The following is a 57671-nucleotide window of genomic DNA, read 5'->3' as shown; positions in this document are numbered from 1 at the left end:
GATCACTCTTGAGATTTCCTCTTCCCACAAGTTGACTCGCGTAAAGATCCTTGCTATGTCAAAGATTACAGATTGCGATCGCTCTCAGGAGCAAGAAAGTCTGAATCAAGAGATGATTCAGGAAGTTGCCGAAGATGCTGAGGTTGATCTGACAGCAGTCTTAAATGATGCTCAGAATGTGGCGATTATCAAACTTGTTAATAACATTCTCTTTGTGGCTTTACGGGATGGTGCTTCTGATATTCACGTTGAACCCCAAGAAAACAACTTACGAGTCCGCTTTCGTAAAGATGGTGTACTGCGTGAATCTGAATCTATTCCACCAATACAGAAACACATTGCCCTAGCGGTAACGGTTCAATTTAAAATTATCTCCAATTTAGATGCTTGCGAAAGGCGTTTACCTCAAGAAGGATATATACGCAAGTTCTTTAACGGTAAAAAAGTTGATTTTTATATAAGTACTCAACCCAGTCGGTATGGGGAAAAAATGGTGTTACGGATTTTGGATAACTCATCTATTCAACTGGGATTGGATCAGTTAATTACCGATCCAGAGACTTTGGCTATCGTTCAGGGTATGGTTCGCCGTCCCTTTGGCTTGATTTTGATATGTGGCGCTGGTGCTACTACTTCTTTGTATTCTGCACTGGCAGACATAAACAAGCCAGAAATTAACATCAGCACCGTAGTCGAATATGTTGAGTACAGTTTACCGGGAATTACACAATTCCAGATAATTCGGGAAAAGGGGTTTGCTAGTGCGTTGCCAGTCGTTTTGCAACAAGACTCTGATGTGTTAATGATTTGTGAAACACGGGATCGGGAAACAGCCCAAATAGCGGTGAAGGAAGCGTTGACAGGTCGTTTAGTCTTAACTGTATTACACACCCTTGATGCACCAGATGCGATCGCTCGTTTGGGAGAAATGGGGATTGAACCATTCCAGGTTTCCAGTTCTCTCATCGGTGTACTCGCACAACGCTTAATGCGCCGTGTCTGTTCAGATTGTAAAATTCCCTATACTCCCACACGAGAAGAATTAGCTCGTTACGGGTTGTTAGCTTTTCAAGAAGTTGTTCTCACTTTCTACAAAGCTAACTTTAGAGGAACAGAACTCATATCCGAAGGCCAAAGCAAAATAAAGGTTTGCCCCAATTGTCATGGTGTTGGTTACAAGGGACTTGTTGGTGTTTATGAAGTCATGCAGATTACGGAAAAGCTGCAAAGGTTGATCGCCCAAGATGCACTCACAACACACATCAGAGAAATAGCTGTAGAAGAAGGCATGAAAACCTTACTTGATTACAGCCTAGATTTAGTCCGTGAAGGGACAACAACTCTAGAAGAAGTTGAACGGGTGTTTACTCACTCCGGTTTGGAAGCTAAATTAAAAGCCAAACGCAAGAGTGGTATCACCTGTAAAACTTGTGATGCTACATTACAAGCGCAATGGTTAGATTGTCCATATTGTTTGACACCTCGTTTTTAATGTCACTGCAATGATCAATCACTTCTCTTCATCCAACCTTTTCTGTTTTTTCACCTGCTCAAATTCCTGTTCTAGCAAGTCTGTGTCACTGGAATAAACCAAATCTTCGTTACCAATGACTTTTTCTGTGGCAAACTGACTAGCAAAAGCAATCTTTTTCTGTAAAGAATCATCTGCCTTTGCTAACAATCTAGCTCTTTGCAAGCGATCGCTATTACGAGCAGCAATTTTGCCATTACGCCATTGAATCCAGAAATAACGCACCAAAGGTATTCCCAAGAAACCCGCCCCATAAGCCAACAGCAGCCAATAAATCCCTTGCACAAAACCTACCAGTCCCCCTATTTGTGCTGCCGCTGTTCCATCTCTCAACAAACTTCCTAGTATTAAAGCCGCCACAAAATTGAGTACACCCAAACCAGCACTCAGCATAATTTGTCCTGAACCAGCCGCACTAAAACGCCAAGGAAACTCCTCTAAATAGGGCGTTATCGACTGACTCTGCTTTTTACTAGCTTTTACCTGTAACTCTGGAAAATAATAAACAATCTGTCCCTCAGGACTTACCTGGGGTTGCCCATTAAATCGCAGCATTACAGGCAACATATAATCTTCGTACTCTTGCTGATACTTCTCACCCAGATGATCGATATAGGGAGTAATTTGTTCTGCCACTACTGCCCCTTTATTATTCTGAATCACAGTCCCAATTTCTTGCCAGCGACGCTCTTCTAACTTTTCATTAGGATTACCATCACCAAACAAAAACGAAAACACAGCCTCAAAGAAATTGAGATTACTACTTTCTCCCCTTTCTCGTCGTTCCTGGGAGCGACTTCTATAATCAGGGCTAAAATACCAGAATAAATCTGGGAAAAAGAAAAAATTCAACCCGCGAGAACCGCTACCTCTATTGTCGTTGTCTCGATCCGAATTATTAGCAGCAGTAATGATAATAATGATAGTGACAGTAATCAGAGCAATAGAAAGAATTAAGAAAACGCCAAAAGAAATGCGAATTAGGTAAAAAAGCACCCCCCAAACTTTTTTCCACCATTCCTGCAACCGCAATTGCAAGTATTTATTCCTTAAAATTGTTCTGAAATTTTTGGGAAACTGGTAAACAATGTCACCTGTTTCTGCCACCTGTAAATGTCCACCAGCATCAGACGCTAGAGCTAATAATCCTTGATTTGCTTCAGCTACATTTAATCCAGCCTGGGCTGCTACATCACCAGTAGTGACTCGATAGCCCAATTGTTCTACAGATCGCATGATAGCGGGATTGGGAGTCATTGCTCTCCTTTCCTCTTGTATTTCAGTTTACCTATGATCTAGTATAAGTTTGATTTCCAGCGACGACACACAACACAAACTCTTGAGTAAGTGATATGGTCATTATGGCGCTGGACAATTCATGTGTTTAGTTGCTCCCCAGCCTGGTAAACCTGCAATTTTCTGCCCATTATGGTTCAATACACTCTCGCTCAAAGTCCAGAAATTATTATCTCTGTTCCTGGTAAAGATTCAGCTAAAGCCCGTGACAAAGCAATGGATCAGTTGATGGAACTAATGGAGGCCGATCAACTAACCACCGAACTAGAAGAAGGATTTGGTCCTCAACAATTAATTGAAATTAAAGAACCAGCGACTGATACAGCTAGTGGTGAAGATGCAATTACCCAAGCTGTACAAATTCTGAACAACTTAGCCACACTCAAGCTGAAAGTGCAAGAATCACGGGCTGAAGCCTTAGAAATTCGCAAAGCAGTTGATGTTCTATTCTCAGATAATTTAGTAACTGAGGAAGAAATTACCCGTCTCAAGGAAGGTTTTAAGGTTCTCAAAAACTTTGCCCAAGCTAATATCCGTTATCAAGACGCAAAAACTAAAGCTGAACAGGCTAGACAAGTTTTAGATCAGGCGCTCAAATCACCTGAAAAGTGATTTTATTGCAGGAGTCAGGAGTCAAATACTGTTGTGGAAAGAGTTTTATCAATACCTGCTGCACGCTACTGTACTGGCATTAGCACTAAGCTTGATTTCTTATACTGCAAACGGGTCAAACTTGAACTTATGTCATACTGACCGTAACGTAGTGCAGGGAAGTATCTCGGAGATTCTTCACTTCGTACCCTGCGGGAAGCAAGCTACAGAATGACACTTTTAACCCGTTTTTAGTATAAACTCCTTGCCCGTTGCTATACACAAGATTCGCTTTTTAATACCCTTAATTCTATCGTCCACCTGCATGGACTTGGTTTGTGTCACAGCGAATTCTATTCAAACAAGGCGGAGAAATTCAATTGTTAAAGCTAATAAAAAAGGGTAGGCTTTAAAACCTACCCTTTACTAAAATGCTGGGGCGCTAGGATTCGAACCTAGGGATGGCGGGACCAAAACCCGCTGCCGTACCACTTGGCTACGCCCCAATGGAACAAGTCAACTCTCGATAATATAACAGTTAACTAGAGGCTATGTCAAGTACTTTTGAGAAATTATTTTTATTCTTATTAATAATTAGGACTTACGCAACTGCCTTGCTTTGCTGCGTTAGATATCAAAAATCTGTTTATTGACGGTGTTTATGCAGTCTGATGCACCCTAGCAGAGATATTTAATGTGACACTTGTGTAAGTTCTGATTTTTGTTTGAGGAAAGCCCAAAAAAAAGGGAAGGTTAAAATTCCTTCCCTCTTCTGCTGGTTGTTTTGATTTTTTTCCTTCTTTTGAGCTTCCTTGAGTTTGTTTCTCAGCATCTGTCTTTGTTTTTTCAATTGTCGCTTTCTCGCAGAGCCTCCTCGGCCTTTGTCATTTCTCCCTTCTTTGCGGGGAGATTCCCATCTTTTTAAACGCATGGATTTTTTTATAAAAACAGTGCTTTTATAATAACTCAGAATTATATATAAAGTCAAATTTTAAGAGTGCTTTTTTCCAACTTATCATTCTCAACTGTATTACATTCGACCGAAAACCCCTGTATTAGTGCGGTGCGTCAGATAGAGACAATCTGTTGTCTGCTAAACTATCCAGTCTGACGTGGTTGGTGAGCTTGCCGAACCACACCCTACAACAGATAAAATAATTCATCTTTGATGGATTTTATCAATGCATAAGTCCTATATTATTAATAACTTGTAATAATTCTTCATAATATGCAGACAACTCCAATATCTGGACAATACTGGCAATGGCGTGGACACAAAGTTTACTATGTACAAGCGGGAGAACAAAAATCCCAGCGTCCCTCCTTGCTTTTAGTACATGGCTTTGGTGCTTCCACAGACCATTGGAGAAAGAACATGATCGGACTCTGTGCAGATTTTCAAGTATTTGCTATTGACCTTTTAGGATTTGGACGTTCTGCAAAACCTAAATTACAGTACAGTGGTGATTTATGGCGCGACCAACTGCGAGATTTTATTAGTGAAGTCATTGGTGAAAAAGCAGTATTAGCAGGTAACTCCCTTGGTGGTTATGCTTGTTTATGTGTTGCGGCTCAATTTCCTGATAGTGTTGCTGGTGTAGTCTTACTCAATAGTGCAGGCCCCTTTTCTCAACCAGAAGCACCACAAAGCCAAATTCAACCTTCTAAAAACCCTTTACAGCAAATATTTGGTAAAACTATCAAATGGGCTTTTCAACAACGTTTATGCCAGTCTTTATTATTTCAATATGTGCGACAACGTTGGGTAATTCGACGCACTTTAGAAAAAGTTTATTTAGATAAAACTGCAATTACTAATCAATTAGTAGAAGAAATTCAGCGCCCTGCTTATGATATAGGTGCTTTAGATGTGTTTGTTTCAGTTTTTAGCACTCCTCAAGGAGAAAAAGTTGATATTCTACTCAAGCAATTAAATTGTCCTTTATTGTTATTATGGGGAGAAGCAGATCCTTGGATGAAAGCACGAGAACGTTCTCAAAAATTCCATCAATATTATCCCCAGTTAACAGAATATTTCCTAAATGCTGGTCATTGTCCCCATGATGAAGCACCTGATCAAGTAAATCCACTTCTACATAATTGGGCTTTATCTCTAACTGAATAAGAGCAAATTTGTTGTGAACAAATAGAAATTTTTAGGAATATTTTTTTTCTAAAAATCAATAGTTACAGCGAGTTTTATTTGAGAACATAACTTTTAATATCTTTCTCTACTTGTTCACTAATAATCTCTGTGCCGATAACAGGTTGATCAAGATTAACCTTAATAAAGTTTGTTTGATCTACTTCTGTAAATTGTTTATCTTGATCATTATCTTTGATAATTTTCAGAAAAATTGCGTTTTGACTAGCAAGTACCACCCAATTAACGATTTTGGTATTATTGGGGGTGATTTGCTGTAAGTTTTTACCTGATAAATCAGAAATATAGCCAACAATGGCATCTTGATTGTTGATTTGGTTATCGTTATTTGTATCTTTGTCAATGATTTGATATAACCAAAATCTTGTGGTTGGTTTTCCTGTTAATTTGATTTCTAATAAATCAAAAGAATTGATAATTGCTTTTTTATTTAATAAAAGATGATTTTCACCAGTTTTTTTATGATAAAAAATCATATTGTACAATTTATTTTCTCTTGTATAAGAACGAGAAAGATTTAAATCAATTTCTTTATCTTTATCCTGGTCAGCAAGATTAACTGGAATCATAATATAATCTGATGCTTCTTTAATAATAAAATCACCGTAAATAATGTTTGTTTGTGGGTACAGTTTTTCAACAGCTTTTGCTGGTTGCGTTTTTCTATCAATTTTCATCTCACAAGAAATTGAAAATGTAGCTAGAATTATAGCTGTTGTCATCTTCCACAAAAAACTAAATTTTCTCATTCAAAGCTCCAGTATGGTATGAATTTGGATATATTCCAACAGCAAATAAATAAAATCAGATTATTTTATCAAAAATACCATAAAAATCTAAAAACCTGGTCAGGGTTGACCAGGTTCTAGCGAATTCAGAAGTTTCAAATTGTTAAAGTTAGTAATTGACAGTTAATAACTAGGGTGGATAAAGGGGCAAGTTCAGCACATTTCTGTTTTTCCGCTTTGGGATTTGGCACGACCTGAAAAAGCGGTCGTTTTGCCACTTTAGTTTCTATATGCTAAAACTTGTTGGGGCTGCTGACAGGGGACACTAAGTCATTGCCCGATTGGTTGTAATTTGCTTTGTGTCCTGATGAATCTAATCTAGCACTGGGTAGTTGAGATGCAATTGTTTGTTTACTAAAGTTGATATTTCGTTTAATTTAGCAATATGGGGAATAGGTGACAGGGAATAGGGAACATGATTTCCAATTACCGTAAGAATTCAGGAGTCAGGAGTCAGGATAAAGAAGGAAGAAGGAAGAAGAATATTTTTCTCTTCTGTTCTCTGCTATATCAAATATTCTGTATCCTGAATCCTTAGCTATTACCAATTACCAATTACCAATCACCTATTACCAATTCCACATAACTGATTGATCATCAAGATTGTCAGTAACAATGCACCCAATACTGTCTATTACTGCAATTTCTTCGGCAGAAAGTTTGATTTCTACGGCTTGAGCGTTGGCTATTGCTTGTTCAGGATAACGCGCACCAACGATCGCATTTGTTTGGGGTTGGGCGATTAACCATGCTAGTGCTAACTGAGCCAGACTACAATTATGGTCTTCGGCTATGAGGCTAAGTTCATTTAAGGCTTGTTGAGCGTGTTCAAAGTTTTCGCCTTGAAATAATTTATTTTTAGCTCGGTTATCGGCTGGATCAAATTTATGCCCTGGGAGGAATTTACCAGTTAACAATCCTTGGGCTAGAGATGAATAAGCCAAAATAGAAATGTTGTTTTCAATACAATAGGGCATAGCGTCTTTTTCTACCTGCCGCCAAAATAGAGAATAGGCTGGCTGTAAACTATCAATATGTCCATATTGGGCGGCTTCTGCAATTTGGTCACGGGAAAAATTGGAAACGCCAATGGCTCGAATTTTCCATTGTTCTTTGAGGTGATTTAAGGCGCTCATGGTTTCTGCAATTGGTACGATTTCACTATTGAAAGCACCAGATGGCCAATGAATTTGATAAAGGTCGATGTAGTCTGTTTTCAGGTTTGTTAAGGAACGTTCACAAGCTTCAATAACTTGTTGATATTTGAGATGATTTGCAAAAACTTTTGTGGCATACTCTACGTTATCCCGGACATCAGATAAAGCTTTAGCTACAATCTGTTCAGAATGTCCTTCACCATAAACTTCGGCGGTATCTATTGTGGTAATTCCGGCTTCATAGGCGGCACGGATAGTTTTAATTGAGTCATCGTCCTCAATTCCTACCCACATTTTTTTTCCGGCTTGCCAAGTTCCCATTAAGATGGGGCTGATTTGTACGGTTGATGTACCTAGTGTGCGTTTTTTCATGGTTTTTCTCCAATTTATTTCCTTGACTAGTTTTATACTTTAACTGTCTTAGACTGAAATTAAATCAGAGTCAAAGTAGATGCTCATGGAATTGACTACCACTTTTCATGCTCTTAAGGAATGGGCTGTGGCCGTAAATGCGTTGGAATCCGGCCAAACGATTATGCTGCTTCGTAAAGGCGGTATCCATGAACGGGAGGGACGCTTTCAAGTTGCCCATGAGCAGGTTTTGCTCTACCCTACTTATGAGCATCAACAATCTTTTATGCTTAAGGCTGAGTATGGGAATCTTGTCTATCCAGTAACTTCAGGTTGGCATCCAGAAACAATTCGCATTGGTAGTTGGGCAGAAATTACGGATATTTTGCCGGTTGCTGATGAGTCTATTGTGGGTGATTTACTTCCCTTTCATATTTGGAATGAGTATTTTATTAGCGATCGCTTAAAATGGAAACCACGTCAGCCTTTATATATTCTTCTGCTACGTACTTATAAACTACCCCAAGCGCAGGATATTCCTTATTTAGATGAATACGGTGGCTGTAAATCATGGATTGATTTGGATCAACAAGTTCGGTTGCAAGGTTCTCAACCAGTTTTATCTGATGCTGTCTATAGTCAGTTAGTTGAGACAATTCGCGGGATTATTGGTGATAAGTTGTACGCGGCATCTTTAAATTTTAATTAATTAGGACTTGATGAAAAAGTCTTTGCGTTAGGACTAGGAGTCAGAATTAGAAGGAGGTAAGAACCCTTGTAGAGACGTTCTATTGAAGTCTCTACAAGGGTTCTAGAAAATGCACATTTAATTTTTGGAGATGTCTATTGAGATTGTTGAATTAAAAAAATCTGCATTAGTCTCCCACAAGTGCTGATAAGAAATCAGAGTTTGATACTCTGAGTCACTAGATTTGCCTAAACTAATTGAAAATTAGAATTCAAAATTAGCAGCAGTTAAACTGGTAGTATTGATTCCGGTGAGAATGGCAATGGTTGTATTATTCACAGCAATAGTGTCACCACTTAAGGTCAAGTCAGCAAAGTCAAAACCTGCAATACCAATACCTAAAATATCAGTACCGATTTCAAAGTCAACAATGGTGTTAGCAGCACTGAGTGAATCACCGTTGTAAATCCAGAATTTGTCAGCACCAGCACCACCAGAGAGCAAGTTACCACCACCCTCGACGACATAAAACTCATCGTTACCGTCGCCACCTAGAGCGCGGTCATTACTACCTAAGTGGAAAATATCATTGCCAGCGCCACCAGACATCCGGTTATCGCCTTTACCATCAACAGCAAAAAATTCGTCATCACCACTACCACCAAAAACGCGATCGCGCCGACTGACATAAATCATATCCTCGCCACTACCACCAAAGACGCGGTTGTTACGAGCATTACTATTGAAGACTAAATCTACCTCATCGTTACCTGCACCAGTAAATATGGTGTCTTGAACGCCATCTGTATTTACAGAAGCAATTAAGGTATCTGTGCCAGTAGTTCCAAAAACCAAGTTTTCCTGATTGACTTCAGTTACTGAAGCAAACATGGTTTGAGCGATATTAACTTGATCGACCGCATTGGCAAGACCGGGAATTTGGAAGCCATAGGCATCAAAACCTTCACCGATAGAATTTGTCAGTGTTTCTGAATCAACACCTTGATAATAGACAGGTACGGGACGATTAGTGTGGGTTCCCCAGTCGTACTTATCAGTTTCACTATTTCCCCAGAAGTTACCAGATTCGGCAATTGTGTCAATCGCAGTTAGCTGTTCAGCACCTAGGTTGCTGAGTAATGCAGGAAAATCATCAGTAAAGTTGAGGTAATGGTCATGGTCAGCAGTAACGATCAATTGGTTATCTTCCCAACCACCATTGCTTTCAATCCAATTAATAACAGAACCAACTGCTTTGTCAAAGTCCAAAACTGTACCAATCAGGTTGTCAATGTTGTTATCGTGGGCAGACCAGTCGATATCTCCACCTTCAACCATCAACCAGAAGCCATCAGGATCTTTACCTAAAACCGATAAAGCTGCCTTAGTTAAATCGTCGAGAGTTGGGTTTTCGTTGACTTCTCTAGCAATAAACGATTCATCGGTTTCACCATCTAGCAGCGGTCTGACAGTATCTGGATTTAGCCCTTTTGTCGTGTTGTTGGTGAACATTGCCAAGCCAGTGGTGCTGTAGTCGCCATCGGCAGAACTAACAGGCAAGTTACCATCTTGTCCACGCGCACCATATAGACCAAGTAAGCGATCGCCTTTTTCTGGATCAAGTGCAGCAGCAGTATCTGCCAACACCTGAGCCGCATTTGCACCACGCTCTAAGAATGTGTAGTCGTAGATATTTGAGGTAGGGTTGTTACTTAACTCTTGATAGGTTGTTTCCTTGATATAGGTGTTGTCTCTCGGCTCAACACCATCAGGCAATGGGTTTCCAGTATTAGAAAGTGGATGACCACCACCAAGAAGCACAGTTGGTTGGTAAACACGCAATTCTTGCTGCAAGATGGTGTCTAATGAAGCAGTCTCGCTATCAAATTTGTTGCGATTGTTGACAGCAGAAGCCGCAGCAGCAGGGGTAGCATGGTCAATGGGAACAGATGATACTAAACCGGTTGATTTCCCTAATTCGGCAGCTTCAGACAAAACGCTCTTGACTGGTTTTTCAAAAATATCAACACCCGTAGCGCCGTTATAACTCTTAAGACCTGAATAGAGGGTAGTGGCAGTGTTTGCAGAGTCGGGATAGCTGTTCTTGATATAACCAGAATCATTACCTGGTGTCCAAGGATTGATACCGCCTTTTACTGGATCGTAACCAACCAGGTTGCCAACTGCACCTTCGCTAACTTTTGCGCCACCATTAGGTGTAGTACCAGGATTGAAGGTGGGATCAAATTCAAACCCATCACGTACAGAAGCAGTTCCTGTTGGAGTGTTAATGGTTTGATTAGAATCGTTTAGGGCAGTATTTGATACGTTGAATGTGCCGTTAGTACCAGCAATAGTTGTTCCGTAGGTAGTGGCATAGGTGTAACCTGTCAGTGTCTGGAAGTTTAGCCCTAAACCTTTTCCTTCTGTATAGAAATCAGCTAAGGTTGTCCCAGTATTACCCGCTTGAATTTCTTTGTAGATAGCAGCAGCACGAGCCATTTCCCAGCCCAAACCGTCGCCAATCATAATGATTGTATTTTTAGCCATGATCGTTGATTTTCCTTAAATTAAGACGAGAAAAATTGATGTGGATTGGTATCTCTTTAGAAGATGTGAATTACTTTAAAAAACCATTCCATCTTGCTAATTTTTGGAGAAAGATCATAAAATGATTTTTCTTCTCAATAAGTAAATGAAATTTGATATTTGTGATTAATAGAGTCTCATTTTCAGGTTAAGTAAAGACTATAATCTGGCTATTTAATGATTAAAAAAAGAAAAATTGATATTCTCATTGAGTACTTATGGCTTGCGAACAAAGTCTTTTCGTTAGGGCTAGAAGTCAGAATTAGAAGGAGATAAGAATAGTCTTAATTAGACATAGTTAAAAAGAATGTAGAGACGTTCTATTGAAGTCTCTACAAGGGTTCTAGAAAATGCACATTTAATTTTTGGAGATGTCTATTGAGATTGTTGAATTAAAAAAATCTGCATTAGTCTCCCACAAGTGCTGATAAGAAATCAGAGTTTGATACTCTGAGTCACTAGATTTGCCTAAACTAATTGAAAATTAGAATTCAAAATTAGCAGCAGTTAAACTGGTGGTTCAAAATTAGCAGCAGTTAAACTGGTAGTATTGATTCCAGTGAGAATGGCAATGGTTGTATTACCCAAAGCGATGCTGTTACCACTGAAGGTTAAATCAGCAAAGTCAACACCTGCAACACCAATACCTAAGACATCAGTACCGATTTCAAAATCAACAATGGTGTTAGCAGTACTGGGTAAATCACCGTTGTAAATCCAGAATTGGTCAGCACCCGCACCACCAGAGAGCAAGTTACCACCACCTTCTTGGACGTAGAAGATATCATTACCATCACCACCTAAAGCACGACCATTCTCACCCAAGTAGAAGATATCATTACCTGTACCACCAGAGATACGGTAGCCCATTACATCAGTAGCATCAAATTCATCATTTCCACTACCACCAAATGCGCGATCGCCATCAGCAACATAAATGACATCAGCACCACTACCAGTAAAGATGCGGTTATTACCAACTAGAACACCACGAAAGCTAGCATCTACTTCATCATCCCCAGCACCAGTGAAAACAGTATCGTTAACTCCATCAAAGTCAACTCCACTTATCAAAGTATCTGCACTAGTAGAACCAGATACAAGGTTTTCATCTTGAACCAAGGAAGCATCAGGACTGATCAGGAACAGTAACTGTCCACCTTCGACCAAGTTATCTGTTCTCTCAACTGTGCCATCTCCATCAGTATCAACACCGGGAACATTGATAATGTTACCATCACGAAGACTGTGAGCTTGCACATCAAAGAGCAACATTGAACCAGGATCATTACCAAACAAGGTAGAAACATCGAGAATACCGGAAGACTCCCAGTTACCAATGTCTGTAGGATTAGGATCAGTTTGATCTGAAGGTACACCAGAGCGATCAATCTGTGCTATGCGGGTTGCAGTGGCAGCAGGATCAGCTGCGGAGGGGTCAATAACCCAGATAGAAGCTTCTTCTCCAGAGGTTGCACCAAAGAGATCAGAACCAATAGCGCGGTCTTCCTGAAGATAGATTTTGCCATCATCAGCCCAATCTAAGTTATCAGGACTACGCAGACCGAAATCTTTGTTACCGTCATCATTACCGTCGTAAAGGATGTTGAGGTTAGCTGTGATTTCGCTTACGCCAAAGTCAACATCAACGATGTAAGTTGTACCCCAGGTATCAGCATTATCGAAGATACCAGTACGACCTGTGGAAGCTAAAACAGCTTGTGTACCATCAAAGGGGTTGGTGGCTACGTCTTCGGGACGAGAGAATTGGAAAGCCCCAGCATCCGCTGCAAGAGCATCTTGTTTCGTTTGGGTAGCAAAACCTTGAGTATCGTAGTCAGCAGTACCTGCTAGGTCAGGGCGGTAGTAGTCAATTTCCACAAACTTACCATTTGTGTTGTTGCCACTGCCATTAAAATCTCTGGGGTCAGCTTCAATGGCATCGGAGGCATCTGCTGTATCATCAGCAACCCACACATATAGTTTGCCTTCAGCTAGTCCGTTGCGGTCTAAGAAACTGCCGTCTCCAACAGTATTTTTTTCACCAACGTAGAGAAGTAATGGAGCCTCTTGGCGGTCATCTCCAATCAAGAGCGCCACTTGATCTGTATTACCAGTGTCTAGTTCGGTTACACTTTCCCAAGCTGCACGACCTAACCAGGGTAAAGCCCATAGTTCATTAGTAGCAGTATCCAGAGCAAACTGTGTACCACCATCGGTTTCTTCACCAGCAAAATAGATGGTATCAGCAAAACCTTTATCGGTGCCAAAATGGTTGGCTTCCATCAAATTCGCTGAACAAAAGCGGTTGATACCCCCAAATTCTAAGTCAGAAGCTTCATCTACAATTTCACCAGCGCGGTTGTAGATGGTGTCGTAGGCTAGACCGGAATCAACAATTTTTAAGGTGCGTTTATCAATATCAAAATAGCTGATTCGTGCGCCTGGTAGGGAAGCACCGCTTTCTAGGGTGTAATTGTAGCCAACATTATTAGCCAATTCGTGGTTAACCAGGACTCGAACTGTGGTTGCATTCAGTTCAAAAGCACCTGTACCATCAAGAATTCCGGGAGGAGTATAATCGTTTATAGTGTCCCCAACAGTAAATATAGGATCTACGGTATAACCGTCTAGTCCTTGTACTTGGGCGGGCTGGGTTGTATCGAATGGCGTATTAGTCATGAAATTCCTCAATTATCGTTACAATACTTACTTATCAATCAGTTCCCAAGCAGTAGTGATAAAAGCTAAGAACCGTCAAGAAAAGGTTTTATAAACCCTTATTTGTTTGATGACTTTAGGAAAACCTAAATGTAGTGATTATTCAATATCACGCACTAATTAAAATGCGCCTTTTAGGTTAAGATACGACTATGGAATAGCTATTTTTTGATTAAAAATAGTGATATTTAATGAGATAAAATTAACCTCAATATAGAAATTTTAAAAAAACATAAGGTGTATTTTGTTATACCGGGTTTATAAAAAGCGATCGCACTTCACCCGGAATGCGATCGCTTTTAAAGGATTGATAATTATCCTCTCCCTATTTGCCTACACTAATTTATGAGTCGAAGGTGAAATTAGCAGCAGTCAAACTAGTTGTATTGATTCCTGTGAGAATGGCAATGGTTGTATCACCAATAGCAATACTGTTACCACTCAGGGTTAAATCAGCAAAGTCAAAACCTGCAATACCAATACCTAAGACATCAGTACCGATTTCAAAATCAACAATGGTGTTAGCAGCGCTGAGTGAATCACCGTTATAAATCCAGAATTTGTCAGCACCAGCACCACCAGAAAGCAAGTTATTGCCACCTTCTTGGACGAAGAATATATCATCACCGTCACCACCTAAAGCACGACCATCTGCACCTAAGAAGAAGGTATCCATGCCAGTACCACCAGAGATACGGTAGCCTGTAGCTTCACTAGCGTCTAGTTTATCATCTCCACTACCACCAAAAGCGCGATCGCCATCAGCAACATCAATGATATCCTCACCACTACCAGTAAAGATGCGATTGTCACCAACCGAACTTCCCCCAAAGGGGATATCTACTTCATCATTGCCGGCACCAGTAAATACAGTGTCTTGAATACCATCTAACTTGACAACTCCATTGACAGAAACACCTGCAATTAAAGTATCTGCATCTGGACTACCAAAAACAAGTTCAGGAACTTCTACAAGGTTATAGGGTAATTCCAAAATACCCAATTTCTCAGGAGTTGTTGTTCCCCCAACATTGAAGTCATTATCATTAATTAAAGCTAAAGTGTTGGGTGAAACTAACGCTAAACCTTCTAATTTTTCAACTCCTGTGTAACCCAATTGCGCTGCATTAGCAATCAAACTTTTACTAACAGGAGTAATTCCAGCAGTTACTAACTCAGATGGGGTTAATTGTTCAATAGTTTTATCCGCAGGTAAGGTAAAGTTTGCAGGGTTGTTAATATTGGTCGCTGTTGCTAAATCAATTTTGTAGATGAGTTTATTAGAAGTGTTATCACTTCTATCATCTCTTTCAACAACTGCAAATTTTCCATTACCTAACGAAACAGCATCACCAATTTTATCGGTTTTGGCATTACCACTACCTGTAATATCATCAAGAAGGTAGAGATATTCACCTGTTACCTGTTTAGAAATGATGTCAAATTCCAGAATTCGCAAATTGCGGGAATTTCTAGATGCTGTATCTCCAGCATTATCAGGATTATCAATGGGACTCTGAATAAAAGCATAAAGCTTATTACCCTCTAATGCGATCGCTTCAAATCCCCGATTAGCTCGTCTTTGGGCATAAACTGCTGGTAAGACCTCAGTTCCAAAAGTTCCTGCGGCTTGGTCTGGATCTGTTGCTGTGGCTGTTCCTTGGGGGATAAAACGGTCAAGTAACTTCCCATTAACATCAAAATGGTAAATCGCAGGACGGTATTCATCAACCATCCAATAGTCGCCATTTGGGGCAATAACAATCCCTTCTACGTCAGCACCTAAAGGATCATTAGGTAGGACTTGACCATTCAAATCTACACCAATTTCATCGGTGTAAGCTGTACCACCAGCACCAGCTTGGAGGTTAGGAAGTCCAGTTAAGGGGGTAGTACCATCTGATGCGAATAACCCAGTTCTCTTGGTGATAGTGATTTCACCAGTAGTTTGATTAAGTTCAAAGCTGACTATTTCTGGTTGAAAGTTGGGTAATAGAAATGGTCTATTTTGACCTGTGGGTTCTCCATTGGGACCACGGTCTGTGTTGGTGACAAATTTCAAATTACCATTAGCTGCTACTCCTTGAAAATACAATCCAGAGAAGCCACCTAAGAAGATATCTTGACCTGCGGTGGTTGTTCCTAATTTAGGTAAGTTGTCAAATTCGTAATTAGTTAATCTGGGTTGGGCTACGGGGTTGCGGGGGTCGTAACTGGTGGTATCAATTTTGAGGATATCGGGAAGGGTATTAGCAATGTTTTCCCAAGGGACAAATTTGAAGTTGCTATTGACGTTTTCTAGTTCACCGTCATCTTCTACTAATTTTGCTGGGTCGTTGTTACCATCTTGGGTAACGAATAAACCATAGGGGAAGTTAGCACCAAGGGGGACGTTAATGACATCTGCACCGTCAGATTCTTGGACGCTATCAATTGCACCGTTGTTACCAATACCAAAACGCCCTAAAAATTCGTTGTTGCCTTCACGGGTATATGCTGCAAAGGTATTATCTCCTTGACTAGATGCAAGTAAATAACCTGTTCCATTTGCACCGTAGTAAATGGTTAAACCTTCTACGTCAGCTACTAAATTACTACCACCAAAATCTTTGACTACATCAATCAGTTTACCTGTGTTGCTACCGTTGGGTTCTGCATCAAATTTCCAGATACCGACATTTTCTTGACCGATATAGAGATAACCAGTTTCTTGGTCTACAACCATTCCTTCGGTTTGGGGGTCAATGTCATTAATTGTGGGTACAGTAAATTCTCTAACTAGTTCCGTCCCAATTTGACCGTTGTCGAGGTCAATTAATTTTAATTGGGCGATATCTCCAGTTTCTCTGCGACTTGTGAAGACATAGTAATCATTGGTGAAGGGACTGCGGTACATTGTCAGTCCGTAGGAACTGCGAGAAGATGATTCGTAGGGAGGTTCAAAGGGTGCGTCTTGGAAGATTGTGCCGATATTGCTGTCGGTGATATCTTCTAAATAGTTACCGTCGGTAGAGTTGGGGTTGATTTTGAAGATTACTAGTCTATCATTACCGCGATCGCTTGCCACAGCAATATCAATTGACTCTCCACCCAGTTGGAAACCATATTGCAGGTCGATGTTGTTGTAACGAATCCCCCCAGGATTTACTGTTTGCAATAAATTCCCAGATAAGTCATAAACTCTGACTCCGGCATTTTTGACTGAAGTTAAAACTAAGCTATTGGCTGAATCAGTAGCATTGACATAGATAGCAGGATCATCCGCATCTGCATTTTGATCTACCGTAGCCTGTCCTGGGTCTTCATCATCAAATAAGTCAGGACTGGTTTCAACTGTAGGTGCAGCACTGGGAAGTATTTCATAAAAGCTAACAGTATTACTAACTTCATTAGCAATTGCCAGCATTGATTTAGCATTAGGACTATCTTCCGCAGAGATAAATTTTAAACCTTCAGGACTAACATCACCTTCGGTTCTAATGTACTGCACAAACTCAGGTGCAGTCGGGTCACTCAGGTTATAAACCATTACCCCACCACCAGCACGTTCTAAGCCCACAAATCCATAGGTTTTGCCATCAATAACACCAACTACTACACCTTCTGGTTCAGGTCCTTTATTATCTGAACGAGTGTCAAAATCGTCAGCATCTCCGTTGTTTGCATTGAAAAGTGCAGGTGTTTGTTGTGCTAGAATTTGTTCAATCTGGTTGCCACTGTCGTATACTAATTGACCTTGATCATCCCAAATTGAAAAAGAACGACCACCATAAGTATAAAGTTGATCAAAATCTCCATCTCCGTCTGTATCTCCCAATGTATTGGTAATGATCAGACGACCCAAATTTTCATCACTTTGTAATTCGGCCGCATTAGGAAAAGCAGTTGGATCAAGTATGACATCCTTAACCCTTATTTCCTCATTAAAAATATCACCTTCTTCATCATTAGGTGCAGGTAAAATATCATCATCGGTGGGACGAATGCGAGCATCTCCTTCATTCGCAGTGATGTAATAAGTGTTGTCACCAATCTGAAAAGAGTTAATAGCATCCGGCTGGTACATCCCAAAAACAGGCCAATTTTGGATATTTATACCATCGTCTATATCACTAGCATCAAAACCATTTCCAGCTAAACTATGGTCTTTGAAACCCAGAGGTACAATGTCGGTAATAGTCCCATTGGCTATATCAAGAACAGCAACAGCATTATTTTCTTGTAACGTGATAAAAGCAGTTTGACTATCAGGAGAAACTGCAATATATTCTGGTTCTAAATCTTCAGCTACTGAAGCATTAAGACCAAAAATCCTGACTCCATCTGCTTTTAATGCGGCTTCTTGACTGTTAAATGCCGTGAAATTAGCAGTTGTAACTTTACTATTATCTAAACTGGCAATATCTCCAGAAACATCAACAATACTAACTGAACCTTCTGGGTCAATTGTATAATCTTCATTTGGTTCTCCTTCGTTAGCAACAAGTAATTTGCTACCATCGGGAGTGAAAGTGATCATATCTGGTAAAGACCCTACTATCACTTCTGAAAGTTTAGTGAGAGTCACAGCATCATAAAAAGCAATTTTACCAGCATCGGTACTATTGTTAGCAGAAATTGCCACAGCAAAAATACTATTTTCTGTTCCTATTCCTTTTCTGACGGCGACACTTTGAATTCCGCCACCTAAGCTAGAAAAATCAATTTTGGTAATCTCAGTAGGATTGGTTGGGTTAGAAACATCTACTACTTGAATAACTGCTTTGCCTTCAGATTCCCCAGTCACAAAAAGGCGTTGAGATTTGGGATCAAAATCAGAAATTTCTGCACCGTCTAATTGAATTGTGCTTATTTGATTAAGTTGAATTGTATTTGTCATGGTAAATATCTGTAATTAAAAGATGAGCATTAGTTAGTTTGTAGTCAGGAATTTAGTCTTCTGATAATTTCGAGGAAAGGCTTAAAACCTTAACTACAAACAAAAAACTATCTCAATAAAATTAAGAAATAAATAACAAAAGGTTAAGAAGTGAGGTGTTGCGGAATTTTGATATGGAATTTTAAAATGCTACTATTCAAATTGTGATTTTTTGCGTTTGTGAATCAGGCGTTTTCATAGCAATTCCATTCATTGACAAACAGAGGAGAGGAAAGAAAACCGTAAGGATTCAGGATACAGAATATTTGATATGGCAGGGAACAGGAGAGAAAAATATTCTTCCTTCTTCCTCCTGACTCCTGACTCCTTACAGAAAACCTTTCTCTCTCCCTTTACTTATACTGCCAACGGGTGAAATCTGGACTTATGTCATACTGAGCGTAACGTAGTGCAGCGTTCGCGTAGCGTGCCGTAGGCTCTAGTATCTCGGAGATTCTTCACTTCGTACCCTACGGGAAGCAAGCTACAGAATGACACTTTTAACCCGTTTTTAGTATAACTTTTTACAAGAAGGCGAAATTAGCAGCAGTCAAGCTAGTGGTGTTAATTCCATTGAGAATTGCAATGGTTGTATTACCTACAGCGATGCTGTTACCACTTAAGGTCAGGTCATTGAAGTCAAAACCTGCAACACCAATACCTAAGACATCAGTACCGATTTCAAAATCAACAATGGTGTTAGCCGCGCTGAGTGAATCACCGTTATAAATCCAGAATTGGTCAGCACCAGCACCACCGGATAGTAAGTTACCACCACCTTCAACAACGTAAAAGATATCATTACCATCACCACCTAAAGCACGACCATCTGCACCCAGGAAGAAGATATCATTGCCTGTACCACCGGAAATGCGGTAGTTGCTGGCATCTGTAGCGTCTATTTCATCATCTCCACTACCACCAAATGCGCGATCGCTATCAGCAACATCAATGATATCGTGATCACTGCCAGTAAAAATCCGATTATTACCAACGAAACTTCCACCCAAGGGAACATCTACTTGATCATTTCCCGCACCAGTGAAAACAATGTCGTTAACTCCATCAAAGTCAACTCCAGCTATCAGTTTATCTGCACCGGGCGTACCTACTACCAAATTAGACTCGTCTCTCGGTAGAGTCGGATTAACCTCAAACTGGCTGACAATTTGGGGTTGACGGTTAGAAACACCTTCAGGATCTGCCTCCAACTCCTCACGGGTATAAGCTTCAATTCCGTAGGTAGTCACAATCAACTTCTGCGTTACAGGGTCAATATCAAACTCAGTCCAACCATAGGTATGGGCTGCTACATAATCACCTTGTAACAATGTGGCATCAATCAAACCGTTAGCTACAGCCAAATTGTTATTCAAACCGACAGGATCATAACCCAAAGGAGTTAAACCACCATCTATGACTGACTTAATAAAGTCATCTTTATCGTTAATGATACTATCAGCATCGTTAGCAATAGGTAGAGCATCATAGAATGCTTTTTGGCTAGGAGGGAGGAAGAAATCAGCTACAGTTTGTCCGAAAGGAGCATCGTAAGCAACAGCACCTGTGATAATTTCAAAGGCACTAGTGGCAATTTGTTCCTGACCTGGTGCTAACTGATAGGTGAGGTTATTAACTAAAGTACCGTGAAAATCAGCAGTCACAAAGACAACGTTTTTAATGTTGTTGTCATTGATATACTTGAGGATTTCTGTCCGTTCCGCAGCGTAACCTTCAAATCTATCCGCCGCAACAGCTACACCAATATTTTGAATTGGCTCTGGAACCATAATAAACTTCCAGGTGAGGCCGCTGTTTTGGGCTTGCAGCAAATCACGTTTGAGATCCTCAAGTTGCACTTCTCCTAACATGGTGCGGTTAGGATCAAAGGATGCAGCGAGGAAATTAGCTACTTGAGTGGCATCACTGGTATCTGCAACATTAGTTAAGCCTGTATCACGGAAGGAACGAGCATCAAGAACAAAAGTAGCTGCATCACTACCATAGGTATTGTAACGGTAAAGTTTGCGTTCTCCTGCTGTAGTATCATCTCCTGTTTGACCGTAAAATTGGTCATTAATGGGGTTGTATTCTTGGAAGGCTTGCAGACCGTTTTCATACAATGGAGAGTCATTAACCAAGCCAGAAGTCGCCCCAAATAAGGCTTGATCCTCTAGGTTAGCTGTCCCTAAGTCCTCACCTCCTTGGAAGTCGTCAGTAACTTCGTGGTCGTCAATTGTGGCTAGGATAGAAGTAGAAGCCCGTAAATCGCCTAATGTGTTTTGTCCGTAACGTTTGCTGTAAACTTCCGCTTGTTTAAGGCGATATTCATCTAGGGTGACAACTTGTTCTTTTTCTGTACCATCTGGATTTTTAACGGCGGGAGATGCTACATCTGCATAAATTGTATCACCGAATTCTAAGAAGAATTTCAGGTTAGCATCATCAGCATTGCTAATTGCTGGATAGGGTGATAGTTCACCACGCCAGTCTCCAGAAACACCGAATTTCAAGCCAGTGTGATCACCTAATGTAGCTGCTGTACTGAATTTACCAATGCTGTTTGAGCCGACGCTATCAGTAACGCGATAGTAGTAGTTGGTGTTGGCATTTAAACCATCAACTGCAACTTTCACAGGTAGGTTGATATCAGTTACATTAGCTGTTTTTGTGCCAGCAATGGTGGTGAAATTGGGGTCAGTGCTATATTCAAATGTGACTTCACCAAGGAAAATGCTCCGCGCCCAAAGAACGGTAGAATTTTGGGTGGTGTCACCACTAGCAATACCAGCTACAGGTAGGGGTTGAGCTACGGGGTTGCGAGGGTCGTAACCGGTGGTGTCAATTTTCAGGATATCGGGAAGGGTGTTAACGATATTTTCCCAAGGGACAAATTTGAAGTTGCTATTGACGTTTTCTAATTCACCGTCATCTTCTACTAATTTGGCTGGGTCGTTGTTACCATCTTGGGTGACAAATAAACCATAGGGGAAGTTTTTACCAAGGGGGACGTTAATGACATCTGCACCATCTGATTCTTGGACGCTATCAATTGCACCGTTGTTACCAATACCAAAACGTCCTAAAAATTCGTTGTTACCTTCACGGGTATAGGCTGCAAAGGTATTATCTCCTTGACTAGATGCAAGTAAGTAACCTGTACCGTTTGCACCGTAGTAAATGGTTAAACCTTCTACGTCAGCTACTAAATTACTACCACCAAAATCTTTTACTTTATCAATTAGTGTACCTGTGTTGCTACCGTTGGGTTCTGCATCAAATTTCCAGATACCGACGTTTTCTTGACCGATATAGAGATAACCTGTTTCTTGGTCTGCAACCATTCCCTCGGTTTGCGGGTCAACATCACCAAAATCAGTAGGAGGAGTAACTGTAAAGTTTCGGACTCTTTCTGCACCGATTTGACCATTACCCAAGTCGATTAATTTAAACTGAGCTATGTCTCCAGTTTCTCTGCGACCTGTGAAGACATAGTAATCATTGGTGAAAGGACTGCGGTACATTGCTAGTCCGTAGGAACTGCGGGAAGATGGTTCGTAGGGAGGTGCAAAGGGTGCGGCTTGGAAAATTGTGCCGATGTTGCTGTCGGTGATATCTTCTAAATAGTTGCCGTCGGTAGAGTTGGGGTTAATTTTGAAGATTACTAGTTTATCATTACCGCGATCGCTTGCTACGGCAATATCAATTGACTCTCCACCCAGTTGGAAACCATATTGCAGGTCAATGTTGTTGTAACGAACGTCTCCAGGATTCACTGTTTGCAATAAATTCCCAGACAAGTCATAAACTCTGACTCCGGCATTTTTGACTGAAGTTAAAACTAAGCTATTTGCAGAATCTTCTGCATTGACGTAGATAGCAGGATCATCCGCATCTGCATTTTGATCTACCGTAGCCTGGGCTGGGTCTTCATCATCAAATAAGTCGGGACGGGTTTCTAATGTGGGTGTGGCGGTTGGTACTAAGTCTGCACTCAAGGTGAGAATTTGTGTAAACTGAGTTGCACCAAAGTTGTTATCGCTGACCAAAACAATAGATTGACTACCATCTGCCAATTTTTGACCAAAAGCGATACCTTCAATGTTATCTACACCTGTAGGGTGATTTCCGTCACTATTGGGTAAATTCAAATCATTGAAATTCAACAGTAGTCGTTTTTGCGCCGGTTGAATTGCTGCTAGTTGTTCTGCACTTAAACTACTCAGTGAGTCGATTGTACTGAGGTCAGTTGCACCTTGAAGGCTAATTTCATAGATTTTGATGGTGTTCCCTGCACCTGTGGCAAAGGAACGTTCTAAAGCCAATAAAGTGCCACGATTATCAAGTGCTAATAAATCCACCAACCCATTATCACTAAAAGCTGTGCTGGGGTTTGCTATAACCGCTGCGTCTGTGGTGTAAAGATATTCTTTTTCCGGTTGTCCAGTTACCAAATTATACTGAATAATTCGAGAACGACTTCCTGCACTGGTAGTAGCCGCTGCACCATCTTGGAAAAGGGCGTTTTCTGTAGCAGTATAGAGGGTTTTTTGGTCAGGAGAGATGGTCAAACTTTCAAAAGCTAAGTTACCACGCACTCCAGAAACTTGAGTATCTCCAGCATTGATAATTCCGTCACCGTTAGTATCTTCTACCACTGGCAGGAATTTTGTTGGTACGGTTAATGACCTAATTTCCTGCCCTGTAGTTAAGCTAAACTCTTTAATGAAAGGATCTGTAACTCGACCTGCATTCAGATTAACTTCACCTTCGGAAGAGATAAATACCGTATTGTTTTTGGTGACAACTATATCTTCAGGATCAAGACTATTTGCGGCAAAAAAGTTACCATTAATATCTTTTAACGGAGTCACTTTAGTAAATGTCACCCCAGTGCTGTCAATGGTTTCAGGATTTGTAGTGAAAGTATAGAAACGAGCCGGAGCATTTTGAGAGCGATCGTCTGAAATCGCGTAAAATTTACCTTGAGCCGCATCGTAGGTAACACCAGACAAACCACCCAAGGGAGTTTCTACACCATTGACTATCCCTGCTTCACCACTAGGGACAAAACCTGTTGCAAAGGTTTTCTGACCTAAAAATTCTACTTCAGGAACAGTCTTACCTGCTTCAGTCGCACCAATTTCCACATCTGCAAACACTAAACGATGGTCAGAACTGGGGAAAGGGAAAGTACCAACAGGTGCAAAAGTTGGGTCAGTATTCACAGGCCAGAATACGGCTGAGTTAGTAATTTGTAAATCGGATGACGGTAATACATAATCTGAACGCAGATTTCCTGGAGTCGTATCAGCAAAATCTGCGGTGTCAAAGAAAGGATTCCCATTGTGGTTAGCATTTGCACCACCTTGCAAATCTGCCTGTTGAGGAGCGCCGGCACTGGTAGGGATAGAATTAGTATTAATACCAGGATGCTGTAAAAGTTGTAAGATGGAATTATCAAAGCTATCCCCATCAAAAGGATCAGCATTTTGATCACCCATAATCACAAAGCTAGAACCAGCAGCTAAACCACCTGTTTTCCCACCGTCATCATAGATATAATCACCTTCACCAGGGGTAATATAATCAGCCCAAAATCTGATTTCGTCATGATTGCGTTTACCATTGCGGTCTTCTGCACCGTCAAATACAGGTGGTGTCGGATGACTAACTAAAACGTGAACTGTCTCACCATTAATTAAGATAGGTACATCCCAATGACTTTTGGAGGAAAGCCGCAACACCTCTTGTTCTTCTGGGGAATACCAGGGAGTATCAGAACCAGGAGTGGAAATGGTGGGTAATAGGGAATTTGGCATATCCTTCCACAAAAATTCTTGGAAGGTGCGAATGTTGTCAGTGTCAATTTCATACTTGGAAAGCAGCAACATCCCAAATTGTCCAGGGAAGTTACCGAAACCAAAAGCATCATTACCACCACCAACAGTACCGTTATTATCTAAATCAAATCCAGAAGCAATACCTGTGTTAGAAGGAGCAATGTAAACGTAGGGATAGTTAACGGAATTTGCCCCATTTTGACCAATATTTAAGTAATTTTGTTGTAGTAGTTGGACTGCTTGTAGAGGGTCAGATGCTACATAGTCAAACTCATTAATCAGCAGTATATCAGGGTTAGCACGTTGAATAATTTCAGCTACAGCTTTGGCTTGAGGGTTATCTGGAGTCGATAAATCGGTGACTAATTCACCCTCATTGTTACGATTGAGAGAAGCATTGAACTGGGAAAAGCGAACTGTGTAATTAGTTGTCATTATCTTTATCCGGTAGTAAATGTAGATTAAATTTGATTGAAAAGAATCCGGTTACGGTAAGTCGTAGATAATGCCATTAAGATATCAGCTAAACGTTAAGATTCTATTGTCAAAAGTTGAACATTGTTTAATTTAGGAATGACAGCAAAATTCAGTATTCAGCAAGAAAAATAAGATCCCCAACTTCTTGAAGAAGCCAGGGATCTGAGACTTTTTGAAAGTCAAAAATTACAAACAACTGCTTGAATTTTTTAATCGAAATCGAAATTAGCCGTGGTTAAGTTGGTGGTATTAATTCCGTTCAGGATGGCAACGGTTGTTGCACCAATCATAATACTGTTACCACTTAAGATTAGGTCGTCGAAGCCAAAACCTGAAGCTGGACTAATACCTAAGACATCAGTACCCATGTCAAAGTCAACAATGGTGTTAGCAGCACTTGGTAAATCACCAGTTAGTATCCAGAACTTATCAGCACCAGCACCACCGGATAGTAAGTTACCACCACCTTCTTGAACAAAGAATTGATCGTCACCATCACCACCTAAAGCACGACCATCTGCACCCAGGAAGAAGATATCGTTACCTGCACCACCGGAAAGACGGTAGTTGCTGGCATCTGTAGCGTCTAGTTTATCATTACCACTACCACCAAAAGCGCGATCGCCATTACCAACATCAATGATATCGTTATCACTACCAGTAAAGATGCGGTTATTCCCTGCTAGACTACCAGCAGCGGGAACATCTACTTGATCATTTCCTGCACCAGTGAAAACAATATCACTGATAGCATCAAAGTTGTCAGTTCCACCGATCAATATATCTGCGTTTGGTGAACCTGTAACCAGGTCTTGTGCCGGTTGACCTAATCCCGGTGCAAGGTTGAGAGGCTGATCTAATTTGAGAATGATAATTTCGTTGTTGTCGATATCTGGACCACGACCGACGGAGAAAGGATAGTTATTGTCGTTAGCTACCAAAATGGTGTTTTTGTCGATAACTAAGACATCTTCAATGGTGACAAATGGGAAGTCAAAAGTTGTTTTGCCATCACCGTTAAGGTCGTTGGGGTCTTGGATATTCAGGAGGTCAACTACTTCTACTTTTTCGACAAAGCCGTTGACATCTTTTTTGGATAAGTCAACTTTGTAGATTTTTTTGAATTCAGCCGAATCACCTTGACCACCATCTCTTTCAATGATTAGGTACTCATTGTTATTAATGACTGTGAAATCACCAATAGCATGATTGGGGTTTTCCAACTGGTAGAAACCCTGTAAACCTTGATATTGTTGAGACGCGACATCAAATTTATAGATTCGTAGTGAACCTGTGGGATCACCATAAACTGTTCCTTCTAGTAAAGGATACAAGGTTTTTTGGTCGGGACTGATAGCCATCCCTTCAAACCCTTTAGAACCACCAAGATTGGAAACAACAGTTTCACCTACGAACTGGTCACGTACCAAGTCTCCTGTACCGGGGAAGTCAGTAAAATAACCGTCAATACCCAATTCGATAAACTGGGCAAATTCAGCCTTTGGATCACCGTTGTAGTCTGATGCTAGAAACACTCCTTCGTTACGGAAGGTGTAGGGGTGTACAAGTAAACCTACATTATGGGCATCTTGGACTAAAGTTGTGGGAGTACCAAGAACTCGGTCAGATTCATTAATTACGCCATCACCATTGAGGTCATCTGGTTGACCATCACCATTGAGGTCTACGGTGTTAGCAGGAATAATGGAACGCTTGCTGGGGCCAATTCCAGAGGCATATTCGGCAATATCAGCTAGTCCTGCTGGTGTGGTCAGATCGCCATAGGTACGAGAATCACCACTCAGGACAAAATCGAATGGTTTCTGTGTTGTTCCACCAAATAATTGAATGAGTGGGATATCAATACCTGCTGCTGGCATGATCACATCATTCAGTTCTTGAAGATTGCCTACTTCAAAGGATTGGATAAATATCCGGTTTGGATCTGTGAAGTTATTAGCAACTAAGGTGTCAACTAGTAACTGTCCTAAATTGAGGTTGATTTTGGTAGTTCCATCCAGGAGTGTGCCTTCAGTGGCAAAGTAGGAGGGATGCTTGGTTTCTGGATAGATGCCGATTTTGCGACCGGTTTCTGCTTCTACTTGCTTGACTAAATCAATGATTTCTTGGAGGGTGGGAACTTCTAAGTTGTCATTGTCATATTCTGTTCCCCGCAGGTCTGGTAGTCGTTCGATCGCATGAAGGGTTTTCAGTTCTGCTAAGGTTAGGTCTTCGGTAAACCAACCTGTAATGGTGCGACCATCAACAACTTTGGTGGTTTTACGGTCTGCAAACTCTGAACGGGTAGCAATATCTGTGCTGGTATCGGTGCGGTTAACTGAACCATCAGCGTTGAGAATTGCCAAGGCGTTTTCGTGACGGGCGACTAAAATTCCGTCTTTAGTGGCTACCAAATCAGGTTCAATAAAATCAGCCCCATCTGCGATCGCTAATTTGTAAGATGCTAAGGTATGTTCTGGGCGTGAACCACTAGCACCTCTATGACCAATAACTAAAGGTGCATTCCCATCCAGGGTATTAAATACAGTTTTAGCGAGAACATCAGGGTTTTGGGGCGATCGTACAAATTCAGCGGTAATCTTATCCCTTACTAAATCACCAGTACCGGGAAAATCAGTAAAATAGCCATCAACACCCAAATTGATGAATTGTTTAAATTCTTCCTCTGGGTTGCCATTATAATCTGACGCTAAATAACGGTCTTCATTGCGGAAGGTGTAAGGATGTACCAACAAACCCGCAGCATGGGCATCTTGGACTAAACTAGTAGGAGCAGTCAGCGTTTTATCAGCATCGTTAACGACACCATCACCATTCACATCATCCGCTACACCATCACCATTAGCATCCACACCCTCAACAGAAACAATCATCCGTTTCCAAGGGCCAATACCATCTGCATAGGTAGCAATTTCTGCTAAACCTGCTGATGTTTGCAGGTCTCCATAGGTGCGTGTATCACCATTAACAGTAAAATCGTAGGGTCTAGCATTGACATCCTCATAAATCAGAGAACCATCAAGGGCAACATCATAAGCATCCAATAACTGAATCAAAGGAATATCAGTTTTCCCATTCAGTTCTTTAAGATTAGAAACTTCAAAAGATTGAATAAACACCCGACTAGGATCAGTAAAACCTTCTGCTTCTAAAGTTGCTAACAAAGGTTCTTCTAAAGACAATCCTAAGTCATCGTGAAAAGTTGGGTGTTTGGTTTCTGGATAGATGCCAATTTTGCGACCCGTATCTAATTCTACCTGCTTAACTAATTCAATGATTTCCTCAAAAGTAGGAATTTCATACAAATCATTAAACACTTGAGGGCGGAAACTTTGGGGCATTTTTGCCTTGAGGGTTTTGATTTCTGCCAAAGTAAAATCAGAAGCAAAATAAGCTGTGACTTCTACACCATCAAGCATCTTGGTAGATTTGCGATCTTCACCAAAAACTTCGGCTATGTTGGTAGTGTTATCTAAAATCGGTTCATGACGGGCAATTAGCACACCATCCTTAGTAGAAACCAAATCTGGTTCAATGAAGTCTGCACCTCGTTCGATTGCTAATTTATAAGATCCCAGAGTATGTTCTGGTAATTCACCACTAGCACCCCGGTGTCCAATTACAATTGGTGCTTCCCCATTTAAGGTATTTAGTGTGACTGTATTAGGTGTGGGAATAGGTGCATCTAGTAATTTACCACTAGCGTCAAAATGCAATAAGTAGGGACCAAATTCTTCACCAATCCAGATTGAACCATCTTTAGCAATTACAAATGATTCAACGTCGAAATCTGCACCAGTTAAAGCTCTTGTGCTAGTTCCTTCATTGACAATTGTGAAAGGAACTTTATGATCAGGATCAGAAAGTTGAATAAAATCTAAAGTATTAACAGTACCATCACCATTTTCTACTCCCTTAAAGTTGGGATCTACCCGATAGATACGCAGTAAATAATCTGCACTATTATTTTTCGCACCGTAACCATTATCTGACAAGAAATAGAAACTATTATCGTCCGCAAATTGTACACCGCTGAAACCTTGTATTGGTTGTCCTGGAAAAGGTCCGGTTCTACCATTCCCAGAAATTCCATTTCCTGACGCTGGCCCTTCAGCAAAGGTATCAGCAGGGAGAGAAGCAAAACCTATCAACTCAACGTGGGAAACCATATATTTAGTATCTCTACTTTTTGATTTTCGCTTTTCAGACAATATTGAATTTCTTTTGACTCACTGCAATCGAATACTCCCCTCAGTCCAAAAAGAGGAGTTTATAGAAATGAAATTTCTAATTCAATTTTGTCTAGACGAGTATGGTAAAATCCCCACCTCATCAGCAATAATTTCATTAAAAGATTAAGAAAAAACTAAGTTAGGTAAAACACAAGATTAAGATAATCCTAAGAATTCACGCATCAGAATAATTGTTAAATCAGGAATCAACGCCTTCGAGTTTATTCTGAAACCCTCACAAATAAGGTTTATAATCTTCAGCATAAGAATTGACAAATTCTGTTAATGGACGTGACTGAATTTTCTAAAATCTAATTTTTGCCCGCAATACCAAGGCATCTAGCGGAAATTTTCAACTCTCATCAGCATGAAAAGACTTTATGATAAAAATCTTTTTATTCACAAATAAATTTTGATGATAATATCTATTTAAAGCTTGATTGGAATCTCCGCTTCGCTAACTTCCTGCGCTTGTAGAAATAATTACCAAATCTTCAAAATATACCCATGAAACGTATTGCATCTGTTCTTCTCGCTACTTTGATAGCGTCTATGTCAGTGTTGGGTATTGCAGAAAATGCTGATTCTGCAACTCATAGATATCGTCGTCAGACGACTACCCACGTCAGACGTTATCGGACCTGTACCGGCAGAAATCGTTATAGATATTATCGTGGCAGGTATTACAGATGTCGTTACTATAGACGTAATAGAAGACATCATTGATTACCCATTTTGTAGGTTGGGTTGACACTAAAAAAACCAACATTTAACTTGTTGTTGGGTTGCACTGTCGCTTAAACCAACCTACAACCTGTTCACTGAAAGCATCTTCATACAAAGTTTTGATGGTCTTGATTTTTCAACCTTGAATGGACTTCTTACAGAATTGATTTTGTGTAAGAATTCAGGAGTCAGAAATGAAATAAGTCCTGTATTTACTACATCTTATTTTCGTGTATATCTATGTTTGACACCCACAGGGAAATACTCAATATCACCAGTAGGTTTTAATTCTATTTGTGGTGTTTGATATTCTAAGGGAACATAATTTGCAAACTCGCTATTGAGACGCAACAATTGGGAAAGAATAGCAGCACTTATAGATTCCCTTTTTTCTGCACTACTTTCTATTCCTGGTGCTAATTCTACAACTACAGATAAAAAGCGATTTTTGTCTGAGTCATCTTTTACCTGTAGAACAAATTTACCTGTTACCCATTCTCTAATTATTGGTTGTTCTAAACCTACCGTCACATTTTCCGGGTAAATATTTGCACCAAAATAAGAAACTGTAAAATTAGAACGTCCGAAAACGTAAACAAACGGTAGTTGATGAATTCCTCGATTTTCCTGTAATTCTACAAGAGGGTTAAAATCCCATCTTGCTAAAAATTTTAGCATCTCTTCATAACTAATTAAACCACCTTGATCCAAGATATTATATCTAATCAAAGGAATGCCATTTTTACCGGAAAATAGCAAATTCCCCTCTTCAACTTCAAAGAAGCGACTACAAGGATCATACTGTACTAATGTCGGTAAACGAGATTCACCAAATAATGCTTTAGCTACTTCAGGATTTTCTGCTAAAAATCGTCGAATGCAAATACTTAAAGGTGTTTCATTTCCTAAAACTCCTGCATCTGCTGTTCCATACATGGAAGCAAAATCATAACAGGGATTTTGAGAATTTACTCTTTCACCAACTAGATTTCGCCATTCTTCACTAAATACTTCTCCCGCCATAACTAGTTTAATCTGATATTGCCCCCACTGCACATTATTAGCAATACCCGTATCAATTACATCTTTGAGAAATGGTGGATATCCTAATAAGACAACTTGCTCAAAGTTATTACCAAGTTCCTGGACAATTCGCAATATTTCAGTTTTGTTATTGCCTGGAGTAATGACTGTGATAGGATAGCCCTTGGTAGCGAGATGACGACAGCAATTAGTAGTGAACATTCCCCCCACCCATGTTCCCAATGTGAAACAGATTATGGCTAAGGTCTGTTTAGTATCTGCATAAAAACTATCATGAAATATCTGCTCAAACCTTGTCGCTATTTCTAGTTCGTCGGTAAGGAAACGCGGCCAAAATGTGGGTTTACCTGTTGAGCCAGAGGAAGCTGCGATCATATCACAGCTTCCTAATTTTCCATTATTACATAATTGGGGCAAAGAATAACGAGAAATATAATTTTCTTTATTTATCTTTGGTAATTTCTGAAAATCTTCTAATGTTTGAATATCTCTAGGATTGATGCTCTGTTCTGTTAAAAAAGCCTGGTAAGCGGGTACACTGGCAGCTACATCTTGAAATAATGTCAAAGCTATTTCTTGAGAGTTAATGCTAAGATGCTGTTCTAGTTTCTCTGCTAAGGGAGTCGATATAAAATTTTCTAATCCCAGAATTGCCCTTTCCTGTGGTGTTTGAAGTTTCATAAGGCTTGTGTGTGGAAAAAATCTGGTCGCTCTTTCTGAGTATTTTATACTGCAAACAGGTGAAATCTGGACTTATGTCATACTGTTCGCGTAGCGTGGCGTAGCCATACGTAACGTAGTGCAGCGTTCGCGTAGCGTGCCGTAGGCTCTAGTATCTCGGAGATTCTTCACTTCGTACCCTACGGGAAGCAAGCTACAGAATGACACTTTTAACCCGTTTTTAGTATAGTAAAGGATTCAGGATACAGAATATTTGATATGACAGGGAACAGAAGTTACAAATATTCTTCCTCCTGACTCCTGATTTCTTACATATTTTATCTATAAATGCAATTTTTTAGCTTGCTATTCATCTATGAATCTAATCTCCTGGAAAATTTTAACCGCAGCCGCTTTAAGCGTTACTATTCCTTGCCTTCCCTCCAATTCATTGATGCCTACGACTCCTCATTCAACAACTCACCTGAGCCAAAGTAGTCAACCAATTTTCACATTAAAAGAGTCGGAAAGAGTTCCAGCAATTATTATTAGCTCTGATGGCAAAAAATTAATCGGTGGTAGTCGGTCAGGAAGCATCAAAATTTGGAACTTGCAAACTGGTAAACTTCTGAATACTCTGACAGAAAAATCAGCAGGAATTACCTCTATTGCTATAGGTGCAGCAAACGGACAGATTCTTGTCAGTGGAGATATTGATAGTACCGTCAAGGTTTGGAATCTTTCTACAGGAAAACTACTTTTAACTATCGGGGGACATTCACTTCCAGTAGAAACAGTCGCTATCAGTTCTGATGGTAAAACACTTGTCAGTGGTAGTGATGATCGTCAAATCCAGGTTTGGAATTTACAGACCGGAAGACTACTTCATACTCTTGTAGGACATTCAGATTATATTAGTCGTGTTGCCATCAGTCCTAATGGTCAAATTCTTGTCAGTGGTAGTGGTGGAGCAGCCACAGAAGAGATAAAACTGTGGAATCTGCATACTGGAAAACTTTTGCAGAGTATGAATCATCCACCGGGTATTGCTGCACTGGCTATCAGTTTGGATAACAAAATTTTGATGAGTGGTAGCTTTGGTCAGCTTGTGGATAAAGATAGTGCCATTAACACTATCAAACTTTGGGAATTAAGTACAGGTAAATTTTTACGTGATTTTAGTCAGAATACAGATTCAATTAATTCGATCATCCTGACTCCAGATGGAAAAACCATGATTACCGGCAACTTTAATGGCAAAATTAAATTTTGGAATTGGCAAACTGGGGAATTAATTTCTACTATCAGAGGTGATTCAACTCCGGTAGAGGCAATTGCTATCAGTCCTGATCAAAAAACTCTAGCTAGTAGTAGCGAGGATGGGACAATTAGAATTTGGCAACTCCCATAATCAGGGACAATGTTAAAATTAAGTATTGAAAGTGGGATGTGATATCTACGATAAGTGCAGAAATCACACACCTACGGTTCAAATATCATCAGGATTGATACCTAATGATCTTAAATAAGCTGCTAACTTCTCCTTTTGTTGTCGTTCTTGTTCAGCAACTCCCTCAGCTTGTTGTTGAGCTAATCTTGCTTGTTCAGCAATTCCTTCAGCTTTTACAGCCCTTTCATCACCAGTCAACAACAAATTTCCCGTGTCATCCCACCAACGTATCCAGGGTACACCTCCATCTTCTTTAAGACCAAGTTTTACAGCCATTGGCGCAATCGGAAAATGATTATGCTCATTAGGTTGCATCCTTTCATAACGCCCGTCAACTAAGCGATAAACTTCCAGTAATGCTTTTCTCGCTTCAAAAATTGCATAAAAAGGAATCCGAATTGCTTGTTCATAAACCCAAAATTTTCCCGCTTTTTCTGTTTCACTAGGAGGTGTTGCGTCTCTTTCTTCTGAACCATTTCCCGAAACAAACTCAATTGCAATTAATGGTGCAACAAACTCTTTCCACAACACGTAAGAACGGCGATATTCTCCATTTAGGAATGGTGGTACATTAGGCACATAAAACCAATCAGGAGCTTCTGCGCCTTTTTCTGGTGGTTCAGTCAAACGCCAGTAAATACCGCTATCTTGTCCAATACAATAGTTTCCATCAGGATGTAGTTTCTGTAATACTGGCTCAATGGAACTGGTTAAAACAATGCTTTGCGGATGCTCCTGAAAGTTCTTCACAAATGTGCCGTCTGAATCTGGTAGTTGCGTATGATCTGGTAATGTGAATTTAGGTGTGTGAATGTTTTTAACTGGGGGAGTAGTGGGATTAATCACTGCTTGAGTGCTTTCCATAGTAACTCCATGATATATATATTGGTTTAATTTTAACAGTAGACACAAAAAAGTTGAAGTGTCTGAATCAGGATTTACAAGATTTAAGGATTTTCAGGATGTATGTAAGTAAGTCAAAATAATTAAACATAAACTGTTCAGAAAATAAATCCTTTATCTATCGAATAAATTGGAAATCTGAGTATTAGAGAAATCTTATAAATTCTGAAAGTCATGATTCTGACAATTAAATACTTGAAAACTACTCCAAACCAAATACTTGCTTAATTGCAGCTTGCATTGCTAACCGTCCATTGGCGCTGCGCCAAGGTGGAATAATCATCAGTCCTTTTATTGCTAACAGGATGCCCCAGCCTTTGTACCAAATTTTATCACGTCTCCAATAATTATTAGCTGTGGCCATTGTCACTAGTCCTTTATCTTCTAAAGAATTTGATTTTGTGGCAAGTGACTGAGCCATATTCAGATATAAAGTTGATTGGTAGTGGTTTTCTAAGTAACTATAGCAAACAGATATATTAACAGCGCTTGTAACCAGATGTCTTTCAATATTCAATTGCTGTATTATCTCTAATGCTTTTTTAAAATAGGGCAAAGCTTCTTGATATCGTTTCAATTTATAGCAATAAAGTACACCTAATCCATTTAATGTTCTTATTTTACTATATTTATCACCCATCTCCCCTGTAACTATTAATGCCTCTTGTATATATGACCTAGCCTGATCAGGTTGTTTTAACATCATATAGCATTCACCTAAAAGTTCTAATGCTGAATATTTACCACGTATATCATTGCTGTTTTTACAAATCTCTAATTGTCGGAAAAGATATATTAAAGCCCGATCATATTGACCACGATTAAAATATATTTGACTGATATTATTAAGACAAATACTTTCTATTTCCTGATTGTCTAAGTTTCGAGCTATCTCTAAAGCTTCTTCTAGATGATTTAATCCTTTTTGTTGATAATCTCGTTTACCTTGGTTTAATTCTAACATATGTAAAGCATACCCTAAAAAATTCAGAGCATAACTTTCTTGTTCCCTATCTCCAATTTCACGAGCAATATCTAATTGTTGCTGGTAAAAAACTATCGCTTCTTCAGACTTATTATTCTTAATATGTTGTATGTCTCCAAAACCACCTAAAGCAAGTGCTTCTGCTTGACGATTATTTATTAAACGCGCAAGTTTTAGTAGTTGTTGATAGTAATTTAAAGACTGAACATAATTACTAATATTATAGAAAGCTCTACCTAATCCATACAAACAAATAATATCATAATCAGAGTTTACATTTCCTAAAAGTGCTTGATATAGTTCAATTTGTTCTCGATAGTAACCCCAAATTCGTAATTGTTCATGAAGTGGTTTAGATGTATAGCAAAAAGATAAAACATAAGCGGCCTTTTGCCATTCTGAAGCCTCACAAAGATGATTAAAAACCTGTAAATAGCGATCTACTTTTTTGATATTTTTGGAATTTTCTGGTGGTTCATCCTCAATAGTTAAGAAATATTCAATAGCAATATATTTATCAAGACAATCAAGTGGAACGATATCAAGATTGATTTCTAATGCGATATATAATTGTTGCCCTCTAGTCAAATTTGACATGATCATTAAACTATGTGAATAAAGTCTGGCGATGTTCTAAAGCTACACTGCGAATTAAATTATCAAGTCCTAAAACACGATGGTTTTCATGATTAATGGAAGTTTCTACTAAAAACCTTGCAAACAAATTATCTAATACTTGTTGTTGTTTCTCTTTACTATAAACTTCATTTCTAAAATGTCTCACATATTTATCTAGCTGTAATAACCAACCGCTATCTTGTACAGGACGACGATATATTGCCGACAGACAAATCAGGAGATAAGCATCAGGATTTTGATTTTTTAGTCGCTTAAAAACTGTATCTACTCTGCGCCGATAAACCTCACTTCTAATTTTTCTTGTCAATTTATGCAGTTTCCAATCATCATCTACACCTTCTGATTTTAAACCAGATTCTGCTTCTGTTAAATGCTGTTCTACCAACTCAATTTCATCACCAACATTTTGCCAAAAAGCACGGGTGTTACTACCAAAAGATTCAACTATTTCACCACTGATCACGCGCAAAGTTAATGGATGTCCCTTATATATCTTACCAATTCTCAATAGTATTGGTTTATCTTCTGATTCTAAATCAACATCTAACCCTGCTTTTTCAAATAAAGCAATTTGTTCATCTTCCAGTAACCATTCCAAAATTTCACGATGATAGAAATTAGGATAACGAGAAGCTAAAGTTTCAATTTTACTGGGTAAATCTTGAGAAGTGACAATTAACCTACTTTGAGAGGATTCTATAGTTAAAAAATGCTCAAAAAACTTAGACCACCATTCATCTTCAAAATCTCCCCAACCATCTTCACTTTCTATTAATAATGCTTCTAAAGAATCAATTAAAATTAAAATCCGTTCCTCACGTAAATGGTTCACCAATCTCTTCAGAATCGCCCCCGTTTGCTTGTCTTCAATCAATATACCTAATTCTTCTAACCACCTTCCCGCGACACTCACAAAGTCTTTTGGATTATCATCGCTATCAAAATTAACCCTTAAAATCTTGGTAAATCGGGTTTGAATATCATCAGCAATGCGTTCAGATAAGGCAGTTTTACCGATTCCTGTAATTCCTAATAATAGCAACAACCTACAGTTGCCACATACCTTTTTTGTCAATGAGCTAACGAGTTGTTTGCGTCCTACCCAACCATCATCATAAACAGGCCAATCAGTGATTTTTTCAGGTACAAGCTCAACAATATCGTCCCAATTTTCGCGCCAATTAGGAATTTCCAATACATCACAATAGGTTTCAGCCGTATCTCTCGTTACACCATCACCATCGTGAAATTTTGTAAAGGTTTGACGATGTTGATTTTTTTCAACTACAAAACTACTAATTGATTCAAAGCTTTTTAATGCGTCCTTGACTAATCTATGCCCCGCTTTTGTTAACCTATAAAGTTTTGGTTTATTTCTGGCCATTTCATCCCCACCCCCTGTTACTGAGAGAATGATACCTGATTAGTCAGCGATCGCACAACCAAACGCACAAACAACGCACAATTACCTGGTGACTTGAGATGGTTGTGGGTTTTACACTACGTAATAGCTTTATTTGTGCTTAGTTTTTATCTAAGTCTCGATAATGAAAGTTAAACTAAAATAAAAGCTCTCACCTGTACCACCAAGTGAGAGCGCTCTGAAAAACTAGTCAAACTGAAATAAACCCCAATGTTAGAAAACATTGGGGTTTATTTTTGTCCAGGTGCAAGATAGCCAATAGCTGTACCTACACTAAAAGTAGACAAAGTTATAAATGCTTGACGACTATCTTTGTCTGTGAAGGAAAGAGCTAGAAGTCCTAGTAATGCGAAACCTGCTAAGATGCTTAGGGCTATTTCTTTATGAGACGATGGGGATGCAGTCTTTGACTTGAAAAACATGGAACGTCACCTAATAGGTATACAATCCCAATAATAAACTACATCCTCGGAAAGAGGAAGTGTATAATTCAAGTAAATGATATATGCAGAGATAAAGATATGTATAATTTCTCAGATATAAGCGCCCTCGCTTTCTATTGTTACTAGCCCTGCGTTCCAATTCTCTAGGATTCACAGGCTTTAGGGACTTCCAAAGATTCATCACACGACAGTTTGTTTCTATTTGTGTATTATTTGGTACATAGTTTACAAAAAATCTGCTTTAAATGAGGTTAATAATCTCCTATCCACATCGCATAAAACCTTCTGGCTTTCTCTAAATATTGCGTCAAGGAGAAACCTATCTTATAAGCAATGTTATTTGCTTGACGTGAGATTAGGTTTAAATAGGAATGATTGCTTTAGCTGCAATGGGTATATTTTCTGCTAGAATCCGCAGAAATGATAAGAAGGTTGCATTTAATGCTTAATTCAAGTTTTTAAAATTTTTGACTATTTAGCGATCGCACTCTAGCCACTTTGACTTTGCGATCGCTTTTTTGTGTAGGAATGATAATATAGCGTGAATTTGACCGAAAAATCTAGGTACAGGGTTACACTTGAAGCGATCGCATTACCCAGAATCCACCTGAAGCTTTAGTCTCTGCGTCAGAATAGAGATAGTTTATCTCCTGTAATTTGATGTCAACTCCTACCACCGCTATTAACAACGTCATCGTCGCAGGCTTTCACGCCCTTTCAGATCCCATTAGAATCAGCGTTTTAGAACTGCTGCGACAGCGTGAATTGTGCGTGTGTGACTTATGTGATGCGTTGGGAATAAATCAGTCCAAACTATCCTTCCACCTCAAAAATCTCAAGGAAGCTAGATTGGTTAACTCACGTCAGGAAGGACGCTGGATTTATTACAGCCTAAATCTGCCCCAATTTCAGGTTTTAGATCAATATTTAGCTGAGTTTCACCTCGAACATATCATGTCAATACCCCGTTCTTGTGGTGATTAACTAAGTGGATAATGTTAAAGTTATAACTCTCATACTCAACGCATCAAAATTTTTTGATTAATTCGCCTCAATAATGCTATCCTATTAATTTATTGAATCCATCAATTTTTTTTGAAATGACTAACCCATATCAGCCTGTGTTCTAAACAAAGGTGAAGTTTGTACATTTGTCAATTTCTATCTGCAAAAAGCACCGATAATTGCTAACTCTCTTGCTTCTGTACCTTTTTCATTAGAAACTTACAAAATTATTGTAGTTCAGAAATTTAAACTCAAATGAAGTTATTGATCCAAGAAATTTATCAATTTAGACGAGAATTTTTAGTAGAAGCAATTGGCACTTTTATCTTAGTATTTGCTGGTACTGGTGCCATTATGGTGAATAACATCAGTCAAGGTGCCATCACACATATTGGAATTAGTTTTGTGTTTGGGGCTGTAGTTTCTGCATTAATTTACAGCTTAGGACATCTTAGCGGCGCACACTTTAACCCAGCAGTAACTCTAGCATTTTGGACTAGTGGATTTTTTCCCAAAAAGCGGGTATTACCCTACATTTCTGCACAGTTATTAGGCTCCGTATTGGCTTCTAGCTTATTACTAATTAGTTTAGGAAAAGTTGCTAACTTAGGTGCAACTCTTCCTCTAAATGGTAATTGGCCGCAATCTTTAGTATTAGAAACAGTCCTCACTTTCATTTTAATGTTTGTGATTTTGGGATCTGGATTAGATCGTCGCGCCCACATTGGTTTTGCTGGTTTAGCTATAGGCTTAACAGTAGCAATGGAAGCGGCTTTTATGGGTCCTATTACTGGTGCAAGCATGAATCCTGCCCGTTCTTTTGGCCCAGCTTTAGTAGGAGGAATTTGGCAGCATCATTGGGTTTATTGGGTAGCACCGATTTTAGGTTCACAGTTTGCTGTCATAGTTTATGGAATAATTTCTCATGGTTTTCAAGATTTTCAAGACTGAAAAAATAATAATGACATCCTGCAATCATCCACCAAGAATTTTATTTTTATATGGTTCTTTGCGAGAACGTTCCTATAGTCGTTTGTTAGCAGAAGAAGCTGCCAGAATTATGCAAGAATTTGGTGCAGAAATTCGGTTTTTTGACCCTCGTGAATTACCAATTTATGGTAGTGTTAGTGATACGCATTCTAAAGTTCAAGAATTGCGAGAATTGAGTACATGGTCTGAGGGTCAAGTTTGGTCTTCTCCTGAAATGCACGGTAATATTACAGGCATTCTCAAAAACCAAATAGATTGGATTCCTTTGAGTATAGGTGCAGTTAGACCAACTCAAGGTAGAACTTTAGCCGTCATGCAAGTTAGCGGTGGTTCTCAGTCTTTTAATGCTGTGAATACAATGAGAATTTTAGGACGTTGGATGCGAATGTTTACGATTCCTAACCAATCTTCGGTAGCAAAAGCTTATCAAGAATTTAACGAAGATGGAACGATGAAAGATTCTCCTTATCGTGACCGAGTAATTGATGTAATGGAAGAATTATATAAGTTTACTCTACTGTTGCGTGACCAAGTTGATCATCTTACAGACCGCTACAGTGAACGTAAGGAAAAAGCAGCCAAAGAGGTTATTCAGTTAGCTAATATTTCTGTCAATTCATAAATGTTTATCAATTAATAAAATCATGAAAAAAGTAATGTTTGTTTGCAAAAAAAATTCCCGTCGTTCTCAAATGGCTGAGGGTTTTGCTAAGACTTTAGGATCAGGGAAAATTGCTGTTTCGAGTTCAGGTTTAGCATCAAGTGAGGTAGATCCTATTTCTGTCCAAGTGATGGCAGAAATAGGTATTGATATTAGCAATCAAAGTTCTAAAGCTTTAAGTAATTTTAATCCTGATGATTTTGATGCTGTGATTTCTTTATGTGGTTGTGGTGTGAATTTACCTGAAGCATGGGTATTAAGAGAAGTATTTGCAGATTGGCAACTTGATGATCCTGAAGGTCATGATCTTGATACTTTTCGTCGTGTACGAGATGAAGTGAAGGAACGTGTTATTAAGTTAATTGCATCTTTAGCTTAAATATCAGAATCCATTTTGAAAGTATAAGATAACTAAAAGCCTTATTTATTGAATAAGGCTTTTTTGTTTAAGATTTATTAGCAATTAGATATTTAGGGCATTCCTCCCTCTTTCTAATTCTGACTCCTAGCCCTAACCAAAAGATTTTTTGGCTTACGCTACGCTATCAGCAAGCCTTATTTAAGTAATTGGACAAAAATATTTACAGTCATTGCGAGCGAAGCGAAGCAATCCCAACCCTTGCGATTGCTTCATTCCACTTCGTTCCATTCGCAATGACATTGTGTAATTAATTCTGTCTTAGTACTTATTTCCTTGTGCAACTTGTTTCACTGCTTCAACTGTTAAATTCAAAGCCTGTGCAATTTGTTCCACCGTCAATTTTAATGCTAACAATCTAGGTATAGATTCTAATTTTGCTTCCAAGCTGCCTTCTTCTCTACCTTCTTCTCTACCTTCTTGATAAACTTTTGTTTGTTTCAAATCACTTAAACTAAACATAGCCTCAATCTCCTTGTGACTCATTCTGGGAAACTTATAAACCAAGATAGTTTCTACTAATTCTAATAACTGCCGTTGTTGTTCATTGCTGATTTCCTGCTGGGTTCTGTTAATTAACTCTTTAGCAGTAGTAATTGCTTTGTCTTCATCCTCGATGATTAATTTTATAGTAGCAATCCCAATAGGCAAAGAAGCACTTTCACCTAATTCATTCAGATAAATACGGCTGACACGCTGACTGGTGAAAAATTCGCTGAAATGTTGGGTATCTGCTGTATCTAAACTACGACTGGGATAGATAACAACCCCTCTCCAAGGATTTTGAGGCTGATATTGCCGTAAATATAAAGATATTTCCGAAAATAGCCGGAAATAAATTTCTGCATCGGTTTGAAACTGTACTTCTACAAAATAAATCGGGTTTTGCTTATCTTGTGATGGTAGAAAAACCCCATCTATACGAAATGCAGTTTGCTTAATTTCGACAGAAGAAAAGGTATAGTCCGCTGCTATTTGGGGTTGGTTGCCAATTAATTCAAAAAATATGCTGGGAAACTCTTGAAAAAGGCGATAAAATATGCTGTCTGTTTTCACTCTGGAATAAAATGCTGAAATCGGCACTGTCGCTATTTTACCTCGTCGCTGTCTACCCCAGTATTTTCTACAATTTAAATATTCACATCTTGCTCATTGTCGGTCATTATTTATGCTCTCACCAGTCCCCATTCCCTCATTTTGACGGCAAATACGACTTAGAGATTACGGTTCACCCCAATTCATGAACGTATTAATTCTCATACATTAGTCAGAGTGAGAACAGAATCAATCCATGAACCAACTAAAAACACCTTTTAAAAATAACCGTCCTACCCAAGGTTCGGGAAACCACCCTTCATGGACTGACTACACGAGTTCAGTATATATATCAGCATAACTTGCGGTTTCGACCCGATACCCTCTAGACCATGCTGAACTGACTGTTTTTTCGATCAGTTGGTTAAAAATTTAGTCCTTTATTTGTAGTTATACGGAGCCAGCAAAATAAAATGGCAAAAGTAGTTGGAATTGATTTAGGTACGACTAACTCCTGCGTAGCAGTCATGGAAGGTGGTAAACCCACTGTCATCGCTAATGCAGAAGGATTTCGGACAACACCATCAGTGGTGGCATTCGCTAAAAATGGCGATCGCTTGGTTGGTCAAATTGCCAAACGTCAAGCGGTGATGAACCCCGAAAATACCTTTTATTCGGTTAAGCGTTTCATCGGTCGTCGTTATGACGAAGTTACCAAGGAAACCACTGAAGTATCTTACAAAGTGCTAGGCAGTGGCGGTAACGTCAAACTAGACTCACCGGGTGCTGGCAAACAATTTTCTCCCGAAGAAATTTCTGCTCAAGTCCTCCGCAAACTAGTAGAAGACGCTAGTAAATATCTGGGTGAAACCGTTACCCAAGCAGTCATCACCGTTCCTGCATACTTCAACGACTCCCAACGCCAAGCAACCAAAGACGCTGGAAAAATCGCTGGAATTGAAGTTCTGCGGATTATCAACGAACCTACAGCCGCTTCCTTGGCTTACGGTTTCGATAAAAAGAGCAACGAAACCATCCTTGTTTTTGACCTTGGTGGTGGTACTTTCGACGTATCCGTACTAGAAGTTGGTGACGGCGTATTTGAAGTACTAGCAACATCTGGCGATACCCACCTTGGTGGTGACGACTTCGATAAAAAAATCGTTGACTTTTTAGCTGAAAAATTCAAAAAAGACGAAGGCATTGATTTACGTAAAGATAAACAAGCCTTACAACGTCTCACAGAAGCCGCTGAAAAAGCCAAAATTGAGCTTTCTAGCGTTACCCAAGCCGAAATCAACTTGCCATTCATTACAGCTACCCAGGACGGCCCCAAGCACCTGGATACAACTCTCACTCGTGGCACATTTGAAGAACTCTGCTCTGACTTAATTGACCGTTGCCGCATCCCTGTAGAAAATGCTCTCAGAGATGCCAAATTAAATAAAAGCAACATTGATGAAGTCGTACTAGTTGGTGGTTCCACCCGGATTCCCGCAGTCCAAGATGTAGTGAAGCGGGTGCTAGGTAAAGACCCCAACCAAACTGTTAACCCTGATGAAGTGGTGGCAGTTGGTGCAGCTATTCAAGCGGGTGTGTTGGCTGGTGACGTTACAGGTATCTTGTTGTTAGACGTTTCCCCACTATCCTTGGGTGTAGAAACCTTGGGTGGTGTGATGACCAAGATTATTCCTCGCAACACCACAATTCCTACCAAAAAATCAGAAGTCTTCTCGACTGCTGTAGACGGTCAAACCAACGTAGAAATTCATGTCCTCCAAGGGGAACGAGAATTTTCTAACGACAATAAGAGTTTGGGAACCTTCCGTTTAGATGGTATTCCCCCTGCACCTCGTGGCGTTCCTCAAATTGAAGTTACCTTTGATATTGACGCAAACGGTATCCTCAACGTCACTGCTAAGGATAAAGGCACTGGTAAAGAACAATCTATCAGCATTACCGGCGCTTCTACCTTAGATAAGAATGATGTTGACCGCATGGTGCGCGAAGCTGAACAAAACGCTTCTAGTGACAAAGAACGGCGTGAGAAAATTGAACGCAAGAACCAAGCTGATTCTTTAGCATACCAAGCTGAAAAGCAGTTGCAAGAATTAGGTGATAAAGTTCCCGAAGCTGACAAAACCAAAGTTGAAGGTTTGGTGAAAGAAGTGCGGGAAGCGGTGGCTAAGGAAGATGATGAGCAAATCCAGAAACTGACACCAGAATTACAACAAGCTCTGTTTGCTATTGGTAGTAACATCTATCAACAAGCTGGTGCAGGTGAGGCTCCTGGTGCGGAACCTCCTCAAGATGGCGGTGCTACTCCCCCTTCTGGCAGTGGTGACGATGTGATTGATGCTGATTTCACTGAAAGCAAATAATTCTATTCTCTAGGGGGTAATTAAACTCCCTTTTTGAATACCCATTCAGGTGTTGACCTGGGTGGGTATTTTTTTGGATATCAAGATTATTCTTAGCTCCTTCTAATTATGAATGAAAAGACTGTTATGCAGAAACAACAACTTCAGGTTGATAGCGAATTCCCGCTTCCTTGAATCTTTGTAAAGCTTCACCCAAGCGATCGCAATCTGCTATTAAACTAATTCTCACATAGCCTTCTCCACCCACGCCAAAGGCATTACCAGGAGTGAGAACAACCCCTGTTTGTTGTAGAACGTGCAAAGCAAAGTCTGTGGAATTCATCCCCTCAGGACATTTTATCCACAAATACATAGTTGCCTCAGTTTTGGGAATCTGCCAACCCAACTCACCTAAACCATCAATTAGAAAATCACGACGGGTGCGGTAGCGTTGTTGGACTTCGTGTAAATACGTGTCTGGAAGTTGTAAAGCTGTTTCTGCCGCAGTTTGTAAAGCGGAGAAAATGCCATAATCCAAATTAGTTTTTAAAGTCCGCAAACCTTGGATCACATGACGATTTCCCACGACAAACCCGACACGCCAACCTGCCATATTATAGGTTTTAGATAGGGTATGAAATTCTACACCGATATCTTTGGCACCGGGAATTTCTAATAAGCTAGTGGGTTGATAACCATCAAAAGCTAATTCTGCGTAACATAAATCATGGACTAAAAGGATTTCATACTTCCGCGCAAAAGCCACAATTTCTTCAAAAAATTCACGAGGAGCGGTGGCAGCGGTGGGATTACTGGGATAATTGAAATAGAGGATTTTGGCTTTTCTAGCTACTTCTTCAGGAATAGCTGCTAAATCAATTAACCAGTTATTTTCTTCTTTGAGAATTAAATTGTGAATCACTCCCCCAGCAATAACAGGACCACGGAAATGCACAGGGTAGGAGGGTGAAGGTACTAAAACAGTATCACCAGGATTAATGTAAGCGATCGCTAAATGTGCCAAACCTTCCTTAGAACCTAATAGAGGTAAAGCCTCACTATCAGGATCAAGCACCACACCATAACGGCGATTGTACCATTGGGTAATTGCCTTGCGGAAACTAGCAGTACCTTCAAATGGGGGATAACCGTGATTAGCAGGATTTTGCAAAGCTGCAACTGCCGCTTCTACCACTGGTTGAGGTGTGGGTCCATCGGGGTTTCCCATCCCCAAATCAATCAAATCTAGCCCTTGTTCCCTGGCCTTGGCTTTCAATTCATCAAGACGGGCAAACACATAAGGAGGCAGTTTTTGTACACGTTCTGCGGGGGTAATCCAACTCAAACTCATCTGAAAACCTCGAATATAAACAGGGGATTGGGGGCTGGGGATTGGGGACTGGGGACTAGGGACTGGGGGCTGGGGACTGGGGACTGGGAAATAACGAGTGATAATAAGTAGGAATCCGAATCAACCACCCATTACCCATTACCCATTACCCATTACCTATTACCCATTACCCATTACCCGTTCACCCTTTTTGTCAATACGATTACTATCTATTGGTGCAGTGGTAGAAATCATTGCGGCCATTAATTGTTCCAACGCCACTTTAAAAGGTAAGCGATGGATGTCGGAATGAGGATCTAAGGCAATTTCTGCTGCTGTTTGTAACTCACTCAGAGTGATATTACCTAAACCCAAATCATCTAATTTTTGCGGTAGTCCAATCTCTGCATAGAACTTCAACAATTGTTGTCGTGCTGCTGCTGCTAGTTGATTTCCTTGAATCATTTCTTCCAACCGCAGTTGTACCAAGATGCCATAGGCGACTTTTTCGCCATGAATGCTACTATGTCCAGAAATATGCGTTAAACCATTATGCACTGCATGGGCAGCTACAGTGCGACATTGCGCCCCACCCAGTCCACCTATAACTCCAGCGAGTAAAACTGTCGCATCTACAACTTCCTGCCAAGTTTCACTACCTGGTTCTTTGAGGGCAACATCGGACTTTTGTAATAAAATATCTCGTAAAATCCGCGCTTGTTGAACTGCGGCAATAATTAGAGTTTGTTGTAAGTGTCCACTGCTGACTGAAGCTTCATACCATTTTGCGATCGCATCTCCAATCCCTGCAACTAAAGTCCGTTGTGGTGCAGTTTGAATCAAATCATAGTCCAAAATTAGCAAGTCAGGACAGCGAGACAAAGCCACATCATATAAAAACGCCCCAGCTTCAGAATAGACATTAGAAAGGGCAGTCCACGCTGCACAGGTAGCCGCAGAAGTAGGAATCGTGACAACTGGTAACTGTAATTGATGGGCGACTAACTTAGCTGTATCCAGGGCTTTACCACCACCAACACCGATAATGACATCAGCTTGATGTTCCTTTGCTACTTTGTGTAAGGCTTTCAAACTAGCTTCACAACAATCTTTACCATAGGAAACTGCAACTGTGTGCAAATTTTCGGCTTGGAAAATGGGTTGTAAACTCTCTTGGCTAATATTGAGAGTGCGATCTCCTGCCACAATTAAAGGACGAGTTCCCAAACGGGCAATTTCTCCTGCGGCGGAGATTAACACACTAGCACCCCGGATAACTTTAGCCGGAGAAACTGTGAGTACAACTAACGAACTAGTGGTTTGGGTAGATAAAGATTGATTAGGCATAATAAGTAGTATGTCAAAAATTGATATTTCTTAATCAAATTAGATTAACAATATACAGCAGGGAATAGGGAATAGGGAACAGAGTTGAAAGTCTCTTTGCATCAGCCTTCGTTTTGAGGGAACACCTGAAAATAAATTATCCAATCTTGTAGAATGGGCATACTTCAACAAGCTCAGTACAAGTCCTGTCTGTCTTTTATTAATTAGCGGGCTTTTGCGGCCTGCACCACAAGAAATTTTTGTACATTTTTTTATTTGGAACTGCCTTGCCGATAACCAGCAAAGTGATACATTTTTCCTAATAGTAAAATTTCTGAAGTTTTAATATCTTAATCTAAAAATAATATTTTTTGTATAGTAAATCACAAAAAGATTATGTTATTTGGGGATTGGGGACGGGGAATTAGGTAATACTTGCCATTTCCCCACGCTCCCAAATCTCTGTTAAGCTGTGGGTTTTGGTAATTGAGCGAATTTATCTAGGTATACTTGCACTGCCATTTCTGAATCTTCACGACTAACCAAAGTTCGTTTTACTTCGCCTAAATATAGAGGTACTGTAATCCCTGGTTCTGGATGAATAATAGTACGGGCGCGAATGGTCAATTGGTTGTTTCCTTTGCTACCTGAACGACCAAAAGAATACAGATTACTAGCTGCTTGACGCAAAGTTGCTTCTAATTCTGTCGGGGTAATTTGGGGTGAAGTCGCAATTACCGCTTCGCTAGAACCATTGTCATAAACTAGGGTGTATTTGACTGCACCAGGAATAACTGTGCGACTTAGAGGGACTAAAGACAGTGAAAATAACCCAGCAGTCAGCACGATCATAAAGCCAGTTGCACCCACCAGCCGAAAGCGAAAGCCCCATTTGACGATAAAAGCTAGAATTGTGAAGACTGCAAACGCTATCGTCGCAATACCTGACCATTGAGTATATTGCAGGAAATCAGATGTGGTGAACATAGGGTTTTAATTACGGACATACCCATTTTACTGGTTGGTGCGATCGCTGCGTTGACTCAAGCGATCGCACTTCCACAACTGAGTCTATCGTCATAGAGTAGGAAAAGCCGCTGATCACCCTAAATTTATCACCACCCTCAACTCTGCCATAATTTTAAGTTAGAGACATCTATGTTGTACAAGCCAGCTAGTCAATGAAGGTAGTGATAATAAACAATCTGCTTAATAAATTACAATGTTGCTGATGAAGGATGACGCTTAATAAAATTGTTTATAATCAAATAGGAACTGTCAAAATATAGGGAGAAAGATTGATTATGCAAAGTATTAGAGTGCGCTCGCGTATTGGTAAAGATGGAATTTTACAGATTCAGTTACCGGAAGCAAAAGAAGGGATGGAATTAGATATTATTCTTGTTTATGAAACAGCATCAGCAACCCAAGAAACAACAAAGCTGAGTGATTTTTATGGTTGTATTCAGGATGAAACGTTTATCAGACATCCACAACTAGAACAACCAGAGAGAGAAACATTCTGATGATTTATTTGCTAGACACCAATACCTGCATTGTTTATATCAAAGGTAAAAACCTGCATTTAAAGCAAAGAATGGATAATATTTCACTTTCAGAAATTGCTGTTTGTTCAGTTGTGAAGAGTGAATTATTTTATGGTGCGATGCGTAGTGCTAATCCAGAACGTAACCTGAAATTACAGCAAGAATTTCTCAATCAGTTTATTTCTTTACCTTTTGATGATCAATCTGCTTCTATTTTTGGTAATATTCGCGCTCGACTTACTGCTCAAGGAACACCAATCGGAGCTTATGATTTACAAATTGCTGCTATTGCTTTAGCTAATAATTTGATATTAGTTACGCACAATACTAGGGAGTTTTCACTTATTCCTGAATTACAATTGGAAGACTGGGAAATTGTCTGATAGCGTAGCGTAGCCATATCAGGATTTACAAGATGAGAAATATGATAGAATAAACAATAAATCATTAATCAACTAATTAGCACTTTTCAAAGTTGATGCTGTGTGATGAATTATGATATATCAGAAAATGTCTACTAGAGAAAAACTAATTCAAGAAATTAATCAATCTCCTGATTTGGTAGTCGAGGAATTATTAGACTTTTTGTTATTTATCAAATCTCGTAGAAATCAAGTTGAGGATGAGGTAATATCTGAATCTGCTGCTGAAAGCTTTCGTCAAGGTTGGCATGATGTCGTTAATGGTAACACTGTGCCTATTTCTGAACTTTGGGAAGGAATAGATGCAGAATGATTCACCTTTAATTCTAGTTGAGGTAACAGCTAAATTTCAACGAAATTTGCGAATTTTAGCAAAAAAGTACCGTAGTATTCGTAAAGATGTCCAGCCAATTATTGAAAAACTTCAATCAGGTGATTTACCTGGTGATCAAGTTTCTGGGGTTGGTTATACAATTTTTAAGATTCGGGTAAAAAATAGCGATATTCAAAAGGGGAAAAGTGGTGGATATCGGCTGATATATTATTTAAAAACTTCTACAAGGATTATTTTAGTTACTATCTATTCCAAATCTGAACAGGAAGATATTGTAGCAGAAGAAATTCAACAAATATTAGCTGATTTTGAGCAGAATAAGATTGATGAATGAGCAAATGTTATGGTAATTCATCATTAATTTTTTTGTCTGAATCAGGATGTTCAGGATTTTAGGATTTACAGGATGAAAGAATATCGTCTTTGTGTCTTTTATTCAATAAAAAAACTTCCATCAACGTGAAACAGCTTACCTAACATCTCAGCTTGTTTTAGTGTTACTCTCACTTCACCATTAATTACCTGAGAAACTAACTCACTCAAATCAAAAACAGAAGCTAAATCACTTATTTCTAAATCCTGCGCTTCCAATAAATGCAAAATTCTGGAACGAGGTGTAGAAATATTTAGCTGATAATGCTGATTTTCAAAATCTTCAATTAGTCTGACTAATAATTTTAATAATGTATCCTCTTCTGGTGTGAGATGAGGACGAGAAAGTAAATCTTCCATAATTGCTAAAAAATGATCGTTTTCTTCCTCTGTTTTGATGATTCCTGGTTGATAAGGATATCTTTCAGAATTAGTCATTGTTTTGAGATTTTGCTGCTTGTAAGACTTCTAACATAGTATTGGCAGCGTCGAAAGCATCATAAGGCGACCAAACTGGATATGATTTCTCAGGTTTAATTAAGTTAGTTTCTTCTTGCGCTAGTTCAGATATTAAAACTTGCATGATGTACAGTTTATCTGCACGGCTGAGGGTGTGTAGGGTGTTGAGTAGTTCTGTAGAAACCATTTAAAAAAACTCTGGGATTTAAAGATGAGCGATCGCACTAACAAGTGAGTAATCAGCATTTACTTAAAATTACAACCTTTCAAGATATAACTTGTGAGTCTGATATGCAATTTTTCTCACATCGGATAATGGTACTGGGATTCCCAAAGTATTATAGTTCTTATTGGGTACGGTTCTTTCTTTAAGAAACAGATGCTTTTGCCAAACAAGTAATCTCAAATTACCAGGCTGAATTATGATAATTTCTTGTTGTGGTATCAAAAATATCCAATAATCAGCCTGTGAAGTCCAGCCCCAACCAGGAATATTTTTGATGTCAACTGCAACTGTCTCAAAGAAAATATTTCCTGTACGTTTTGCTGCCATATCATACTTGTACTCTACAGTGGCAGAAGTTCCATCTTTTCGTTCTATAATGCGATCAATGCCTATTTCCTGATACCGAGCTATAGCTGAAACATCTGTAACTTTATAGTTACTTTGAAGCCACTGATCTATTATTTGTTCACCCTGCTTACCCAATGATCTTTGGGTTTTAAAATCGTAATATTTAGTCAGCATAGATATAAGGAATATAAAGTTGTACACCTTCTTGTCCTTCACGGCAAATTGGAATACCTGCCCAACGAGATAACCAATTAATCAAAGCTCTGACAGATTTAGCTCTTCTAGGTAGAGTTGCACCACCACAGCTATCTAGTGAACAATCTTTTATTACATCACAAATTAGTTCTAGGGTTAACTGTTTTTCTCCTCTGGTAGTTTCAGAAATAATTATTTGAATTGGTACAAACCCTAGTAAAGATTCAGCAAATAAACGATATCTAGTATTGCTGTCAATAGTTTTGGCAATTAATTCTCCTTTGTTTGTAAGTCTATATTTACATAATTTTTTACCAAATTTCTCAAGTTCTAATAGCCCTGTTTCCGTTAAGAAATCACTGAAATAGTATCCACGACGAGCAATATCTTTTGCTTTACTTGCCTGACTACCCATCACTAAACCTAAGTCATGAGGTGTTGTCACACCATGAGAAACATTTTCAATTGCTTTGATATATTTTTTAGGATCTCCAATTTGAGGAAAGGAATATTTTTTGAACTCAACATTGCTTAAATTTTCAAGGCTTTGTTGCCAATCAATTGAGTAAGACATTTGGTAAAAATCATAAAATTTTACAATTTTTAGTTCTGAAGACACTGTATATACTAGCTTAAAGGTCTTACCTTGTAATTCATATAAAATTCCCATTACTCCAGGTAAGGAATACAGCAATATAAAATAAATTCCCTCATCACAAAAACCCATCCCCCCAACAAGCGGTAAAATTAACAATCCAACCCCAATTGCACACCTTGATATGTATTGCGACTACCTGGTACAAATCCTCACCGCCCGCGTCTATGATGTAGCTCAGGAAACACCACTGGAATATGCTCCTAACCTCTCCAACCGCATCAATAACAAACTGCTGCTGAAGCAGGTCTTTATGAGAAATTAGTATTGGTAAATTGCAACCTCAACTCTTCCCACTCTGGTAGCCATTTCCAAATATCCTCCTCTCGCTCTATTTTCTTAAAAACTTGGTCTAAAAAATCTGGAATTGGACTATTAACTCCTGATGCTTTAGCTTGAAATCCAAAGTCTTTTAATTTGTTTTCCATGCTACACAATAAATCCTTACCTGCAAAAAAAGTGAGGTAATGTTCAAAATGAAATCCACCAGGGCTAAAAGATGGAAGTAACTCTTCAAATTTTTCTAAAACAGCATCTGCTGTAACTATACGAACTTCTTTCTTATTTTGAACTATTTCTTGTATTTTTGTTTGGCAGGCTTTCTTATTTTTACTCCGAGGAAAGCTATGTTCTGAACCAAATACATTTTTTTGAATTGATTCCCCCCAAGAATTCGGAAACTTAAAGTAATCTAGAGCATAACGAGCGGCTGTATAGGTTGCAATTTCTTTTGCAGCTTCATCTAAAGCTGCACGGTATGAATCCATAGAGGGAATTTTATTTCTAATAGTACGCTGTACAACTACTGGGTCAATTAAATAATTTTCTATCTCTTTCCTTTGCCACTTCCAACCTATTTGTATTCCTTCATAGTTGTAGGGAAGTGGTGAATTTGTAGGAGTAAAATCATAGTTATCAAAATCACGATCAACTATTCCAGCTAGATTTGGGATTACGTCTCTATCAGGAATAATTTTTTCCATAAAACTTTTTCCCCCAAGGGGCTTAATTTCACATTTAGGTAAAAGTTGACGAAGAAGTCTGATATCATAACTGCCAGAGTTTCCTTCACAGTAAAGAACACTTACAGACACAACACTCCTCCTGATAGCCGATATCTATCACTTTCACTAATGACATTGCTTACTGCTTCGGAATGAGTTGTGATAATGAATTGACAAGTTGGTGCAATTTTCATTAATTGACCTGTAAGAAATTGAGATGATGAAGGATGTAAATTTAAGTCTATTTCATCAATTAATACAACTGAATATACAATTTGCTGTCTAACAAACTCGTAGAGGATAGGAAAAATTGATTGTTCACCGGCAGACATCTCAGCAACATCATAAGTGCGATTTCCGTCACTGAGTAAGAAGTATGTAGTTTCTTCTGTGGGAGAATCTATGCTAGGCAGTTCTTCTAAATTTTCTGCAAAATAACGATCAGGGAATACCTTTTTATATAATTTTTCTAGCTGTTGGAGGTAATCATTTTCAGAATTAATACCTGCTTCTTGCCTACGTTTCCAACGAATTAGATATTGTCGTAAACGACCAACACCCAATTCAAAGGAAGTTTCACTTCTCAGTTCTTTATTACCTTCTCCTGTTTCTTGAGTAGGAGTTCCTAAATTCCGAAACTGATCAAACCAAAAAATTCCAGGTAGTTGAGAAAAGTAATGTCGAACTGATTGATCACCACGATTGATAAAACTTTGTGTGTAATAGCGTCCTCGAAACTGAGCGTGTTCCTCTGGAGTGTTACCAGCCTTCCAATGTTCTCCATTTAAAATAACTTTAACTACCCGACTATTTCCCGGTGTAATAAATGAATCAGGACGAAAATCAGGTGGTAGAGAATAATACCATCTTTTTGCAATTTCACGAGTTACTTCTAGTTCTTCTTCTTCAAAAGATACGTCTAATTCAATTCTTGGGGTTCCCCATCGCCAATAACGTCCAGGTAAAAAGCCAATCCAATCAAAATCAGAAACTTTTTGAATGCGTCCAGTTGCTAATGCTAATGGTAAAGCGATCGCCTGTAATAATGTTGTTTTACCAGAACCATTATCACCTAGAATCAGAAAGCGATCGCTCACTTCATCAAGGATTTTGTTTTTAAAAGAGATCCTCAAATCTTGAAACTTTTTGAAGTTTTGAATATACAGTGATTCTACCTTCATTTGCTAGTCGCTTTTTTTGGGTGAATTACACTGATCATATCTTCATAATCATGATTTTAGCGAATATATCAGCAATAATAAATCTGACCACTTCACCTCAACTACCCAACAAGCGGTAGAATTAACAATCCAACCCCAATTGCACCCCTTGATATGTATTGCGACTACCTGGTACAAATCCTCACCGCCCGCGTCTATGATGTAGCCCAGGAAACACCACTGGAATATGCTCCCAACCTCTCCAACCGCATCAATAACAAACTGCTGCTGAAACGGGAAGATATGCAGTCTGTCTTCTCCTTCAAGCTGCGGGGGGCATATAACAAAATGGTCAACCTACCCACAGATTTACTTAAACAAGGTGTCATTGCCGCTTCTGCTGGCAACCATGCCCAAGGTGTAGCCTTAGCTGCCAGTCGCTTGGGAACAACAGCAATAATTGTTATGCCTGTAATAACCCCCCAGGTAAAGATAGACGCAGTAAAAGCGCGGGGGGGAGAGGTGGTTTTATATGGCAATAACTATGATGATGCCTATGCCCACGCCCGGCAATTAGAAGCGGAAAAAGGGTTAACATTTATACACCCATTTGATGATCCTGATGTCATCGCTGGACAGGGAACCATTGGCATGGAAATACTGCGACAATATCAACAACCTATCCATGCAATCTTTGTGGCTATTGGTGGGGGGGGTTTAATTTCGGGTATTGCGGCTTATGTGAAACGGTTGCGTCCAGAAATCAAAATTATCGGTGTGGAACCTGTAGACGCTGATGCTATGTCTCAATCTCTCAAGGCCGGTCATCGGGTGCGGTTGTCTCAGGTGGGGTTATTTGCTGATGGGGTAGCGGTGCGGGAAGTGGGGGAAGAGACATTCCGATTGTGTCAGCAATATGTGGATGAAATCATTTTGGTGGATACGGATGCTACCTGTGCGGCGATAAAAGATGTGTTTGAAGATACTCGTTCTATTTTAGAACCTGCGGGGGCATTAGCGATCGCAGCTGCTAAAGTCTACGCTGAACGAGAACAAATCCAAGGAGAAACTCTCATCGCTGTTGCTTGCGGTGCTAACATGAACTTTGACCGCCTCCGTTTTGTGGCAGAAAGAGCGGAATTTGGGGAACGTCGAGAAGCCATTTTTGCTGTGACAATACCGGAATCACCTGGAAGTCTGCGTCAGTTTTGTGAATGTATTGGTAACAGAAATTTGACAGAATTTAATTACCGCATTGCAGATAACCAAGAAGCTCATATTTTTGTCGGTGTGCAGATTCAAAACCGCGCTGACGCTGCCCAAATAGTCGAAAAATTTGAAAATAATGGCTTGAAAACCATTGATTTAACAGATGATGAACTTACAAAATTGCATTTACGGCACATGGTAGGAGGACATTCTACCCTTGCCCACAATGAATTATTATATCGGTTTGAATTTCCCGAACGTCCCGGTGCATTAATGAAATTTGTTGGTTCCATGTCTCCTGACTGGAATATCAGCTTATTTCACTATCGCAACAATGGTGCAGATTATGGGCGCATTGTGGTAGGAATGCAAGTACCACCTCATGAAATGTCAGAATGGCAAATATTCCTTGATTCCTTGGGTTATCGCTATTGGAATGAAAGTCAAAATCCCGCATATAAGCTATTTTTGGGTTAGTCATTAAACATCTCCGAAAAATAATGTAGAGACGTTCCATGGAACGTCTTTACAAAGTTTCCTGAATCGTTAAAGAATTTGCCTCCCAGTGAGAACTTCCCGTACTTCTAACATCGCTGAATAAGTAGGGAGAATGTGTAAAGTTTCATTTGCTGGTGTATGTTCTAAAGCTGTAGCGATCGCACTTCGCAAATCTTCCTCTACAATCAAATTCAGGTTACTCTGGGCAGATTTTTGACTATAGCGCAACCTTAACGCCATATCATACACGCGATCGCCACTCACCACCAAAGTCCCACCCCGTTCTACCAGTTTTTCAGTATCTACATCCCAAATCCAGGATACATCAGTACCATCAGGAGTGCGGTCATTCAAAACCAACAAAGTAGTTTTATCTGTACTTTCAGTCACAACTCGAATAGTTTCATTTGTCCCCACAGGATTTTTTGATAACAAAATCCGCACCTTTTTACCGTCAATTACCAAATCTTCTGCACGACCAAAAGCAGCTTGAAAAGTGTTAACTGTTTCTCTAATTGTTACTTCATCAACTCCTAATTCTTTGGCTGCTGTTGCTGCGGCTAAAGTATTATATTTATTGTATAAACCCACTAAAATTTGTGACCATTCACCACTTTCTAAAGTTGGTTTACTCTTCGTAAAACCACAACTAGGACAAGTGAAATCTCCCAAATGAGATAGATAAACACCCTCATAATCTAGAGAATGCCCACATTTAGGACAAAAAATAGAATCAACAGCATGAGGAATTGCTTCTAAATAATGTTTTGGTTCATTTAAACCAAAGAACAACACCTTTTGATTTAACTGTTGACCTAAATATGATAAAGTTGGATCATCAGCATTGGGAATAACTACTGTTTCTGCGGGTAAAGTAGAAATAACCTTTGTCCATTTTTTACTAATGGTGTCAACCTCCCCATATCTATCGAGTTGGTCACGGAATAAATTTAAACAGAGAATAACCCTTGGTTGCAGAGGTTTTAATACCTTGGGGACAATATTTTCATCAACTTCCAAAATCGCATAGTCTACATTTAGAGAACCTAATAAGTTAGCATTGTCTATCAAAGCAGTCGCTAAACCATTTTCGAGATTTGCACCAGTAGAATTATGGGCAATTTTGTAACCTTTGTGTTCTAAAATGGTACATAACAACAAGGCTGTTGTCGTTTTTCCATTGGTTCCTGCAATCAGAATTATCCCGTTTTTAACTTGCTGACTTAGTAATTGTAAAATTTGGGGTTCAATGCGTCGCGCAATAGACCCTGGTAACACACTAGCAGCACCGAGACGCAGAGAGCGCACTAAAAATGTTACACTTTTAGCAATTGATACTGCTAAACCCAGTCGGACTCTATCTATAAGTTGTATTTTCTTTCCCACAGCAGTTTTTAACTAATAGTCTTAATTACAAAATTAATCTTGCAAGTGTAGCGAATCTTGGCACAAAACGCCACATATTAACAATTCAAAATTTATGAATCATTGGGAATAGAGACTCGGATATGCAGAAAACTCTTACCAATTACCAAATAGCTATTACCAATTACCCATTACAGGTTATCTTAAAAAATGGTGCGTAGATGTAATTACAGTAGAATTCAGGAGTTAGGAGTAAAAGCATGAGTAGAGTTAGCCATGTTTTGATTTCAACTTTGTATCTCATTTACCTGTAATCTGCTGTATATAATATCTAGCCTATTAGGCTGAATTCAGCACAAACTTAGAAAAAATAATACCTTAAAAGGTTCCTGTTGATGAGTAGCATAAAGTGGCTTTTTTTACAAATTAAAATAATTGCTAACTGGAAACAGTTGGTGTCTAAATGCCTGGTGCTGATGATTTGCGTATTTATTACTAGTATGCAACCAGCTTTTGCAGGTATGAAAGATGATCGTTACGAAGGTAATATTTTCGTGGTTTTTGCTGGTAATGGTTCCCTAGTCCCTCCCAGACAAACTCTAGCTCAAACTTTAGCACAACATAAACCCGCAATTCTGGCATTTTATGTGGATGATAGCAAAGATTGCAAACAGTATGCCGTCTATATTTCCCAAACTCAAGCATTTTACGGACGGGGTGTGGAGATTATCCCTATCAGTGTTGATACTATCCCCAGCAAGGAAACCTATGAACCCACAGAACCAGGATACTACTATTCAGGGGTTGTACCACAAGTTGTCATCTTTGACAAGTCGGGTAAAGTTATCTTGAATAAAAAAGGTCAAGTACCTTTTGAAGAGATAGACGATAAATTTAGAGAAGTGTTTGATTTATTACCCCGTGACCAGTCCATTGAGTTCAAGCAACGTTCATTTAATGAATATAGCAGTGAGTTAAGCCAGTAAAAATTTCCGTACACGATACTTAATTGAGTCAACAGGGGTAAAGCACAGTGCTATACTGCCAACGGGTGAACTTTGGACTTATGTCATACTGAGCGGAACGTAGTGCAGCGAAGTATCTCGGAGATT

The 57671-nt window shown here is 39.4% G+C and carries 40 protein-coding genes, 1 tRNA gene and 3 pseudogenes; 18 read left to right on the top strand and 26 right to left on the bottom strand.

Features of this window, described 5'->3' with window-relative positions:
* Positions 1 to 37 precede the first annotated feature (37 nt).
* Positions 38 to 1492 (top strand): annotated as a pseudogene (locus VB713_RS22580) (GspE/PulE family protein); the annotation flags it as partial.
* An 18-nt stretch (positions 1493 to 1510) separates the two neighbouring features.
* Here VB713_RS22580 and VB713_RS22575 read toward each other — a convergent pair.
* Positions 1511 to 2788, bottom strand: a complete 1278-nt coding sequence (locus VB713_RS22575) for a hypothetical protein (RefSeq protein ID WP_323313749.1) — start codon at positions 2786 to 2788, stop codon at positions 1511 to 1513.
* A 171-nt stretch (positions 2789 to 2959) separates the two neighbouring features.
* Here VB713_RS22575 and VB713_RS22570 point away from each other — a divergent pair, with 171 nt between their 5' ends.
* Complete coding sequence (locus tag VB713_RS22570) at positions 2960 to 3439, top strand: hypothetical protein (protein WP_323313748.1); 480 nt, start codon at positions 2960 to 2962, stop codon at positions 3437 to 3439.
* A gap of 413 nt (positions 3440 to 3852) precedes the next feature.
* Here the strand turns inward: VB713_RS22570 and VB713_RS22565 are convergent.
* Both VB713_RS22565 and VB713_RS22560 read right to left on the bottom strand, forming a co-directional pair.
* Positions 3853 to 3924: transfer RNA gene (locus VB713_RS22565), tRNA-Gln, on the bottom strand.
* Between the two features lie 185 nt (positions 3925 to 4109).
* Positions 4110 to 4406 carry a hypothetical protein gene (locus tag VB713_RS22560; RefSeq protein WP_323313747.1) on the bottom strand — a complete coding sequence of 99 codons (297 nt, stop codon included), beginning with the start codon at positions 4404 to 4406 and terminating at the stop codon, positions 4110 to 4112.
* Positions 4407 to 4646: 240 nt separating this feature from the next.
* Here VB713_RS22560 and VB713_RS22555 point away from each other — a divergent pair, with 240 nt between their 5' ends.
* Positions 4647 to 5543 (top strand): alpha/beta fold hydrolase, encoded by an 897-nt coding sequence (locus VB713_RS22555; RefSeq protein ID WP_323313746.1) that lies wholly within the window; start codon positions 4647 to 4649, stop codon positions 5541 to 5543.
* Between the two features lie 74 nt (positions 5544 to 5617).
* Here VB713_RS22555 and VB713_RS22550 read toward each other — a convergent pair whose 3' ends face one another.
* Positions 5618 to 6331 (bottom strand): hypothetical protein, encoded by a 714-nt coding sequence (locus tag VB713_RS22550; RefSeq protein ID WP_323313745.1) that lies wholly within the window; start codon positions 6329 to 6331, stop codon positions 5618 to 5620.
* A 608-nt stretch (positions 6332 to 6939) separates the two neighbouring features.
* Positions 6940 to 7899, bottom strand: coding sequence for an aldo/keto reductase (locus VB713_RS22545; protein WP_323313744.1), 960 nt, complete (start codon positions 7897 to 7899; stop codon positions 6940 to 6942).
* Between the two features lie 79 nt (positions 7900 to 7978).
* Between VB713_RS22545 and VB713_RS22540 the strand changes: the two genes are divergently transcribed.
* Positions 7979 to 8587 (top strand): DUF1802 family protein, encoded by a 609-nt coding sequence (locus tag VB713_RS22540; protein ID WP_323313743.1) that lies wholly within the window; start codon positions 7979 to 7981, stop codon positions 8585 to 8587.
* 243 nt (positions 8588 to 8830) lie between these two features.
* Here VB713_RS22540 and VB713_RS22535 read toward each other — a convergent pair whose 3' ends face one another.
* From VB713_RS22535 to VB713_RS22515, 5 genes and pseudogenes are all read right to left on the bottom strand, one after another.
* Positions 8831 to 11116, bottom strand: a complete 2286-nt coding sequence (locus tag VB713_RS22535; RefSeq protein WP_323313742.1) for an alkaline phosphatase — start codon at positions 11114 to 11116, stop codon at positions 8831 to 8833.
* 546 nt (positions 11117 to 11662) lie between these two features.
* Positions 11663 to 13837 carry an alkaline phosphatase PhoX gene (locus VB713_RS22530; protein WP_323313741.1) on the bottom strand — a complete coding sequence of 725 codons (2175 nt, stop codon included), beginning with the start codon at positions 13835 to 13837 and terminating at the stop codon, positions 11663 to 11665.
* 382 nt (positions 13838 to 14219) lie between these two features.
* Positions 14220 to 18755: a phytase gene (locus tag VB713_RS22525; protein WP_323313740.1), complete on the bottom strand. Its 4536-nt coding sequence runs from the start codon at positions 18753 to 18755 to the stop codon at positions 14220 to 14222.
* A gap of 563 nt (positions 18756 to 19318) precedes the next feature.
* A complete protein-coding gene (locus tag VB713_RS22520; protein WP_323313739.1) occupies positions 19319 to 25072 on the bottom strand; it encodes a phytase in 5754 nt (1917 codons plus the stop codon).
* 251 nt (positions 25073 to 25323) lie between these two features.
* Positions 25324 to 29292 (bottom strand): annotated as a pseudogene (locus tag VB713_RS22515) (glycerophosphodiester phosphodiesterase family protein); the annotation flags it as partial.
* 582 nt (positions 29293 to 29874) lie between these two features.
* On the opposite strand from VB713_RS22515, the gene VB713_RS22510 reads away from it, so the two are divergent.
* Positions 29875 to 30093, top strand: a complete 219-nt coding sequence (locus VB713_RS22510) for a hypothetical protein (protein WP_323313738.1) — start codon at positions 29875 to 29877, stop codon at positions 30091 to 30093.
* A 222-nt stretch (positions 30094 to 30315) separates the two neighbouring features.
* Here VB713_RS22510 and VB713_RS22505 read toward each other — a convergent pair whose 3' ends face one another.
* A complete protein-coding gene (locus VB713_RS22505; RefSeq protein ID WP_323313737.1) occupies positions 30316 to 31818 on the bottom strand; it encodes a phenylacetate--CoA ligase family protein in 1503 nt (500 codons plus the stop codon).
* Between the two features lie 355 nt (positions 31819 to 32173).
* Here VB713_RS22505 and VB713_RS22500 point away from each other — a divergent pair, with 355 nt between their 5' ends.
* On the top strand, positions 32174 to 33208 hold the full coding sequence (locus VB713_RS22500) for a WD40 repeat domain-containing protein (protein ID WP_323313736.1): 1035 nt from the start codon (positions 32174 to 32176) through the stop codon (positions 33206 to 33208).
* 78 nt (positions 33209 to 33286) lie between these two features.
* Here VB713_RS22500 and VB713_RS22495 read toward each other — a convergent pair whose 3' ends face one another.
* The 4 genes from VB713_RS22495 to VB713_RS22480 form a co-directional block, all read right to left on the bottom strand.
* Positions 33287 to 34111, bottom strand: a complete 825-nt coding sequence (locus VB713_RS22495; protein ID WP_323313735.1) for a Uma2 family endonuclease — start codon at positions 34109 to 34111, stop codon at positions 33287 to 33289.
* 241 nt (positions 34112 to 34352) lie between these two features.
* On the bottom strand, positions 34353 to 35732 hold the full coding sequence (locus VB713_RS22490; protein WP_323313734.1) for a tetratricopeptide repeat protein: 1380 nt from the start codon (positions 35730 to 35732) through the stop codon (positions 34353 to 34355).
* Positions 35733 to 35742: 10 nt separating this feature from the next.
* Positions 35743 to 37158 (bottom strand): ATP-binding protein, encoded by a 1416-nt coding sequence (locus tag VB713_RS22485; protein WP_323313733.1) that lies wholly within the window; start codon positions 37156 to 37158, stop codon positions 35743 to 35745.
* A gap of 269 nt (positions 37159 to 37427) precedes the next feature.
* Entirely contained in the window at positions 37428 to 37619 is a 192-nt protein-coding gene (locus tag VB713_RS22480; protein ID WP_323313732.1) for a hypothetical protein, read from the bottom strand.
* A gap of 681 nt (positions 37620 to 38300) precedes the next feature.
* On the opposite strand from VB713_RS22480, the gene VB713_RS22475 reads away from it, so the two are divergent.
* The 4 genes from VB713_RS22475 (at position 38301) to arsC (ending at position 40675) form a co-directional block, all read left to right on the top strand.
* Complete coding sequence (locus tag VB713_RS22475) at positions 38301 to 38624, top strand: metalloregulator ArsR/SmtB family transcription factor (RefSeq protein ID WP_323313731.1); 324 nt, start codon at positions 38301 to 38303, stop codon at positions 38622 to 38624.
* 276 nt (positions 38625 to 38900) lie between these two features.
* Positions 38901 to 39596: an MIP family channel protein gene (locus tag VB713_RS22470; protein ID WP_323313730.1), complete on the top strand. Its 696-nt coding sequence runs from the start codon at positions 38901 to 38903 to the stop codon at positions 39594 to 39596.
* A 10-nt stretch (positions 39597 to 39606) separates the two neighbouring features.
* Positions 39607 to 40257 carry an arsenical resistance protein ArsH gene (gene arsH, locus VB713_RS22465; RefSeq protein WP_323313729.1) on the top strand — a complete coding sequence of 217 codons (651 nt, stop codon included), beginning with the start codon at positions 39607 to 39609 and terminating at the stop codon, positions 40255 to 40257.
* Between the two features lie 22 nt (positions 40258 to 40279).
* On the top strand, positions 40280 to 40675 hold the full coding sequence (gene arsC / locus VB713_RS22460; RefSeq protein ID WP_323313728.1) for an arsenate reductase, glutathione/glutaredoxin type: 396 nt from the start codon (positions 40280 to 40282) through the stop codon (positions 40673 to 40675).
* A 300-nt stretch (positions 40676 to 40975) separates the two neighbouring features.
* On the opposite strand, the gene VB713_RS22455 is transcribed toward arsC, so the two are convergent.
* Positions 40976 to 41770, bottom strand: a complete 795-nt coding sequence (locus VB713_RS22455; RefSeq protein WP_323313727.1) for an Rpn family recombination-promoting nuclease/putative transposase — start codon at positions 41768 to 41770, stop codon at positions 40976 to 40978.
* 452 nt (positions 41771 to 42222) lie between these two features.
* Here VB713_RS22455 and dnaK point away from each other — a divergent pair, with 452 nt between their 5' ends.
* The gene (gene dnaK / locus VB713_RS22450) at positions 42223 to 44130 is read left to right on the top strand and encodes a molecular chaperone DnaK (RefSeq protein WP_323313726.1); all 1908 of its coding nucleotides are present in this window, start codon (positions 42223 to 42225) and stop codon (positions 44128 to 44130) included.
* Positions 44131 to 44254: 124 nt separating this feature from the next.
* Here dnaK and VB713_RS22445 read toward each other — a convergent pair whose 3' ends face one another.
* The 3 genes from VB713_RS22445 to VB713_RS22435 form a co-directional block, all read right to left on the bottom strand.
* A complete protein-coding gene (locus tag VB713_RS22445; RefSeq protein WP_323313725.1) occupies positions 44255 to 45460 on the bottom strand; it encodes an aspartate aminotransferase in 1206 nt (401 codons plus the stop codon).
* Between the two features lie 159 nt (positions 45461 to 45619).
* Positions 45620 to 46786, bottom strand: coding sequence for an iron-containing alcohol dehydrogenase family protein (locus VB713_RS22440; RefSeq protein WP_323313724.1), 1167 nt, complete (start codon positions 46784 to 46786; stop codon positions 45620 to 45622).
* Between the two features lie 444 nt (positions 46787 to 47230).
* Positions 47231 to 47752 carry a Ycf51 family protein gene (locus VB713_RS22435; RefSeq protein WP_323313723.1) on the bottom strand — a complete coding sequence of 174 codons (522 nt, stop codon included), beginning with the start codon at positions 47750 to 47752 and terminating at the stop codon, positions 47231 to 47233.
* 317 nt (positions 47753 to 48069) lie between these two features.
* On the opposite strand from VB713_RS22435, the gene VB713_RS22430 reads away from it, so the two are divergent.
* The 4 genes from VB713_RS22430 to VB713_RS22415 all read left to right on the top strand — a co-directional run bounded on the left by VB713_RS22430 (position 48070) and on the right by VB713_RS22415 (position 49402).
* Positions 48070 to 48291, top strand: coding sequence for a hypothetical protein (locus VB713_RS22430; RefSeq protein ID WP_323313722.1), 222 nt, complete (start codon positions 48070 to 48072; stop codon positions 48289 to 48291).
* The gene (gene vapC, locus VB713_RS22425) at positions 48291 to 48695 is read left to right on the top strand and encodes a type II toxin-antitoxin system tRNA(fMet)-specific endonuclease VapC (RefSeq protein ID WP_323313721.1); all 405 of its coding nucleotides are present in this window, start codon (positions 48291 to 48293) and stop codon (positions 48693 to 48695) included. Before VB713_RS22430 ends, vapC begins: the two co-directional genes overlap by 1 nt.
* 127 nt (positions 48696 to 48822) lie before the next feature.
* On the top strand, positions 48823 to 49047 hold the full coding sequence (locus VB713_RS22420) for a hypothetical protein (RefSeq protein WP_323313720.1): 225 nt from the start codon (positions 48823 to 48825) through the stop codon (positions 49045 to 49047).
* Entirely contained in the window at positions 49037 to 49402 is a 366-nt protein-coding gene (locus VB713_RS22415) for a type II toxin-antitoxin system RelE/ParE family toxin (RefSeq protein ID WP_323313719.1), read from the top strand. The genes VB713_RS22420 and VB713_RS22415 overlap by 11 nt, the downstream gene beginning before the upstream one ends.
* Positions 49403 to 49500: 98 nt before the next feature.
* Here VB713_RS22415 and VB713_RS22410 read toward each other — a convergent pair whose 3' ends face one another.
* The 4 genes from VB713_RS22410 to VB713_RS22395 all read right to left on the bottom strand — a co-directional run bounded on the left by VB713_RS22410 (position 49501) and on the right by VB713_RS22395 (position 51422).
* Positions 49501 to 49878: a transcriptional regulator gene (locus tag VB713_RS22410; RefSeq protein WP_323313718.1), complete on the bottom strand. Its 378-nt coding sequence runs from the start codon at positions 49876 to 49878 to the stop codon at positions 49501 to 49503.
* Positions 49871 to 50086, bottom strand: coding sequence for a hypothetical protein (locus VB713_RS22405; RefSeq protein WP_323313717.1), 216 nt, complete (start codon positions 50084 to 50086; stop codon positions 49871 to 49873). The genes VB713_RS22410 and VB713_RS22405 overlap by 8 nt, the downstream gene beginning before the upstream one ends.
* Positions 50087 to 50155: 69 nt before the next feature.
* Positions 50156 to 50647 (bottom strand): hypothetical protein, encoded by a 492-nt coding sequence (locus tag VB713_RS22400; RefSeq protein WP_323313716.1) that lies wholly within the window; start codon positions 50645 to 50647, stop codon positions 50156 to 50158.
* Positions 50637 to 51422, bottom strand: a complete 786-nt coding sequence (locus tag VB713_RS22395) for a hypothetical protein (protein WP_323313715.1) — start codon at positions 51420 to 51422, stop codon at positions 50637 to 50639. The genes VB713_RS22400 and VB713_RS22395 overlap by 11 nt, the downstream gene beginning before the upstream one ends.
* Before the next feature lie 25 nt (positions 51423 to 51447).
* On the opposite strand from VB713_RS22395, the pseudogene VB713_RS28320 reads away from it, so the two are divergent.
* A pseudogene (locus VB713_RS28320) lies at positions 51448 to 51585 on the top strand (threonine ammonia-lyase, biosynthetic); the annotation flags it as partial.
* Here the strand turns inward: VB713_RS28320 and VB713_RS22390 are convergent.
* Together VB713_RS22390 and VB713_RS22385 are read right to left on the bottom strand one after the other, a co-directional pair.
* Entirely contained in the window at positions 51575 to 52306 is a 732-nt protein-coding gene (locus tag VB713_RS22390; RefSeq protein WP_416242474.1) for a hypothetical protein, read from the bottom strand. The pseudogene VB713_RS28320 and the gene VB713_RS22390 overlap by 11 nt on opposite strands.
* 101 nt (positions 52307 to 52407) lie before the next feature.
* Positions 52408 to 53508: an AAA family ATPase gene (locus VB713_RS22385; protein ID WP_323313713.1), complete on the bottom strand. Its 1101-nt coding sequence runs from the start codon at positions 53506 to 53508 to the stop codon at positions 52408 to 52410.
* A 153-nt stretch (positions 53509 to 53661) separates the two neighbouring features.
* On the opposite strand from VB713_RS22385, the gene ilvA reads away from it, so the two are divergent.
* On the top strand, positions 53662 to 55173 hold the full coding sequence (ilvA, locus tag VB713_RS22380; RefSeq protein ID WP_323313712.1) for a threonine ammonia-lyase, biosynthetic: 1512 nt from the start codon (positions 53662 to 53664) through the stop codon (positions 55171 to 55173).
* Between the two features lie 69 nt (positions 55174 to 55242).
* Here the strand turns inward: ilvA and VB713_RS22375 are convergent, their stop codons facing one another.
* Positions 55243 to 56580 carry a Mur ligase family protein gene (locus VB713_RS22375; RefSeq protein ID WP_323313711.1) on the bottom strand — a complete coding sequence of 446 codons (1338 nt, stop codon included), beginning with the start codon at positions 56578 to 56580 and terminating at the stop codon, positions 55243 to 55245.
* 374 nt (positions 56581 to 56954) lie between these two features.
* Here VB713_RS22375 and VB713_RS22370 point away from each other — a divergent pair, with 374 nt between their 5' ends.
* A complete protein-coding gene (locus VB713_RS22370; RefSeq protein ID WP_323313710.1) occupies positions 56955 to 57545 on the top strand; it encodes a thylakoid membrane photosystem I accumulation factor in 591 nt (196 codons plus the stop codon).
* The last annotated feature ends 126 nt before the right edge of the window (positions 57546 to 57671 follow it).

It is taken from the genome of Anabaena cylindrica UHCC 0172 (assembly GCF_034931625.1).
GTDB classification, from domain to species: domain Bacteria; phylum Cyanobacteriota; class Cyanobacteriia; order Cyanobacteriales; family Nostocaceae; genus Anabaena; species Anabaena cylindrica_A.
Note: the sequence above shows the minus strand (reverse complement) of the source record. Positions and strands in the feature narration are given on the sequence as shown.

Coding starts and splice junctions, on each gene's coding strand:
- VB713_RS22575 (WP_323313749.1), bottom strand. CDS start 2,788: ATGACTCCCAATCCCGCTATCATGCGATCTGTAGAACAATTGGGCTAT.
- VB713_RS22570 (WP_323313748.1), top strand. CDS start 2,960: ATGGTTCAATACACTCTCGCTCAAAGTCCAGAAATTATTATCTCTGTT.
- VB713_RS22555 (WP_323313746.1), top strand. CDS start 4,647: ATGCAGACAACTCCAATATCTGGACAATACTGGCAATGGCGTGGACAC.
- VB713_RS22550 (WP_323313745.1), bottom strand. CDS start 6,331: ATGAGAAAATTTAGTTTTTTGTGGAAGATGACAACAGCTATAATTCTA.
- VB713_RS22545 (WP_323313744.1), bottom strand. CDS start 7,899: ATGAAAAAACGCACACTAGGTACATCAACCGTACAAATCAGCCCCATC.
- VB713_RS22540 (WP_323313743.1), top strand. CDS start 7,979: ATGCTCATGGAATTGACTACCACTTTTCATGCTCTTAAGGAATGGGCT.
- VB713_RS22535 (WP_323313742.1), bottom strand. CDS start 11,116: ATGGCTAAAAATACAATCATTATGATTGGCGACGGTTTGGGCTGGGAA.
- VB713_RS22530 (WP_323313741.1), bottom strand. CDS start 13,837: ATGACTAATACGCCATTCGATACAACCCAGCCCGCCCAAGTACAAGGA.
- VB713_RS22525 (WP_323313740.1), bottom strand. CDS start 18,755: ATGACAAATACAATTCAACTTAATCAAATAAGCACAATTCAATTAGAC.
- VB713_RS22520 (WP_323313739.1), bottom strand. CDS start 25,072: ATGACAACTAATTACACAGTTCGCTTTTCCCAGTTCAATGCTTCTCTC.
- VB713_RS22510 (WP_323313738.1), top strand. CDS start 29,875: ATGAAACGTATTGCATCTGTTCTTCTCGCTACTTTGATAGCGTCTATG.
- VB713_RS22505 (WP_323313737.1), bottom strand. CDS start 31,818: ATGAAACTTCAAACACCACAGGAAAGGGCAATTCTGGGATTAGAAAAT.
- VB713_RS22500 (WP_323313736.1), top strand. CDS start 32,174: ATGAATCTAATCTCCTGGAAAATTTTAACCGCAGCCGCTTTAAGCGTT.
- VB713_RS22495 (WP_323313735.1), bottom strand. CDS start 34,111: ATGGAAAGCACTCAAGCAGTGATTAATCCCACTACTCCCCCAGTTAAA.
- VB713_RS22490 (WP_323313734.1), bottom strand. CDS start 35,732: ATGTCAAATTTGACTAGAGGGCAACAATTATATATCGCATTAGAAATC.
- VB713_RS22485 (WP_323313733.1), bottom strand. CDS start 37,158: ATGGCCAGAAATAAACCAAAACTTTATAGGTTAACAAAAGCGGGGCAT.
- VB713_RS22480 (WP_323313732.1), bottom strand. CDS start 37,619: ATGTTTTTCAAGTCAAAGACTGCATCCCCATCGTCTCATAAAGAAATA.
- VB713_RS22475 (WP_323313731.1), top strand. CDS start 38,301: ATGTCAACTCCTACCACCGCTATTAACAACGTCATCGTCGCAGGCTTT.
- VB713_RS22470 (WP_323313730.1), top strand. CDS start 38,901: ATGAAGTTATTGATCCAAGAAATTTATCAATTTAGACGAGAATTTTTA.
- arsH (WP_323313729.1), top strand. CDS start 39,607: ATGACATCCTGCAATCATCCACCAAGAATTTTATTTTTATATGGTTCT.
- arsC (WP_323313728.1), top strand. CDS start 40,280: ATGAAAAAAGTAATGTTTGTTTGCAAAAAAAATTCCCGTCGTTCTCAA.
- dnaK (WP_323313726.1), top strand. CDS start 42,223: ATGGCAAAAGTAGTTGGAATTGATTTAGGTACGACTAACTCCTGCGTA.
- VB713_RS22445 (WP_323313725.1), bottom strand. CDS start 45,460: ATGAGTTTGAGTTGGATTACCCCCGCAGAACGTGTACAAAAACTGCCT.
- VB713_RS22440 (WP_323313724.1), bottom strand. CDS start 46,786: ATGCCTAATCAATCTTTATCTACCCAAACCACTAGTTCGTTAGTTGTA.
- VB713_RS22435 (WP_323313723.1), bottom strand. CDS start 47,752: ATGTTCACCACATCTGATTTCCTGCAATATACTCAATGGTCAGGTATT.
- VB713_RS22430 (WP_323313722.1), top strand. CDS start 48,070: ATGCAAAGTATTAGAGTGCGCTCGCGTATTGGTAAAGATGGAATTTTA.
- vapC (WP_323313721.1), top strand. CDS start 48,291: ATGATTTATTTGCTAGACACCAATACCTGCATTGTTTATATCAAAGGT.
- VB713_RS22420 (WP_323313720.1), top strand. CDS start 48,823: ATGTCTACTAGAGAAAAACTAATTCAAGAAATTAATCAATCTCCTGAT.
- VB713_RS22415 (WP_323313719.1), top strand. CDS start 49,037: ATGCAGAATGATTCACCTTTAATTCTAGTTGAGGTAACAGCTAAATTT.
- VB713_RS22410 (WP_323313718.1), bottom strand. CDS start 49,878: ATGACTAATTCTGAAAGATATCCTTATCAACCAGGAATCATCAAAACA.
- VB713_RS22405 (WP_323313717.1), bottom strand. CDS start 50,086: ATGGTTTCTACAGAACTACTCAACACCCTACACACCCTCAGCCGTGCA.
- VB713_RS22400 (WP_323313716.1), bottom strand. CDS start 50,647: ATGCTGACTAAATATTACGATTTTAAAACCCAAAGATCATTGGGTAAG.
- VB713_RS22390 (WP_416242474.1), bottom strand. CDS start 52,306: ATGGAAAAAATTATTCCTGATAGAGACGTAATCCCAAATCTAGCTGGA.
- VB713_RS22385 (WP_323313713.1), bottom strand. CDS start 53,508: ATGAAGGTAGAATCACTGTATATTCAAAACTTCAAAAAGTTTCAAGAT.
- ilvA (WP_323313712.1), top strand. CDS start 53,662: ATGTATTGCGACTACCTGGTACAAATCCTCACCGCCCGCGTCTATGAT.
- VB713_RS22370 (WP_323313710.1), top strand. CDS start 56,955: ATGAGTAGCATAAAGTGGCTTTTTTTACAAATTAAAATAATTGCTAAC.